A 52,867-nucleotide genomic window follows, 5' to 3' on the forward strand; every position below is an offset into this window, starting at 1 on the left:
TGTTGACGACGTTGAAGGCGATCAGCCAGCTCAGCACGGCCGAGGCGATCAGCAGCCAGACATAGAGGTTCAGCGCCAGCATCACGACGTCGAGAACGGAACGCATCGAGTAGCATCTCCGAGAAGGCCGGGCGCTCCGCGACGGGCACCCACAAAACTCCTGTCGCAAGCGATTGACAGAAGCGCGACGCAGGGCCTAGAAGGCCAGCGCCCTGGGGGCTGTAGCTCAGATGGGAGAGCGCTGCAATCGCACTGCAGAGGTCAGGGGTTCGAATCCCCTCAGCTCCACCAGGCCTTTCTCCCAACGCATTGAAATTGCTGGCGTCACCGCGCGCCCTGCGCGAGTTACCCCAACATTTACCCCAACACGTGCCGAAGCATGGCGCTGATTGCGGCCCAGCGCCCTCCCCTAGGCAGGTTGGCGATTCGAGCCAACTTTCGCCGGATCGTAGTCGACAATGGCCCGCGAAACGCGGCTCCACTGCGCCTTCGCCGCCGCAGCGCCCTCGCCATAGCTTGCGCCGGCTGCCAGCCCAAGCGATTCGCAGATCGCAGGCGGCATCACGGCGCCGTCGTCCGCCAGCGCTCCGCAGACCCGGTTGAGCGCGACGACCAGCAGGCCTGGCGAAGACGCCTCTATCTCTTCCTCGCGGGGGAGGCTGATGAGCGACCGGAACGCTCGCCGCAGCGTCGCCTTGTCGCCGTCGCCAATGGCGTCGGTGATATCGCGAAGCTTCATGTCACCCATCCGCCATATCGGTGCTGGTGGCCCCACTGCTCGGCCTGGCCGTCCGAGTCCGCGATACCGTTGTCGCCGAAATCTCCTTCGTCGTCGCACTGCGCGCCTTCATCCTCACACTGCTCTTCAAAATCCGGGTCACCGTCGATCTGATCGATGAAGGCGACGATAGCCCCAGCGATGGCGTCAAGCCGGCGCCGTAGGCCGTCAGCGGAATTGGTGGCACATGCTAGCCGGTTCGCGACTTCGCCCAGGATCAGGAGCACGTCGCGGGATTCGGCGGCGGTCAGCTCATCAGCTTCGTGAGGCTGAGCGAAGAGCGGAAAAAGATTGTCGGCTGCGAGGCTCATGACTTCGCCCCCGCCTCGACACGCGCCTTGAAGGCGAGCGCATAAGGAAATTCGCGGTCCCATTCCTCGGTGCAGCAGGCCCAGCGGCGAGGCTCATCGAAGCTCTCCGGGTCTTCCCATCGAGCCGCGAACCAAGTCGGCCAGCCCGGCACGGTTTCGAAGGTCGCACCGCAGCGATCGAGGTAGGTCATTGCGCGCGGAACGCCGGCAGAGAGCTTCGGGTTGCTGCGGTTGAGGAGCGCCAATTCAGCATGCAACCTCGCGACTTCGGCAGGTGACAGAATCCTCATCGCCGGATCTCCATCGGAATGACGCGCCTGCCGATGACCAGTTCCCCGTCAGCAAAGACGACGGGCAGATGGCCGTAGAAGGAGAACGTCGGGAGAGTAACGGGCTTCATGCCGTGGGAGCGCGCGGGCTTGCCCTTGCCGCGGCTGCGATAGATGCGGATCGGGCTCATGCGAGCACCATCGTTTTGAGACAGTCTCGAATAAGCTTCAGGGGCTTTTGGACCGTTTCGTCGATGTACTCGGAGTCGCGAGCAAAAATGACATCGAGCAAAGTGGCAGCTCCGGCCGGTGTCCGCGGCGCGGTTGCGTAGCAGGCGTCAGAGGCGGCCGCCCATATCTCGTACTGCTCGTCGAATTTGTCCGACAGCACCTTCGCTTCCGGGCTCCCCTCCGGCAGGGAACAATATCGTTCAAACTCCCCTGCCTCGGCCTTGTCTAAACGGTGGAACTGCGCGCACAGCTCGAACAGCTTGGCGTCGGGCGCGGTGTCAGCGCCGTCAAGCTGCACAAGTGGTGCCGGCACGTAGGGCGCTGCCTTGCAGATCGCGGCAGCGGCAGGCGAACTGGCGCAGCCGGAAACGACAGCCGGTACAGCAACGGAAGTGAGTACGCCTTTGATCGCGGCGCGGCGGTTCAATGCGGCCATGGAAGAGCACTCCTCTAGGAAGGGAAGCGGCGGCGGGTTAGTGGCGCGAGCCTGCAAACGAGCGCTCGTCTGCGACAGCGTTCGTTGCGGTCACGGCGATTTCGGCGAGGTCGCTGCTGAAGAGCGCAGCGCTGCTCAGCAGCAACCAGGCACGCCACCTCGCTTCGCCTGCATCTGTCGGCTGATGCGCTCTGGCGGTCGCTGCTATGTCGGAAAGCGCGCTGACGACCTCGCCGCTGAAATCTTGCAGCATGTCGCAGGCCGGCGTGATCGGGCCCGGATGATTGATGATGGCGCTTTGCGTAATTGCGCCCTGAACAACCCACAGAAGCTGCGAGAGCTGCGCCAGGTCGTGCATACTCATGGCGGCGAGCTTCGCCCGGGGGAAGATTTGCGAAGCGAAGTCGGGCGACGGCAAGCCAGTGGCGGCAGCCGGAGCGGTGGGGCTCGGCATTGGGTGGTTCTCCAGCGATGTTGAAGGCGATGAGCCTTAGGAGGTCAGGCGGCGGTCGCGCGGGCTGGCATAAGCCAGCCAATTCGCGTCATTCCTGCGAGGATCGGTTTCAGCCCTGCCGTCATAGACGAGCCACCGGGCGTAAGTGAGAAAACGTTGCTGCGCCGCCGGGCTGAGACGCTCGAAAGTCGCAAGGCAGTCACGCATGAACTCCTCCGAGCTCACCGCGCGAACGGCCTTATCGGCTGCGCTGGTTGCGCCCAAGATTGCTGCGCTCGGCGTCGCTGAGACAGCTAGGAAGCTAGCTATGCCCACCAGCAGACGACGGCGGTCCTGATTGTGTGAAGTGTCCATCGTCTCAAACTCCGATGTGGCTGAGGGCGGCTCGCAGCCGATCGACGGCGGCGAAGTTCACGCGGTCGCGGTGCTTCTCGCTGGCAATGGCCTGCCACATCGCGGAGGCGATGGTCTCGATATGGGGCGGCGAGCTGTGTTGCATTGCGGTTGCCCAGATGATCAATTACGATACCTGAGGTATAATTTGAACCTTGGGGCACTGTCAATACCCCAGGTATCATATAGTTCCTGAGGGATTGAAATGGCACTTACAAGTGAGCAGCTCAGGGCAGCTCGGGCACTCCTCCGCTGGGAGCAAAAGGATGTAGCTGAAGCCTCAAAAGTCTCGTTGCCTTCGATAAAGCGGTTGGAAGGCAGGCCCGGACCACTAGGAGCTCAGGATCGGACAGTGGAGGCAATTCAGTCAGCCCTAGAGGCGGCAGGAATAGAATTCATCCCTGAAAACGGCGGCGGTGCCGGTGTGCGCTTGGCCAAGCGCACAGATGGGACAAGCGGTGGGCACTGACGACGCGCACCGTTACCAAGCTCGCAGAGTCGCTATATCCCTCATCATTCGGGCGGCGCACAGGCCGGTTTGCCGGCAGTCATAGAAGCAGCTCGCGGTTGGCATACCTGCGTCGTAGCCGGCGATAATCCGCGAGGATTGGGAGGCGCCCGCCGATGGCGAAGATTAAATCATGCTGCGGGCTAGGAAGCGTGGAGATTCACATGCCCCAGACCACCGCCACCACCAACCAAGCGTCAGGCCGACGAAGAAAGTCGAGGGGCTGTCCTTCAGATCCACTTCAGCACAGGCCAGTTTTCCCTTCAAAGATATCTTCGTTCACACAGCTAAATCGCCGGGTGGAATGTCTCAGCCACCACTACCATCAATATAAAAGCAATCCTCTTGTCCGGCCTTGCACTTACAGGTGCGCCTCGAGTGACGTCGACACTTTTCTCATCGCACTCGCGGAACCGCTGCAGGCACGTTTTCTCAGACGCGCATCGAACCGCATGCTTTCCGCGAGTGCGGTTCCTTGACCCGAAGTTGGATTGGCACTACGTTTTGAGCAGCCATACCCGAAGGTTACCGCTATGATCTCGCGGCTTGCTTGGTTCATTATCTGGACTTTGCTTTGCGTTAGATGCGGCGCCGCGCAGACTCCTGAAGATTTGATTAGGCTCACAGCCTCCAGTATTGGGGCGAGCAGTGAGAAAATGTTTTCTACAAATATTATCGAGTGGGCCAAAACCGACGGCCGTGTGAAGCTCTCAAAGCTGCAGGCCGCTGGACCGATCGTTACCCTCTCGCATGTCGATAGCAAAGTGGCTGCTCCGCTTTGGCAGGTTGTTGGTCGTGCAACCCATCAGAGCGGGTATTCGGATTGGGAGATTATTTTCTCACGCGAAACGGGGACAATTATCAGAGTCGCGGTCCAAGTTTTTCTGAATGCCGAAGATCTGCCCACTCCCCCTGTGATCCATGGGGTCCGGGGCTCGGGATCAGCACAAGTACTCGACGCCTGTGGCGCGCTTGCAGATCTATGCGGACCATCTTCATCAGACGGGGACCGTCGCTCCGTAGAAATCCTGTTTGCGACAACGCGGCAGAAGGTGGATGAATCTGGTCGGACAACATTTTCCGGGGCGCGCGCACGCGCTATGACTTTCGGGGCTGCGAGAGTGCGTATCCCCGAAGATCATCGGCTTGGACACATTGAACTCCCGGGCAGTGCCCGCCTTTTCAGCATTTCCTTGTATGAGCGAAAGCTCGACCTCAAGCGACACTTCGTGATTAAGGACGTCAAGGCACTGGATCGAGAGGATTGGGATCAGGTAATCCGAACAAAGAAAGCCAATGAAGCACTAATATTCGTACATGGATTCAATACAACATTCGACCAATCGCTATATCGAGCAGCTCAAATCGTTTGGGATTTGCAGTATCAGAATCTGTCGATTCTATTTTCTTGGGCGTCGATGGGTGACGTCTTACGATATGAATTCGACCAACAGAGCGCAATGGTTGCTCGAGATAGTTTTATTGAGTTGCTACGAATTCTGCGTACGGAACACGGCATATCTCGCGTTAATGTTGTTGCTCATAGCATGGGGAATTATCTAGTTCTCGATGCGCTTGCAGCTCAGGCCAACAGCGCAAATGCACCGCGGATCTCTGAACTTATCATGGCTGCTCCAGATATTGATCGCGACCTTTTCCGCTCAGTTGCGCCTGCTGTTAGATCACTTGTAGACGGCCTGACGCTTTATGCATCCTCCGCCGACAAGGCTCTAGCGGCTTCAAAGGTTTATGCTGGAGGGATTCCACGCGCTGGTGATGTGCCGGAAGAAGGTCCAGTCACAATGTCCGGCATGGAAACTATCGACGCAACGGCAATCGGTGATGACGTGCTTGGCCTCAATCACGATGTGTTCGCTACCGTGCGGTCGACTATAAATGACATCGGCATTCTAATTTCGATGAGGCCTCGGACACTTCCGCACCAGCGGCTGCGCGAAATTCGCCGCATCCCCGAATTTGCCGCTGAACCGCGCTACTGGCACTTCTCGCGATAGGCGATATCACACTGCTATGGGCGCGCTGCGACGAAGCTGAACGGCGCCCAGTATGATGGATGGGCCGTCCGTTCATCAGTCGCGCCGTCGATTATGCTTACCATAGCAGTGCGAAGGGCCGCCGCCTTTCCACCATAGTCGTCAGCTTTGACACCGGCCACTGTCCGTGTGGTGAGTTCTACCGCCGCATGCGAATAGACTGGCCAATGCGACAATAGAAGGCTGCGCGCGCCTGCGTAGAAGAAGGCTCGCGCCAGGCCAGAAAAAGATTCACCGTTGGCGTGCTCCGCCGAGGCGGTATTGCAAGCGGATAAAATAACCCAATCGGCGTCAAGATCGAGATTCACAATCTCGCTCATCGATAGAAAGCCATCATCGTGTTCGATTTCCGCTCGATTCCGAGCTGGCGGTGATAGCACCAGAGACGGCTGTGCTCTACCTAGTTCTCCAGCCGCTAATCCGTGGGTAGCAAAGGCGAGAACTCGGAAACGGCGCAATTCCGCTTGTTCACTGAGTGCTTTAATGTTGCTCTCGGTGGCCTGATCGCGTGTGAGTATGTCTTCGCTTCTAGATTGTAAACGCTTTGACAGTTCTAGAAGTTCGCAACGACTCTCCGGCAACGATGCCAGCGATTGGAAGGCCTCTAGATCAGCTAAGGATCCGCCGCCCGGCTTAAAGAGCGAAGTATCTTGGTTAGTCGATGGGGCAGGGGATAGCGCCGTGCCGCCGCCCGGAACTCCCGTCTGCGTCCCGCCGCCTCCGCACTCGAGCGGCGGAATCTTCCCGATCGACGGATCGCCTACGCCAAGAAATGCTCGATCACCAGCCGATGGAGGGACTTGTGAGTGGTTTGCGATAAAGCCAGAGAGGGATGGTAGATGTATGATGTCATGGCTTCGCGCTAACCACGGCGCTGTCTTCAGCCTCTCCATATCAGACACAGCATTCGCCGCAGGACTTGATAGCAGGATGGAGAGCGGCAGCGTTGAGAAAATGCCGTCGCTGACAACGTATAGCCTCTTGACCCGCTTTACAATTTCTTCGCCGTGCGGCCCCAGGAGTCCAGAATAGAGCGTATGCGCGTCGTCGAAAGGAAACGGCGGCGCTCTCTTGTCGAATGCCAAAAGCATCCGTTGCGCTGCGCTTAAGCCACCGATCGCTGCATCGACACAAGCTGCTTCATCCGTGACGGAGCATCGAATTCGACGGACGGCCTGCCGAAAAAAACGCATGTCAGTGAGATTTCGCCACGCGTAGGAGCTTTTCTCGACAAGAAGCATGAGACCAGGCTCACTATCTGTGAGCAACATGACCGCAGATCCAGGCTCAAGCTTTTGTTGAACTTCGTCGATTGTCGCCACACGCGGCAAAACAAGCGCCGCGAACTCCGGTGACAACCTAGAGATGTTGTCGCTGTGTTGGGCAATATCTGCAAGAAACGACTGCTTTGTCGTTCGCAAGCCAGCGATGCTCGTATCGTCGCGCTCACCAGTTTGCTTCGACAGCTCCGCGACAAGCGTCTCGTCGATTTCATTCACCGCGCTGATCAATCGTTCTCGCTCACGAGCCGATTGCGATACCATGCCGTTGCTTGAGGTCATTCTCGCGGTTGCCTGCGCCACCGCGAGTGCGGTGCGCGTCCGAAGCCGCCATTGGACAGCCTCGAACGCTTTCGCGAACAATGCTATTCGATCACTCTCGGCCGCGGAGTTGAAGGCCTGGAGATGGACGTTCGCCACATCCACAAATAGCGAATTCTTTGACGCGAACAGCACAGCGTTGTGTGGCAACGTCACAATATCAAGTGCTTCGCTAAGGCTGTTTCGTGCGGCTTGATGCTGGCCTAGTCTATACTCAGCAATCGCGCGCTGACGCAGAAGCCCAGAGAAGCGCATGGAGGTCCTTGGCCAAGCTTCGGCAGAAATTGAAAGCTGTCGCTCCGCTGCGTTCAGTGCGTCTTTCCACCGTCCTTCTGCCGCCGCAACGGAATGAATCATTTCCATAGTCGAAAGCAAATCTATCGAGTTGACGCCGTAGTATCGCTCGCCAATCGTCAAGGCACGCTTGCTAATGTCGCTTGCGTTATTGTAGTTCTTGCGCTTCTGTTCGAGGCGGGCTTCTGCAAGGAGAATGTCAATCTCGCGTTGCGGCAGCCCCCATCTGCCTTTCATGCCCTCAGTCGCCTTATTCCAGGCCTCCTGCAGAATTGGTTTTAGCTCAGCGATAAACAGTGCTGCGTCGTCCAACCGATCAGCATCGATAAATGCGTGAGCGGCTTCGCTCGCTGGACCGAGGCTGCTGATAACGCCAGCGATGCCGCCTTCTGCACGTAGGGTCATGGACTCTCTGAACAGGTCCACCGCGTCCAGCGGCCGGCGCCAATCGCGCATCATCATGCCCAATCGATTGAGGGTATTCGAAAGTTCGAATCTATAGCCCGCGCCAGCCTCGCGTAATATCGCTTCGCTCCTCCTCAGCAGCGCCTCTGCTTTATCGCGACGACCGCGATTCGCTTGCTGTTCGGCAAGATAGAACATTGCAGTCGTAGTAGATGGATGATCTGGATGATAAATAATTTCCATTATTTGTAAAGATTCACTGAATAATTGCTCAGATCGCTCTCCGTCTCCATCGCTATTTCTTGCAATAATCCCTCGCTGTATTAGCAAGGCGGCAAGTCTAGAAGTATTAGGAACATAGTTTCGAGCCAAATGTATCGCCTCATCAAGTGGCGAAATACTATCTCTTATCTTTGAATTGCGCCATAAAGTTTGCGATTCTTCAGATAATTTGTCAATTTTCTTTATGACCTCATTAATGTTTGCTTCGGGAAATGAAGGGCTGCTTTGCTGCACTCGCTCGCCGGGGAGACTGCCTTCCCGCGCAACCAGGTGATCTGTTAGGGATAGCAAGCACGACAATACGCAAAAAACGAGCGGTAAGGTGGTCGTGCGGCGAATTCGCTTGGCACGCATGTTGCTCTCGCGGCTTGGCTTATCGAACCAAGCCATAAGACGCCAGAGGCGCCATAGTAGTCAAGAATGCGACCTCCAGCCGCCGCGAATGTCTTCGCTTTCGTCAAGGGATGCTTCGCAGGGAGAGACACTTATACGCAATCTCCGAGTTGTCCCGTGAAAACGCACATGTTTGCAAGTACTTGCGTGCGAGGTCGCGCGGGATCGATGTGCAGATGCCAATTTCGATCAGCTATCGCCTTACCGATCGCGTCGGCTTCTCGCTAAATCTCCGCGATGCCATCGCGCGGATCTTCTGGTGGCTTTAGTCGCTGTGGTCCGTCACCGCTGCCTGCTCGAAGGCCTTTCTTTCGCAAAAACCGATCCCATCTTTTCAGCAGCATCGAAATTGAAGGATCTGAACGCACATGTCGTGCGATTGCGAACGGCTGGCCGAAGCCATCTATCGCGAGATCGAAAAGCAGCTCCCCGAGCGCTGCGGCGCCCGGATTCTCGACAATCGAGACCTTCAATCGGTCTTGATCGACGGGCAACTGGATCTCGTGAAAATCGCGGCTTCGCTTACGAAACGCTTCTGTTTGCTAGCGGACGATCTAGAGACGTTGGACGCGAACGGGCCCGACGAGGTGTTCGCCGCTTCATGCCATGGCACCCCAGCAGGAACCGACGAGAGGGCAATGCGGTTGAATGCTGCGAACGCTGGCTGAGCCAGCTGCTTTGGAGCCGACGATGCCTGCCCTGCGGAAGTTTTCGCGAACGATAGTCAATCTCGTGGCATATGCGGTTGTGCTTCGCTGGTCCTTCCGGCCGGACCGGGATCTGAATGCTGGCTAAAGGCTAGCATGCGCACGTCACAGTGCGGTTTGCCCACGTTCGCCCGATCAATCGACTGCCTACCGGAACTTTCTATGCACGGCTCCGGTTCAGGGTTGTGCCGAGCGCACATCGCGCCCGGGCGAGATCATGAGGGTCAGCCATGGGCATCATCTGGACGATCATCATCGGGTTTGCCGCCGGCGTCATAGCCAAGTTTCTGTCGCCCGGCTCGAACGAGCCGGCTGGTTTCGTTCTCACCACTGTACTCGGCATCATCGGAGCCTTCGTGGCGACATTCCTGGGACAGGCACTTGGCTGGTACCGACCGGGTGAAGGGGCTGGCCTCGTTGGCGCGGTAATCGGCGCCGTGCTGGTCCTCATGGCCTGGTCGATGATGAGCCGCCGGAACGCTTAGGACGAAGCAAGGGAGAGGCAGATGAGCAACGAAAACAGTGGCTTCCCATCCATGACCGCTCTGCTCGGGCTGCTTGCAGTCGCGGGCTATCAAAACCGCGACAAGCTCGCTGAATGGTTCGGAGGCTCGCAACAGGGAAGGGCTGCGCAGGACGCCCCGGCCGACTTGGACAAGATCACAGGCGGCGCGCAATCTGCCACAGCTGGTGGCATTGGCGGGCTGCTGGGCAACGGCCTCCAAGAGCTGATCGAACGCTTCAAGCAGGCCGGCCGCGGCGACGCTGCAGACTCTTGGGTCCAACCCGGCCCGAACCAGCAGATTGAGGGACGCGAACTGGAGCAGGCGATAGGGCCTGATACGCTGGACCGCCTAGTTACGCAGACTGGCCTCAGCCGAGAGGAAATATTGGAGCGGCTATCGCAGCGGCTCCCGGATGCCGTTGACAAGTACACTCCGGACGGGCGGATTCCAGTCTAGACGAAGCGCCCGCTGGCGATCCAGGACGCTTCGCCAGGGCTCGCGAAAACTCGATAGTGTTGGAGGTTTTGCTGCCTGATCCTGCCTACGAGGCCAAATATGGCAAGGGCCCTCACCTTACCGCAGATGCCGTCGTTGTCCGCGGGGACGAGATTGCGCTCGTCCACCGCAAAAAGGATGGACTGTGGGCACTCCCCGGTGGCTTCCTCGATCCTAACGAGACCTTTCAGGCATGTGCGCTTCGTGAGTTCAAAGAAGAAGCTGGCATCGACCTTGAGGCGCTGGGACTAATTGAATCAATCTAGCGGCCCGTCGCCTTTGACGCCGTTAACCGGGCGGCGCAGTGCTGATCACGATAAGGGACGTCGGTGAGCGGCCAGTGCTCGTTGCTGGTGATGACGCTGATTACGCGCGCTGGTTCAGTCGGAGCCAGTTGCCGCAGCTCTATGCCGATCACAATGAAATCATCGAAGAGCTGACCGCTGCCCCTTCCAGGTGATCGGCCCTACCCGGCCGTGGGTAATGTCGGAAAAAATCAGCCATGCAGATCATGTCGCGGCACGGCTAGCGGCAGCGGCGCGGATCAGATCTTCAAGATCAGGGCCATTGACTGCAATTTCTCCCGCCCCTGAATGCACATGCACATTGGGAAGTGGTTCATCCTGCCCCCGATCCGCGAGCCATAGCAGGCACTCACGAAGGGTCTTGAATTCCCGAGCGGGCGTATCGGACATCCAGAACTGCGCCGTGCATTCCTTGCTGCCATGGGTCTTGAGCATATCGAAGGCGGCATCCGCGGACATGAGAGAGCTCCCACTACACTGACTTCATGCGAAGCTCGGAACGGCTGTATTCAGCGAGAGTTCCAATGAGGTCGCCTTCGACAGGAGCGAACTCAGTGACCCACGATCCTCCACCACCCAAAAAGGCCGGCATCGCCGCTCTCCTGGCCGTCGCTATCATCGGAACGATGGTCGTCGCGATATTCATCGGCTTCAATTTCTATCACGCTGACACGCAGCGCGAGCGTCAGTCAGGTCAGGTCGATCAGCGAGACATGCCGAAGACTCCTACAGATCTACAGGTGGCACCACCGCGTCAGTAGGTCGCCGGGACACCGCTCGTCGGGAGGGGGAAATGCCGGAAGCCATCAGCTCTAAGGATTGCGAGCGATTGGTCAGTGAAGCTCGTGTTGCCGGCCGGCTGGAGGGTTTGAATCAGGCACTCGATGCCAGCGACGTCGAAGAGTTGATCGCGGTCTGGATTCGTCGCCCGAGGGCTGACACGCCGGAAGGCAGGGCGTGGGAGGCCGGTGTCCGCCAAGCGTACGAATGGAAATCGGCGGCTATCCTTGCGCTCATTGAGGCCAGCCAGGGATGAGCCTGATAGTCCTCCCAATTCGAGACGATGATTGCGATTGGCAGGCGATTGCTGAGCTGCGGCTTCGGCCCGACGGCCAGATCACGCTCGTTCTGATTAGAGAATGGCGCAGCGACGGGGTCGAGCCGGACGACCTCTCAGAGCAGGCCGAACAGCCACAGCCCTGTCACCAATGATGCGGTCCAAGCCGCCGCAATGATGACCGTATTTCCAAACCGATAGAGTTCCAGCCGCCAGCGTGGCCAGGCCGCCCGACGCTCGCGCTCTGCGGCATTGTCTCGGCCGATCTGCTCCCAATGGCCCATTAGAACAGATCACCCTGAGCGGGCGGTTTGACCGCGGGGAATAGCGCCGGGTCGGACGGGTCGTCCTTCTTTACGCCACGGGCGACGATCGAGAGCATCCCGTCGGGCAAGGGGCGCTGCAGTGCCTTCGCTTGCTCCCAAGGCGCGGTCATCCATGCCGCGCATTCCTCCGGCGTCGTCAAGATAACCGGCATCGCCTTAGGGTGGATCGTGCGAACATCGGCATTTGGATCGGTTGTGAGAAACCCAAACAGGTCGAGGGTTTCTTCACCATCCTTGATCTTGCGCACGCTGGTCCACTGAGGGCACCAGATCCCGGCGAACATTGCGGTCGGCCGATCTTCGCCAAAGGCAAACCAGATATCGCCGCCCTCAAATTTGTTGAACTCGCTGAAGCTCGTGAAAGGGACGAGGCAGCGGTTCTGGACGCCGAGCCAACGCTGCCAATGCTTGCTGTCGGTGCGACGAATATTCGTCGTTCCCCGATCCGGCTCCAGGAGCAGCAGTTCCTCAAAATCTACAGGCTTGCCCTTCGCCCGCAACTTCTCCGCACGCTCGCTTGCGGCGTCGTACAGAGCTTTGCGAGAAGACGGCATGCCCCAGCGGACCATCGCCAGTTCAGGACCCACTTCGCCATTCCGAATGATCGGTGCGGGCCGGTCTGGATTAATGTTGGGCATCGGCAGCAGGTTGGCGAAGTTGGCACCGCCATCATTGAACGGCGCGAACAGCTTGCGCATCGCCTCTACGTTGCGGGTGTGGCTGTAGAGGTTGCACATGCCTCGCGTCTCCGGCTCCGCTCGATGAAGCTCGCATCGATGAGCGGCTTCTCGCCACCATATAGCAGATCACCGATCTGCCGATCCGTCAGGATCGATCCGCCGTGAGCCTTGACGAAATCCTTGGCCGTATTCCGATCTTTCAGCCGTGCCCTGATGCAGCCGATCTCGGGAATGCTGTAGATGCTGAACGTCGCGCCACGTGCGTCGAGCCAGGCTGAGTATCCTCTCTCCGCTTGGGCGAGTTCGCCGCTCGCCATGCTCACCATCACGCTGTAGGGCCACTTCGGCGGCCGGCGCAGCAGGTCGATCATGTAGTAGCTGCCACCCATGTCATCCTCGCCGGGATGGGGGCCGGCGATGCCGCAACCGTGCTCGGCGAGGAAGCTTTCAGCCTCGTCGACGATGACGAGCAATCGGGTCTGCAACTGCGGAATCCATTGGTTTTCAATGATGCCGAGACCATGCAGTTCATTGAAGGTGGCCATGTAGAGGTGGCCGCTCCCCTTGATGCCGGCGACGATTTTTGTCAGGGCATCAATCGCCTCCGATCCGACGGCGTTTCGTTTCTCGCTTTGGCTCGGCTGGAAGTCGGTCATCCTTGCCTCCTTCGATCAGGGTCAGCCCGGAGAGGCTGGGCGGAAGGTCCGGCGGCACATTGGAGCCGAGATCGGGGCAATAGCCGCCGCAGGGCTCGGGGCGGTGCACGATCCGGCCGTTTCGCTTGGCGGGACGGTGCGGACAGGTCGCGTGGAAGCGCTCGACCAGCCGGGCGATCGTCTCTGTCGCTCCGAACTTCTCCGCAAGCCTCGCCAGCCGGGCATCACCGAAGCGCCGGCAGCGGGTGCATCTGAACCGGACGATGATCCAGGGATAATGGTCAAGCGTCGTCTCCGGATGCGGGGTTTCATCACGGCTCATCATCGGCTGGACGCGGCCGGGCGCCCTCCGAAAACAGCCCGCGCAGATAGCCTCTCGACGAAGCCCGATCGCCGTCCCGCGCAAGTTCGGCAAGATCGAGCAGCAGCGCCCGAATTGCAGCGCGCTCGCTGCCATGCTCGGCGATGGCGTCGTCGATCTCGGTCTCCAATTCCGTCATTGGCGACGTGTCCGGCAACTGCACGGCTGACATAGGCTTCGCTCTCCAGAATGAGAACATAGTGAGAACATTTAGGCCTAGAGAGTCAAGCCGATCGGAAGTTGCGCTGGTCGAATGACGCTCGCCGAAATGCGTAGCCAGTTTTACCTCCGGCTCTCCGAGGCTTCTCTGCGGATTGGCAGTGCCTGGAAAGGTCAGCGTCGCGAAATCGTCGATGGCTGCAGTTGAATGGCCTCGCGATACCGATCTCGGGCACTTGGCGGGGGCAATGATGCGGCTCCCCCTGATGGTTTTCCGGCTGAGGAGGCGAAGGCTGCGCCCGCCAATGACGAAAGAAGAGCGGCTGACGATATCCGGCTGACTCAACGCTTCGCGCGGCTGAACTCCGCTACTCGGCCTGAGAGGCGCAGCCGGCGGCGAGCACGATACCGGTCACGACCAGCGCCAGCACGATGTTGCCGAGGGAGAACTCGCGGCTGTCGCCTGCAGGAACGCGGAGCCATCCCTCGCGTTGGATAAGCGCGAACGGGCCAATCACTGGAACGATCGAAGCCTGTCAGCATTTCTCGGCATGAAGAGGCGACGACCAAATGGACCGAGAAGAACTCGCGGCATTGGACGATGCGAAGCTCGTCGACCTTCTGAGCTTGGCGCAACACGTCATGGCGGGGCTCACGCGAACGCTCCTGCTGGTCAGCAGGACCATCACCGGCGAAAATCTAGATGGCGCCGCGCTGACTCATGAGGCCGCGAAAATTGTCGCCGACATGTTTCTCGCCGAGGCGACCCAGTTGCGAAAAGCCGGCAAAACCGCTGAGGCCGACGTTCGTGAACGTGCAGTCGGCCAATTCAAGATGGTCGTCCGCGAGACCTTTCGCCCGCCGCTCATGCGGCAGTAACAGGCGGTCTCGCCTAAACTGCGGCCGTGTCTGGGGCGGTAGCAAGGAATTCGGCGTAACGGCGGCGTGCTTCTGGAGTGTTCGGCCGCTCACGAAGCCAGGCGAAATAAGCAGCCGGCCGCACAGTGACGAACTCGATCGCCTTGCCCTCTCTGAGAAGGTCGTCGACCGTTTGCATCGCGCTTCGATACCAACGTCCGTAGCTCTCCTGGGAAGGCACTCCATGGTCGCTGATCGCCAATAACTCCGCGAAATCTGCCTCTTCGTACCACGGCAGAACCGCCGTGCACGGTTGAGTTGAGCCAGGCATTAGAGCGCCGCGCTCCCACGTTTCGACTCGCGGCATCTGAGGTTGGGTGTGCATGACAGGTCTCCGCCTAGGCGGCATCAACATGCGCCGCCAGCGGTCATTTCCAAAACGGTATGGAGACAACTGCGCACTCATGAGGCGCCCTTTTTCGGGGCGTTGTCTATGTCAAAAGACGGAACGTACGACTCAGTCCACGCGGTAGACCTTTGCTTCGTCCGCCTTCTCGCGCAGCCCTTTGAACGAGGCATGGCGCAGCTTGTCATCGTGCGTCCAGCCCCGATAGGCGATTTCCGCCGCGAGCTTCGGCTTCACCCACACCACGCCCTTTTTGCTGACGCCGCGGGCCGATGGAGTTGCCGCCTTGATCCGGTCGAGCTGCTTGCGCAGCGCCGTCGCGCTGGCATGCGTGAAGCCGGTCCCAACGCTGCCGATATAGGCCAGGCCGTAATTGCCATGGGCCGCCAGCAGCAGCCGGCCGATACCGCCGAGCGCCGCGGTCGACGGTTCATAGCCGATGATCAGGAAGGTGTCGGATTGGACGCATTTGATCTTGAGCCAGTCGCCGCCGCGGCCGGAGCGATACGGCGCATCGCGGCGCTTGGCGATGATGCCCTCCAGGCCGAACCGGCAGGCGCTCGCCAGGAATTCGGCGCCATCGGCCTCAACCTCTTCGCTGAGCCGGAGGTAGCCGCTCTCATGGTCGATCAGGTCCTCGAGCATGTGCCGGCGCTCGGTCAGCGCCATCCGCCTTAGATCAAGTCCGTTGAGATAGAGCAGATCGAATGCGTAGAGCATGGCACGCTCAGCGTGGAGCTTGCCGCCGCGCCCGCCGAGAGCCTGCTGCAGCAGCCCGAAATCGGCGCGACCGGCCTCGTCGAGCACGACCGCCTCGCCGTCAAGTATGAAGCTGCTGGCGTCGAGCTCGCGCGCGGCTGCGGCGATCGAAGGAAACCGATCGGTCCAGTCGAAGCCGCCTCGGGTGATCACCCTAGTACCACGGTCGTCGCGATGAACCGCCAGGCGGTAGCCGTCCCATTTCACCTCGAAAAGCCAATCGGGGCCAACCGGCGGCTTCGGCTTGAGAAGAGCGAGGCAGGGCTCGACCCGGGCAGGCATCTTGTCGGCGAAGAGATCCATCTCGGCAGCGCCGCGCCGAGCCATGACGGACAGGCTGCGCAGCACTTCGCCGGCAGGCGCGGCCTTTAGGACCCGACGCGGCTTCGCCATACTCAACACCACCGAACGCAAAGGAACTGGCGACTCAACGTCAACCGCGGACCGCCGTTCCGGCACCGGAAAAAGAATCTGGTACACGTGCGGAACGGCCGCCGCGACTGGCGGTTTCGAAGGGTTGTGTGGAGTGTGTGATGCGTACCCAGCCCAAGAGCGCCGATCCAGGCGCAAGCATTGTCAGAGCCTTGTCCTCGATCCCTCGCGAGCTCTACCGCGAACCCTGCCAGGACGAGGACGGAAATCCGTATACGGTGATCGTCTACCGACCGTTCCCTCACCTCAGCGTCACGGACTACGCCCTGGAAGACGGCACTCCGGTGCGCTTCATCGACGACTGCCTGTTCGAGATCGAGCCGACGGGCAAGCAGTTGACGAGGTGCCCCTGATCCCCGCGCTGGTGATTTGGGCTCTCTTCATCGGAGCAATACTCGCCGCGATCGGAAAAGCTGCGTTCCGGTAGTCTCTTCGGATCTGACGCGATCGAACGAATCTGGATAAGGCTCGGCTTCACCCGCCCTGAGAATCCGACGTGGGAGTTGCGCGCCATGCTCTATGGCGTCGAAGGCGAGAGCGCCACGGGCATCAAGCATCAAAGCGGCGACGTGGCGGCGGCGCAACTCGTCAGTGAGATCGACCGGTTCAGGCGGACTAATTGAAATTGGTCGACTGCCGGTAGCCCACACACTGACGCTTGATCACCGATCAGAACCTTTCTGCGAATTGGCTGTCGAGAGGCGCGACATAGCCGCTTTCCCTTTTACCGCGATCCAACCACCGGCGTTTTGAGCCCTAACCTGCAGTTTCTTCAAAGCGGGTAACAGGGTGCGGCGGCCGTGGGCGATCGTCCCGGTTACGCTGGTAGCCTCGTCCACAGCTGACCGCAGGGAAACAAGAAGTTCCCCCGCCGTGGTTTCGACGCGCCTCGATCGCTCTTCATCGACCTCGGCGGTCCGGGATTGGAACGAGCCGCCAGTCAGCGCTTCATGAAAGTTCGCAGCGGCCTCACTTACAGTCGATCCGCATCGTGGTCCGAGGCGCGGCTGAAGTGTATCGAGATACCCAAGTATACGGATATCAAGTCCCAATATCTGCGCTTCTCGCCTCACACGGTCAGTGGGGCGAGCAGATATAGTGTCGTGGCGCTCTTCTTCAAGCCAATAAGGTGCAGAGAGATCCGCCGCCTTGTCAACAAGGTCGCAGAGCTTTTCAACGCGTTGAACCCAAACATCTCTACGATATTGCCACATACGCAATAGCGTATTGGCTAAAAGAGTTAGGGAAGCGCCGAGAATCGCGGAGAAGAACGCCGACACTACAGTCAGGCTTTCCGAATGCCCATATATTCCTTGATTAATTTTGGATAGATTTGAACTCGCGGTGTCAGCGCCTGCAGTTCGATAAAACGCCCGGCTTCGTCCGCCGTAACTACGCGATTGCGAATCAAACCGCCAAAGGCGGCGTCCAAGAACGACGCAGGAAGGCCCGCGACGCCATCGAGCAAGACGATCAGCTTATCACCATGGCGCATCGCAGCCAGAAGCCGCGGCTTTAAGAGGCTTTCCAGGAATTCCTCACCGCTATGCGGACCATCAGCCCTCGAACGCCCGCCAGGGTAACGAGAGAACTCCCGTGCGATGTCTATAACATGCGAGGAGGTCATGACTGTCTGCCAGGTAGTTTCAAGCGCCACACCACGAGCGTGCCGCGCAAGGCGGCAACGCGAGTTGTCGTTATAGGTTCCTCGCCTTTACGTCTCGTATATTCGCCCCTACGGCTACGAATTGCAACATACCCACTTTCGCATATGTCAATCACATTTTCGATGGCGGGGAGGCCTTTTCCCCGATTCGATTCGTTGGTTCGGCTCTTCCCCAACTGCATGGCTAACGAGATGGTGAGACCGTCCTGGCTGCCATCGCTCTCTTCTAAGCGATGACCAACAGCCCGATGCCAAAGCTCCTGCAGAGTATGCAGTAGAGGCCACTTCGAATATGGCCTAGATAAAGATACAGGGATTGAGACGCCGTGATCATAAACACAAACAATCAACTCATTAGTTATCTCGTCGAGCGCCCCTGCAAGCCACCAGAGGTGTATACCATCCGCTCCCTCGACATGGTCATAAGCATGGTTATGTGAATTCAATATTGCCTCAAATAACGCTCCATAAATCTGAGGATCTTGCTCAACGGCTGCAAGACCCAAATCGTCAAGAAATGCGCCGATCTCCTCGCCCGCCGCGGATCCCCCAGCCCTCATTTTTCGAATTAACAGACTGTCGAGGCGCGCCACACCTTGAGACTGTTGATCGACATTACAAAGCTCCAGAAAGCCGATTGATTTCAGCATCCCCAAAACGCCTGGAGCCCAGTTATGTATATCGATAGCCGCGGGTCTCCACTTATTCAATCGCGACAAGCGATCATATTGTGATGCTATAACCATCGCAACAGGAAGAGTTATATTCTTTATCGTACTGTAATCCCAGTATTTTGGTACTATCGTTCCATATCCATTACTATCTCTTGCTCTCCGCTGGCGCCGAGTTCTTGTTCGATATTGCCTTGCAGCGCTGTCGACTTCTGCCAAAAAGCCAACCGTTTCCTCATAATTCCCTATAAAACTGAGATTCTCCGGCGCAAAATCAACTCTTTCGCTAACGAATCCTATCTCGGTCTGGCCATTCCTGTATACTGCTACGCGCTCATAGCCCCGCGATTCGCAATCCTTGATCCAAACATCTCTCGGCGAAAGCGCCGTAACGATGACCGGAGCGCCGCGAATTCGGGAACTCGAGCCTAGAATGGCCTTTTGGCGACAGTGTCTTCGAAGTTGTTCGGAAAGCTTTTTCACGGCTCAAAGAATCACTGGAGCTCGCAGAGACGTAACAGCGTCTCTGATTGCCAGCAAATAAGTTCGTCGGCACCGGTCTCGTCCTTACTGCCGGCGCGAGCCGACGGGGCACAGTTCTCGCAAGGCCTTCTCGCCGTCACGATGCAGGGCTGTCGACGACGTCGAGAGGGGGGCGCAGGGATCAGCAGCGCCTGCCGACAAAACGCCGGCCGCGGCTCCGATCCAGACGCGGGATCGGCGCCGCGCCCGAGGCGAAACGAGCAACCTGTCATTTGATGGCGACGAAGCATTGGAGCCGCGGTATCGTGACGAAGGGAAAACGGGGCAGACGCGATGAAAAAGCGCTCAACGGCCTACTACCTGCGGCGGGAGAAGCGCCGGCTCATGATTTCAATCAAGCGGGCAAAGCAGAAGGCCGCTGCTGCGGTTCTCGCTGCGGCGCTTCGGCCTCTGCCGGTGTGAAGTCATTGCGCTCCTTGTTGCGTAAAGTGATTTCCGGCGAGGCGGTAGGCATCTGGCTGCGTGCCGCCCTGGTGATTGGGATCGGCGCGGTATTGGCTCTGCCGATCCTGTAAGCGCGTCACTGAGCAGTCGCTGCCGTTTATCGGCGGCGCTTGCTTGCCTTGCGGCCTAGCCCCATCGATTTCGCCATGCGGGCGCGAGTCTCCGCGTAGTTTGGCGCGACCATCGGGTAATCGCCGGGAAGACCCCACTTTCTCCGATATTCGTCAGGAGACATGTCGTACGCTGTGCGCAAATGGCGCTTCAGCGACTTGAACGGACGGCCATCTTCCAGACTGTAGATGGCATTGGGCGTGATCGATTTCTTGATCGGAACAGCCGGAATTGGTCTTGCCGGCTCAGATTCGAGTGGCCCGCTCCCGAGTGCGACGAGCGCTGAGTGAGTATTTTCGATCAGGGCCACAAGGTCGCCCTGAGGCAACCGATTGGACCTCACATAGGCCGACACCACCATCGCGGTTAAGCCAAGCAGCGCCTCTTTGTCCTCGGGCATGGTTTCTCCACTCGCTGATCATGCATGACTAGCTGATTCGGTGGAGCAGATAGCAAGCGCGCTCGCAGCATGGTTACTCGCTCAAATGCGGTGGATATACCGCTAGCCGGATCTAGTCATGAATGTCAGCGAATGTCCCTGAATGCCACCGCATGACTTGACGCGACTTGAAATAACCAATTGAAATAACTATCAAATTTTTGCCTCTCCGGCTATGATGACCTCCAGAATCGGAGGTCGTCCACATGTCTCTCCACTCCAAGCGTACCGAACGCATCGGGCTCGCCCTTGACGAAGACTTGCGCGGCAAAATCGAGGCGGAGGCCCGACGCCGCGAAACGTCAATGTCGAGTGTCGTGCGCGCCCTCGTCCGCGCTCAGCTCGCCGCCATGCAGTCCGGCAATCAGCGGTCAGCGGCATGACAGGAACCGTCCACGAGCTTTTTCCTGATGCAGTCGCCGCGAGCGAGCCATCGACCGCGCCGCCTTTGCCGGTCATGCCGCACGTCGCCGAAATCATCATCCAGCTTGAGCGTTTGCGAGCTACCAGCGAGCAGGCGCTAGCCGTGATGCGCTTATGCCCGACGTTGACGAGCGCCACCACGGAATTCCTCAACCAGATCATGGACCATTGGGTTCGCGCCTCGGGGGCCAACGACGCCCTTGCAGCCATCCTCTCATGCAAGGGGCAGGCATAGATGGCTTTCAGACTCACCCCGCTCGCCATCCCGAATATGCGGACGGACTACGGCGCTGAGAACAGCGCGTTCGCGAACCTGGGCCAGACGTTGGGCAACCTGCCGGCATTGTATCGGCAGGGTCAGGAGCGCCGCGAGATGGCCGAAATCGGCCAGGGCATTGCGGCTGGCACGCTCGACTACAATCAGGCCGCTGGCCGGATCGCCTCTCTTGGCAAGCTTGATACCGCCTTCGATCTTCTGAAACTCGGCGAGGCGCGCAAACAGCGGGAGCTTGGGGCAGAGGCAAGCCGCGCGCTCGGCGAGGCGCTCGGCGGCGGCAGCATCCTTAATCTCAGCGGCTCTCCGGCCAGTACTCCTGCACTGTCTCGCGGCCAGGACAGCGCGTTGCCCACCGCACTGAAGATGAGCGAGAGCGGCGGCAACTGGACGGCACAGAACAACGAGGTCGGGGCGGGCGGCCAGCGTGGTCACTTTGGCCGCGCCCAGTTCGGGCAGGCCCGCTTGCGGGAAGCCGCTGCGGCGGGTGCTATTCCGGCGGGCACGACCCCGCAGCAGTTCATGCGCTCCCCCGAGCTTCAGAAAGCCGCGGAGAATTGGCACTTCAACGACATTGATCAGTTCATCGCCGGCAATGGCCTGAACCGTGCAATCGGCGCGTCGATTAACGGCATTCCGGTTACGATTGAGGGTATGCGCAATGTCGCTCATCTCGGCGGCAAGGAGGGCTTGGCGAAGTTCATCAGCAGCGGCGGACGCTACAATCCGAGCGACGCCAACGGCACGTCGTTGATCGACTATCTGCGCCTCGGGGCCCGGGGCTCGCGCACGGCGGAAGCCGACTTGCCGGCTCCCGGTAGCGGCTATGCCGAAGCGGCGAGCGGGGAGCGCGGATTCTTCCTCCCTCCGGGCGGCCAGGACGGCGGCATGGCTCCGGTCGATCCTATGGGTAATGTCACCGGGCCGGCGCCGCAGGCTATGAGTCCGCAGACATTCGGCCAGGTTGCTGGCGCGACGGAAGCGGTGCCGATGCCGCCTGTCTTCCAGAGCGAAGGCATCGGGCAGCCTTGGATGAACTCGACTATCCCGCACCAGCCGGTGGCTCGCACTGCCGGTCAGGTTGCGCCGCGATCTGCGATGGAAGGCGAGATTTTGCCGCCGCCGCGTCCTTACGACCTAAACGCCGATCGGTTTGCGGCTGGTGGTAGCCCTACGGTCGCGCAGATGCCGCAGCAGCGTTTGCCCGCCCCTATCGAGATCGATCCGAACAGCCCAGACGGCGGCTCTCGCGCCTTCGCAGCAGCGCAGGGCCGCAATGCTCCGGTGGCAGATCCAGCCGGCTTCGCAATTCCATCCGCGCCACCGAACGACGCGGCGGCATTCGCTCGCGCCACTGGCGGCGCATCTGGCCAAGAGCTCCTCAGCCCCAGCCAGCCGGCGCAGTACACCGGACCGGGCACTGCATCGCCGTCTGCTGCGCCCGTCCTGACGAAGGACATGCCGCGCCCGACCACGCGCGAGGAGGCGCAGACCTATACCGCCACCAGGCAGATGGAGTCCCGCCAAGGCCACATCGGCAAGCTCGCAACCGCGCTCGCGAATCCTAACCTGCCGGCCAATGCTCGCGCTGTGGGTGAGATTTTCCTGAAGGACGCGCTGGAGCAGTCCAAGGCGCCCGACAGCGTCAAGGAGTTTCTGTACGCGCGCGGCATGGGCTGGACGACGGCAAAGACCCCTGGCGAATACGCGAAGGAGAAACAGAACGCCCCGACCAGCGTGCAGGAGTACGAGTACGCCCAGCGCCAGGGCTACAACGGCTCGATCCTCGATTTCGAGCGTGACCGGGCTGCGGGCAAGGCCAAGCAAGGCATGTCAGCGAGCGATCAGAAGGCGATCTATGCCGCTGAGGACGAACTACCGAACCTCGACAATGCCCTGACGACGCTGAGCCGGGCCAAGGAGCTGAACCGCCAGACCTATACGGGTGCTGGAGCGGGTGCGAAGGGCTGGGCGGGCACGTCGGGAATCCCGGGCACTGGCCTGATCTTCGACCAGCAGAAGGCGATGGCGACCCGCGAGTTCGGGCAGATCATGTCCATGGAAGCCATCCAGGCGATGTCCAACGCGCTGAAGGGCGCCACGACCAATTTCGAGCTTGGCGAGTTCCAGCGGTTGCTCTCCGACCCGAGCACGCCGCCTGATATCCGCGAACGCACGATCGACCGCATGATGACGCTCGCCGCCCGGCAGCGGGATATCGCCCGCGGTCGCATCAACGACCTTCGCGGCAAGTCCGGCCTCGATCCGCTGGAGTGGAATGGTCAGGGCCGTCCAAACGCTGGTGCATCGTCTGGGCAGCGGCCGTCAGGTCAACGACCGGCCCCACAACCTGCGCAGGGTGGTAAGCCACCCCTACCCGGCGCTCGGCTGGCGCCGGATGGGAACTGGTATGCCCCTGATCCGAACAGGCAGGGCGGTTGGGCGAGGGTTGATTAATGGCACAGCCTCGGCTCACTCCGGTCGACTTCGACCCGTTCGCCTCTGCGCCGGCCACTACTGGGGGCGCCCGCCGGCCCACCCTCACCCCTGTGGACTTCGATCCGTTCGCCGCAGAAGGAAATTCGTCACGTGACGAATTTGGCGGCGGGATGCCAGCGAGCCAGAATGGCGGTTGGGCGACGCGAGCACAGCGCGAGGGCAGCGAGGCGGATCTTCGACAGGCCGGCTATCTCGCCGACGCCGTTCGCATCCGGCAGGAGCAAGACCGCGGGGGCGTGTTCGGCAACATGGACGCTGCCGCACGCGGGTTTGCCGGTTGGATTCCCGGGATGGACAAGCTGGCGGCCGGTGCCGATGCGGCGCTGGGCCAGGGTGACGGCGCCTCCTTCGGTGAGCGCTACAGCACCAATCTTGAGCGCCAGCGCGCCATGGATGACGCCGACCGGCTGATGAACCCGGCCGCACGCTTCGCGGGTCAAGGTGCCGGCCTTGTTGGAACGGCCCTGGTGCTGCCAGGCGTCAATGTCGTCCGGGAAGGTGCGAGGGGCGCGGCCACCGCCAATGCCGCGGCTACCGGCGCGCTCTACGGGGCCGCAACAGGCGCGATCGAGAGCGACGGCGGCGTGGCGGACAAGGCGGCGGCTGGCCTGCAAGGCGGACTGCTTGGTGGCGCCATCGGTGGCGCAGCACCTACCTTTGTTCGCGGCGCTGAGGCCTTCGCCCGCGCGACCGGCAAGCTCGCCGGCAAGGCCGCCGCGCCTTTCCGCGCCGCTGCCGCTCCCGAAGCCGAGGCTGCTCGCCGGATCAATGAAGCACTTGCCCGCGATGGCGTGACCGATCCAGCCGCCCGCCTGACCGAATTGCAATCGACGGGGGCGAATGCCGTCATCGGCGATATTGGTGGCGAGACGACGCGCCGCCTTGCTCGGTCTGCTTCTAACCTCTCCTCGGAAGCAGGCGAAGTATTGTCTGATGCCGTCTCGGATCGCTTCGCCAGCCAGGGCGACCGTGTCGTCAGCATCCTGAAAGGGTTCGGCCCTTCCGCTGCCGGCAAGACGCTGGACGAGCTGGAGCAGGCCGCGCGCCTTGCCAATCGCCCAGCCTATGGCCGTGCGTACATGCAAGGCGGCAATGGACTATGGAACGACAATCTTGCATCGCTTGCGCAGGCTCCAGCGGTGCAGGACGCCATCCGCTCGGTGATCAAGACAGGCGCCAACAAGACGGTGGGCGATGGCATGCCGCCGATCCGCAATCCCTTCACCACGGATGCCGCCGGCAATCTCACCCTCGCGCGCCGGCCTGACGGCTCGGTCGCGACGCCCAACCTTCAGTTCTGGGACTACGTCGGCCGCGAGCTGCGCGGCAAGGCAGGCGAAGCCGCTCGGGGTGGCAACAAGGATGCGGCAGGCGATTTCAACAACCTGCGCCGCATGATCCTGACCGAGCTCGATACCGCGGTCCCGGCCTTCAAGGAGGCCCGCAGCGGTGCTGCGCAGTTCTTCCAGGCTGAAGATGCGTTGGAGGCCGGGCAGAAATTCGTCACATCCAGGATGGCGAACGACGAAGCCCGCAAGGCCGTCTCGCGGATGAAGCCGCAGGAACGCGAGCTGTTCGCCGAGGGCTTCCGTTCCGATCTCATCGCCAAGATCCGCGAGATCGGTGACGGTCGGGACGTAGTGAAAGCCGTGTTCGGGAATCCGGCGATGCGGGAACGGGTCGAAGTCGCGCTCGGCAAGAACCAGGCGGCGCAGCTTCAGGCCGCGCTCACGGTCGAACAGGCGCTGCTGCCGCTGCAGGCGGCAGTGAAGGGTAATTCGACCTCGATCCAACAGGCAATTGGCCTGGCCGGCGCCGGAGGCGTAGGCGGGGCTGTCGGTTTCATGCAGGGACGAGATACCGCCAGTACCGTTGCTGGTGCGCTGGCGGGGGCAGCGCTGCGACGCGGCAATACGAAGATCCAGCAGGGCCTCGCCAAGGAAATCGGCAGGATGCTGGCTTCCGACGACCTGAAGCTGCTCCAGCGCGCGACGCAGGTTGCGGCGAAGAGCCCGGCTGTAATGCGCTTTATCCAGGACTTCGCGGACGAGGCGGCCAAGCTCGGCGGCCTGTCAACCTCGCCACTTGAGGTAACGGTCAGGCCGGGGAGCGGAGCGCAGTACCTGCCAGCCGCAGCCGGCCAGGATCAGCGATAGGGTAAGCGGATGCGGACCGAAAGCGATCAGCACGCCGAGAGCCAAGGCTGCAAAGGGTCTAACCACGTGTCAGGCGGTTTCGCGGAAGCCGTTGATGACCCATGCGAAGGCACGACAACCGGCGTACCAAAGGCCCGCGACGACGATGCAGAAGACCGCCATCCCGCCTTCGCCATTGCTCGTCAGGCTGCCGCTCGCGATTCCCGCAATCAGGAAACCGACCGCAGTCAGTACGGCGGGAACTGCGCCCACAAGGCCGATCCGATGAAAGCCGCGCGTCAGACGATCCAATTGCCGCTCCCGGTGCTCGGAACAGCCACAACCTGCCCTCTCACCTGCTCAACTGCAAGGGGTGACGCTCTGTTGATGCTGGCGAGCCTCAGCATGATCGGCTGGGTGATGATGCGAGGGCTGGCATGAGCGTGCCTGAAAAAGCAGGTGGCAAGCAGGATGGTCGGTTCAAGCCCGGTCGATCGGGTAACCCTGCCGGCAAGCCGAAGGGCGCGCGCCATAAGGTCACGCTCGCGATCGAGGCCATTCTCGAAGGCGAAGCGGAAGCGCTGACGCGGAAGGCCGTGGAGCTTGCGCAAGCCGGCGACATCACGGCGCTGCGCCTCTGCATGGATCGTCTCGCCCCCGTTCGCCGGGACCGGCCAGTCACCTTCGATCTTCCGAAGATCGAGACTGCGGACGATCTGCCCAAGGCGACGCAGGCCATCATGGAGGCGGTGGCTGGCGGCGATCTGACGCCATCAGAGGCGGCTGAGCTCGGCAAGCTGGTCGACGCTCACGCCAAGGCGATCGAGGTGACGGACCTGCATCGCAGGCTCGCGGCATTGGAAGGGGGGCGGACATGACGAGGCAGATCGCAACGCGCATCGAGCGGTTGGAGCTAGCGCGCGACGCTCAGGCTGGCGGCTTCATCATGTGGTCGGAATCCGACGACCCGGCGGCCCCGCTCGAACGCATCGAGCTGTGCGGCCTGTCGCACGAAGAATGTCTGGATTTGCTCGACGAGCCGGAGCCGCTGCAATGACAGGCGCAATCCTTGCTCGCATCATCAAGCTGGAGGAACGGCGCCGGCCGGTCGTCGACAGGCGAGCCAAGGATCTGCGCGACGCTCAAGTTCGGGCAGTGCTCTCCGATCCGGCCCAGGTCATAGCCATTCGCGAACGGCTGCTGGGAGCGGAAAACGAAGCGTTCGCGCGCAACGGGCTGCCGGCCATCATGGCAGCCTTGAGGGCTGACACATGACCAGCATGCTTGATCGTCGCCTCAGGGCGCTTGAGCTGCGGGCAGGGAAAGGTACCCGACCGACGACCGCTTTCGTCATCCGCGCTCGGAATGGAGATGAGGCCCAAGCCATGCTCGCACGCGCCATCGCCAGCAACGAGGTCCGCTCCGGCGATCCGGTGCTGCTGCTGACCTGCATCTCGTTCGAGGGGAGCGAGTGGGAGGATATCGCTGGCCTGTCGCTCTCCGATCTCGCGGCAATCGCGGAAGGCGGTCAGCCATCCAGGGAAGCCGCTCGGCTGAGCGACAACGATCTGCATGCCGCAATCGTCGATGGCTTGCCGAGGGTCGCATGAGAAACCTAGCCGATCGTATCGCCAAGCTGGAGGCGACCCGCGGCCCGGCATCTCATCGCCGCATTGCGCAGCATGTACTTGATTGCGCTCCGTCAGACAGGCCGGCGCGCCTCGCCGCGATCGAGGCAACAGACCCGGATGCATTTCACATCGTCCGCGTTGTGGTCCGCCCAGATGAGAGGATTGCGGCGTGAGCAGCGGGTTGGAGCGCAGGTTAGTGAAGATTGAGGCCAAGCACCATGCCGAACGCGGGCTGGATAGGCGCATACAGCGAATGACCGATGCCGAGTTGGATGAAGCTATCCGCACCTGCAATCGCCAGATCGAATCCGAGATCGGGCCGAGCTGGCGCGCGTGGCTGGCGGAGAATGAGCGAAGACCGAGGCATTATTCCGAGAGCTCGAAAGCGAAGGCGTCGAGATATGAGCCAGAACCTTGATCGGCGGCTGACGGCACTAGAGCGGGCAACGTCGCCGGAACGCACCCGGTACATCGTGAGCGACAGGCTGCCCGAGGAAGGCGACGACGATCAGAATGCATCATCGCTCATGACAGAGGCCGAATGGGTCGCGCGCCACTGCACAGGTGATCAGCATTGGTCAGATTGTGCGGTGTTCAACGAGCCCGCCCTGCCTGTCGGGGAGTGCAATTGCGGCGGCCTCAAGCCTGACAGGCGATCGAAGCCATAGCCGCATCGTTACGCCGATAGCCCGGTCTCGGGGCTTGTGAGCGCTCATCGATCATCTGCCCACCCCGTGCTTCATCGAGACGGAGCAGCTTCCATCCCTGTCGTTCTCCGCTGTTGCTGCCTCCCCGCACTTGCCAGACCCGCATTATGGCGTTTCCGTCCTTGGTTTCACCAACGGCGTGCACCTCGACGGCCCGCACATAGCCGTCGTAAATTACTTCCAGCAACTTCCCAGCGGCCAAAGCCTGGCAGGGGGTGACTTTCCACATGACTGTTCACCCGTTCGAACAAGCGCTACGCAATCAATCTGAAGTCTGGTTTCGGCGCCGCGGTGCCAGTGCACATTCGCGATTTGCACCTGCGCCAGGCGCATTCTCAAAAACACAGGCCGCCGGATCACCGCACTTCTTGGCCATATCTCGAAAGCCGACACACTGTCCGGAAGCGATATGCCTATAGCCGGGCCCGCCCTTGCAGCCACACCCTCTACACGGCGTGCCGTCGATCACGCAACCGGCTGCCCAAGAATGGGCAGAACAAAACACCAGCAACAAGGATATGGCGATCAAGCGCATTGAGAGGCGAGATCAGTCGCCATCCATGTCGAGCGTCATGGAATTGCCGCTGTCATCGGTGCCCTCAATTTCGACCCGATTGCCGTAGCGCCGAATGCTGTCGACAGAGAAATTGCGTGTCTCGCCGTCAACCTCGATCTCGATGTCTCGGTAGGGCGTGATCAGTTCCCCGCGCCCAATCTCGACCGAATTGCCATTCTGGTCGGTGCCAGACCAAGAGAAAGCGGTCGCCGGCGCTATGGCGACCGCGGTTACCAAAAGCCACTTCAAGGCTAGTCACCAGCGGTTACGAGAGCGGCCATACCCATCGCCAATGCCGCCATCGTGCCTGTTGTAATTGCCGTATGACCCGTAATTGTTCGAGCGGGTGCTGTCGGGGTTGGTCCGATAGTGGCCACCGACGTAACCGCCGGAGTTGCTGTTGTAGTGCGGCCGGACGTAGTGGCTGTTGCTATTCGAGCCAGTGCCGTAGGTGAAGGTGTTCTGCGCGAAGGAAGCAGTAGATGCGCCTGCCAGTGCAGCAGCCAGAATCAGAACTCGCATTGTCAACCCTCCCGTTATGGTTGCGGACAATCTGCCGTAGAGGAATGCCGGAGTCGAGTCATAGCGCTCAGCGGCGCTGCCCTCGTCGTCTCTGCCGATCTCATCACGTTTCCGCAGCCCGCCGCAGACCCGCGGTCGCATCTGGCCTGGCACGATTAGCCAGAAACGTGGCTGACACTGCCACAACCGGCATCGTAGCCTGTGCCATAAAGGCGAGCGGCATCCCCTGACGCCGCGCAACGATGGCGGGAACCGTGAGGCTCGAACTACTCGGCAGAATTCCGGACGAAGACGAACAGGGGCGCTATCGCGACACTGCCGGTGGCCAATATGGACGGATCGATATCGCCGATCCGCTGGTAAGGCTGGGAGGGGCTCTTCAGATCCTGGAAAAGAAGAACCCTCGTTTCATATCCCGCGACCACTACGGCAGAGTCATCTTTGACGACTGCGAGGCTGCTTTGAGAGGCGATTCGCGGCCGATCGACCGATATCTCGACAACTATCTCAGCTACACAAATTTCGAGTCCCTGAAAGAGCGTCGACGCGGCATTCACGGAATCAACCGTGTTGTTATCAACGCAACAGTCACGATCAAGGACAATTTAAGCGTTCGTCTTTGGATGAAAGTGCTGGATGGGCAAGGACGATGGTGTTCCGCCCCGGAATGGCGAGATATACCATACTATGGTCACACGGCGGTGATGGAGCGCCCGAATGACGAGGTGCTGTTCATTCGCGATGTAAATCGTCTCTTCGTCGAGCGTGCTGCGATCTACGGGCGCGCCGAAAAGCCGGATCCGATCAAGCTAAAAATCTTCGAAGCGTCATGCGAACTGGTCAATTCGATCTTTTGGCTCACGGTTCAGCGCTTGGCACAGCGCTTCGAGGTGACGCTCGCACGGTACGTCGTCATGCTCAGAGAGAGCAGAGACGGCAGAATTCTTGGGCTGGAGGTCGGCGACGCGCTTGACGAGCGCAAGAACGACATCAAACGCAGCTTGGCCAACTTTGAAGTTGAGACCGGCTGGGCGACAGAAGAGTTCTGGGCCGCGTGTGAGGGCGAGCCATCAGCAGGACGACGTTATGCGACCGCGAGCAGCGTGAAGCGGCTCCGCGCAAAGGACGCTGGCACCGTCAAACTCACAGCCGGCGAGGTAGACCGGCGCCTCGATCTCTTATCCACCGCCGAAGCCTACGGATTTTGGAAACCCGCGAGGGGCGCGTCCCCCGACAAGGTCGTCAGCCTTTTTCAGTCGCCAGCGCCAGCACTTTTGAGTGACAGCATCCCGGCGAAACCATCTGCACCTACGGAGCAACCAACTCCACGCGGAGCGTCGGCGCCTATTGAGAAGCCAGCCAGAGCCTCACCGGCGCTGGTCCCTTACCTGCGCCGAAACTTCACGCCGTCCCGGCCTCCCGAGGAACTACACCCGAACTCGCCTCAACCGAAGTCGCAGTTCGATCCCCCCTCGTACGTCGGTTTGCGCAGCGCGCCTTGGACCGAGGAACTAACGCGAGAGTTTGCCGTGGAAGGCACTCACGATTTCGTCGCGTTCCTCAACCAGCTTCGACGGGCCGAGAACCGCTTACCGGTGCCGCAGGGCAGCTTTCCGGCAAAAGCGAGCGACTTGGAGAGGCTGGTGAAGGAAGCCCGCCTGGCTAGGGCCCGTCAGCAGCATCGCCCCGATCCTGGCTCAAACAGCGTCACCGAGTGACCTGCGATCTGAGCGGAGGCAAATCCGAAACCGTTTCGTTTTAGATCGGCGCAAGACTGCGCCGATTGCTCATGCCGCCAGCGCCGTCATAGCCAGGATAATCGTTATCATGAGAGCGTGGCCACTTCCATATGGTCGCGATATTCGCCATCGACGAAGAGTTGGCGGCCGCTGCGCAGCTTGGACCACATGCGCATCGTCCAGCATGCCGGCGAATGCACTGCCCCATACGCCCGCTGCTTTAGCGGCACGGAAACAGCGGTCGCAGCTAACGCGATCCGTCCTACGGGTCAGCGCCGTTCGGGATCAAAGGGCGGCAGAACGCGCACACGGGCGTCTCGCATAAACCGAACCAGCCCCACATTGGCAATCTCTGACTGCGGTTCGCTCGGATAAACAACGACTATCGTGAGGCCTGACTTTTTGTTTGGCGGGCCTAACCGGACCCGCGGTATGAGCACATGGCGCCGCTTCGCCCGCCCTACTCGGCCGAAAACCGAACCCCAGGGAGGTCCGCGAAAGTATTGATTGATGTCGTCGGCGGGACCAGCCAGCACGAGCTTTCCTCGCATCGAACAGAGCCGCCAGTCGTCGCTGAATACATGTTCAGGACGTATGTAGCCGCGTCGATAAGGCATATCATCGTCGTCGCTAGGAACCTCATCGCGGCGGTCTCGCGAGGGTTGGTGACCAATCCGAAAGGGCATGGCTACGGCTCCGAACTCCAAGGAACGCTTACGAAGTTAGCCGGGACCGGGAACTGGACTGAGGCCGAATTTGCGTCTGGATCTGTGACGAACTCAAACTTATGCGCTTCGCAAACGTTGAGATGGACGTCCGGTAGCGTAGAGGCGATTTGTTGGAGGTCGTTCCACACTCCCCAAGGCGTAAGAACGTTCTCTGGAGTGAGGTGAGCGCCCTTCAGAACATCGAGGACGGAATCGACACATGATTGACCGATTACCTCATAGTCCATCGCATTCACATGATAGTAATTAACGGCGTCCAGCGCCCCCTCGAGCTGGTCTGCGGTCAGCGTCCACGAAAGCTGGCTGAACTCATTGAAGCGGTCTTCGTCGGACGTCGGGTCGGGGTTCAACAGCATCGGAGCCCAGAATGGTTTGCCCTCGGTCGACCATACGTCGAGAGCGTAACTCCTTCCGTCCTCGCCATCGGTTACGATGACGGCCACGTGCCCGGCGAGGCCCCCGATGTCGAGTTCGCCATGCGCGTCGTGGAGTTCACCGGGAGGGTGGTAAAGGACGGTGATCCGACCGGCGGCCTCGGTCATGGTCTCAACCTCACCTGAAAATGTGAGCGAATTGCCGAAAAACCTGCCGTAGGATTGGCAGTTGTATGAATACGATGATCAGCAAGGCAACCGGAATGCCGACGTAAAGCGTGAGCCGGCGAAGCCAGCGAGAAGAGCTCTCCACCTCGTTCGCCGGCTGGGGTTGCCCCGCTACCAGAGGGCCAGGAGGCCGCTGCGGTTCCGGCTTCTGGTTCAGGCGATGGAACCATTCATCAGACGACCCGGAACGAGGCCGCTTCGGCGATCGGGACAAGGGTCGGAACGGCATCTCACGCTCCGTTCAACGTCATCAAGCAGAATGTTGCTCCAGGTCTTGACGCTAGGCAAGCGCGCTTTGGCAACTCCGGACGAAGACGGGCCGCTTGACTAATTGGTTCGCGCCACACACAGCGCCGAGCATTGTCGAAATTTCGGAACCAGCATGCGAAAATGCACGAGACGAGCGCGACACGGCGACAGGATGCACGATCCGCGCAAGGTTTAGCAGATTGGCGCAGAAAGCCGCCAGCGGGCGCTTGCTGATTTTAGCTACCCATGTAGCCGAGCAATCCAGAATACCCGCCAGCGGCCACGCCTGAGTCACGGCGAGGCATCGCAGCACTGCGCCATCGTCCGAAGACCTATTTGCAGCGGTTGAAGGTTAGCCCGTCGCTGGCGCCCCACGGGAAGCCCTTGAGCGCCAGGACGAGCGCGTGGCCCGATCGACGGAACTCTGCTCTGCCATGCGTGAGCTGACTGCCGCCCTTCTGGCATGTGGCCGCATAGCTAATTCCCCCGTCGACGGGCGAGCCGGCCCCGACGCTGCAACCGACCTCATAGAATGCGAAGTCATCTTTGCCGACCGACAGCACGTCGATCTCGCCATTTACCTGCTTGCAGATGTGCCAGTCAGTTGACCACTCGCCACGGAACTCCAGAGCGATTTCGGCGCGGGCTGAGAAGGCCCCAGCGAGGGCGGAGCCTGTGATGAGCGTCAGCGCCATCCATCTCATGCTGTGCCTCTTTCGATCAGCAGGGCCCTCGGCTGGCAAAATCGCCAGTCAGAGTGGCTGCAAGAGGGCAAGCGCCAATTCCTGAGTTCGACGGAACCGCCCTCCTTCGAACCCACGGTACGGTTTCCTGCCTTGCGCAGCCTCCTCTGGCGTCATTCAGTAGGCCGACCCGGCAGGATCGGACCGACAAGGGGCTCTTGATGACGAAGCTTTTCGTGGCCGCGTGCTGCATCCTGCTAGCGGGTTGTGTCTCTACCGGCATGTCGGGGCCTGCGGGCGTCGATCCAATGCAAAGCGATGGATCGACCTATGTGCCGGCGGGTGTAGAGGGCACATATCCACCGGCTGCCGATGAGCGCATACCGTCGAGCTGCGCCATGCGGGGACAGAGCGTCGTGTGTCGCTGAGAGAGCGAACGCGCGGTATCGGCAGATGTCCAAAATGGACGGCTACCAAACGCGCAGCATAAAAACTGAGGTATTGAGCCCGAATTTTCATGCGTCACGTTTGCGGTATTGAGCCTGCCGATCGGGGCGCACAAAAACTGCGGTATTGAGCTTATTTTTTTGCCCACCTCCTGCTCAAGCTAGGCACCCTCCATTCAGCTTCTTGCGCCAGGTAGAAGCGGTTTGCGGGCTCACGCCGATGCGGCGGCCGATTTCGCGATCTGGTAGCTCTGGAGACGTGCTCAAGATGGACAGCACCTCCGCTCGACAGTCTGCCTGAGTGCGCCTGTCTACGGCATCCCGGTCAGCCGACCGCTCAGATTGGACAGCCGCCGTGAACTCTTGGAAATCGGCGGCAAGACGAGCCGCTAGCGCTGCGTCTTCGGCATTCGTGCGATAGTGATCGAGCTTTGCGAGGTGGGCGAGCCATTCGAGCCTAGCCGCGATGCCAGAGGCCGAAGCATCCGGCATCGTATCCATGAAGTGCTCCAAGCCTGCCATTCGTGCAGAGACGTGCGGTGCGGGGCTATCCTGGCTCAGGTCTTGCCAATGGCAATATTCTGTCCAGGCTGCAGCGAGATTGCCTGGCATTCGATGAGCTGAATTCAACGCATCGAGAAGGCTGGGCGTCACTGGTTGCCCAAAGGTCCAACCAGCATACCCGCAGGTCCAAGGCTGATCCGTCATTCCATAGCCGGCCTCCACCTCGACAGGGGCGAGAGCGGCTTTCAGCTTTCCTTCCAGATCCCAGGCGACCGTCACGCGAGTTCTCCCGCATCTCGTAGGATTTTGCGGCAGGCCTCGATCCGCTCGCCCAAGCTGGCGATGCCGGCGCCGCCGGGGACAACGTTGCTGGTCAGCATGCTATCCCAGAAGTCGCCATTTCGATCGCGGTGGCCTCCGTCGCGAGCGCCGTTCCGCCAGCCATGCCAATAGGACCGGCTGCGATTGCCGCCGCAGGGCAATCCCTCTGCGCCATCGTGATATCCTTCAGCCTGCTCCTCATCGATCAGCCGGGCGAGGTCCATGAGCGAGATGACGGGCTCTCGGTTCGGGTTCTTGAAATCAGGTTCGTTCGACATGTCTGCTCCAGTGATTGCGCCAGTCAGTCGGCTGCGCCACTTGCGCCAGTTCAGTCCCCCTAAAGGGGTGACTGACTGGCGCAGATTTTGCGCCGGTTTGCGCCAGTCGTGCGCCAGTCAGAAAGCGCGACTGGCGCAGCCTCCTCACGCTGTCTTTCCGGGGATGATGTACGACCGCATCTTTCGCTGTTCGTCTTGCCGGCGCTGGATCGCGAGAGCGCCGTTGTCGATCCAGATGCGCAGCACTCGGTTGACCTGTTCCCGGTCCGCCTTGCGATCCACATCGAGGCCCAGCACATCCGCAATCGCGAAGCCGATCCAGTTGCTGGCCCGGCTGTCGTGCCGGTAGGCCGGATCGGCGCGCACCATGGCAATGACGCGCTCGCAATCGTCGGCCGTGACGCTGTCGAGCACGCCCGGCATTTCCCAGGCAGTGGCGACGCCGACGTTGTCCTCGGGCTCCAGCCCGCGACCATTGCCGAGCCCGACGCTGATCATCTTGAACCAGTTGGCTCGCTCCAAGGGCGGGGCCATGTTCGACTTGCCGTCGTCTACCCGGAAATGCAGCCGGCGATGCCCTTCCTCAATGCCAGCCCGTTCCGCTTCCTCCTTCGACATGGCGTTGAGAACGCGAGCGCTCCGAACGGCGCCGATCAATGAGGAGCCGCCGCGGGCGTCTTCGACCGTGTAGCCCTCTGCACCGCTCGCGGACTTGCGGACGTGGTGCACCAGCTCGATCGCGCAGTTGCAGCGCTCAGCGATGCCGGCCCAGGTCTTGGCGACACGGTCGATTGCGCCGTTGTCGTTTTCAGGTACCCCGTGGCTCGCGACGAACGGATCAATGACGAGCAGATCAATCTCGTTCTCGCGGATAGCCTGCTCGACGCCTTGGACGGTTGGCACGGCGACGACGGTCCGCTGACCGGCCGCCATCTCGACAATGCGGATAGGCAGATCGCGACCACTGTCGACGAACAGTCGATCAGCGATATCGGGCGCACTGATCCGGTAGTGCAGACAGGCTGCCGCGATGCGCCTGTCCAGTTCGTCCCGCGGATCTTCGCCGTTCCACAACCAGGCTCGCAGCGGCTCGCGCACCCTCACCCCGAGCAGATCGCGCGCCGTCACCATGGCGAGCGCTTCGACGATGCCCAGCGACGACTTGCCGAGTCCGCCCGGGGCAACCGTCGTGCTGACGAACCGGCGCACATAATGCCGGCCGTAGAGCCATTTGCGCGTCGGGATGGTGCTCGGGTCCATAAGCACGAAGGGCGTCGCTTTGATGGCGGGATTCCCGGCATCATTCGGCTCGGTGACTTCTTCGTCCGCCCCGAACTCGCGGAAGTCGAGCACGTCGTCGCTGTCGCCCTTCCGAGCCTGCCAGGCGTCGTTCGTGTCCTTCCCGAGCCCAGGCTTCGGCAGGGCGATCAGCACCTCGCGCCCGGCATCGCGCCAGCGCACGCCACATGCTCGCGCGGCCGAGGCGTTGGCCGCATCGTGTTCACCAAGGATGGTGAGCGTGTCGACGCCATTCACTACCGGCAGCTTTGCTATGGCGCCGGCCGATCCCATGGCCCAGGTAGGGGCGAACCCCATACCGTGGCCAGACAGCGCGCTCTCGATGCCCTCACCAACGGCAAGAGCGCCGCGCTCCGCGTCCAGATCCCCGAACATGATGGCGGCGCCGACTACCGGCCCGAGCATCTTCCGATCGATCTTCCTCGCGTCCGGCGTCAGTGCCGTGCGGTGGATCGCCGCGACCTCGCCGCTCTCGATCGAGCGGAAAGCCGCAACCAGGCAGGGGTGGCGTGTGCCCTCGCCGAATGGACAATCGGGGTGGTAGCGCAGCGTCGTCGTCGCAATGCCGTCCGCCAGTTCCAGCCCGCGAGAAGCGAGATAGGTTTCGGCGAGCGTACCGCGAGGGTCGAGGCTCTCTTGCCAGATGCGAAGCGCCTGCATCTGACGCTTGTCAATGGGTCGAGAATCCGGCTGAGCATGGCCGTTAAGCTTGGTCACCCGAGCTTGCATGCGCTCGAAAGCGCCAGTGTCATGCTGGTGACCTTCCGGTTGCCAGACGATGCCGAGCTTGCGCTCGACATAGGCCTTGCACGCCATGTCGTCATCGCCGGCATGACTATGAACGATGAGCTTGCCGCTCTCGCCGATCTTAACCGACATGCTGCGGTCTTTGGCGCTGTGGCCGGGGCCAGGTGCGAGCACCTGACCTCCGGTGACGATGCCGCCCAACGCCTTGGCAATGTTGGGGAGGGACATCAATTGGCGCCCTCCTTGATCAGCCCTTGCTCGGTCGCTATGGCGAGCGCCCGACTGAAGGCCTCGGCCAGCGCCGGCAGATGCCGGATGCCAACCGATAGCCCCTTGCCGGGGCGCATCTCGCCACCATCGCCCCGAAACCAGAGCCGAGCATTGACGAGGGGATGGCCGTTGTACTCATCGAGTACGACCCGCACGACCTCCCGGTCATTCTTCGGCCATTCGGCCACAACGATGAGGGCGCCGCTCATGCGCCACCCCCATCGGCATCCGCCAGTCGCTCGCTCCACACGAAGCGGAGCAGCCAGGGGCAAAGCACCATGTCCGTGTCGGCGGAGTAGGTGACTTCTGCCTTGTCGCGGTCGAAGCCGCTGCACAGGATCGTGCCAGCGAAGATCAGGCAGGACATCGCATCCCTAATGTCCTCGCCGGACTCCTCCTCGGCCAGCCCGGTCGTAGCTAAAGTGCGGCGGAAGACCTCGGTGTAGCTGACGGGTGCCGGTGTTTCCGCGATGTGCTGGAGAATGCCGGCGATGATGCGGGCGCGCAGATCAGCGACAGATTCGCTCATGCCGCCCTCCCCACCATGTCGCCGCGGTCAACCGAGACGATTTCGACGGCCATTGTCAGACTGTAGCGAGCATGGTGGCCGACGCCGTGGCTCTCGGATTCGGTCTTGATGCCGACTCCGAAGCCGCGAAGGTCCGCGACGTAGGCGGCCAACCGATAGGCAGGACCGCCGGGGAAGTCGACGCCGGTCACGCCCTTGGGGCCGCGCTCGATCAGCGCGAGAAGCGTCAGGGCCTCGCGGCCGTTGACGGCGATGGTGGGGCCGTCCGCGATGCGGGCGACCAGCTTGGGGTAAGAGCGTTTTGCCATCGTCAGCGGCCCTCCTTCGGCCCGAGAGAGGCGAGGCGGAGAACCGTCAGGGCGTGCAGCTCGGAAAGACCGAACCGGCGCTGGAGACGATTGACGAGAACTGCGGGGATGGTATCTTCGCTAGGCATTCCGGCCAGGAATGAAGCCTTCGCGAGCCCGGCGCCCCCACAGCGCCGGGTTTCGTTTTGCAGCCGCATCAGATCACGCGGCCTCCAACTCGGCGGCGGGAAGCGATGCAAGCCAGGCCTTGAAGTCGTCGGCGAGGATCAGCGTCTTACGCCCCGACTTGCGGGCAGTGAGCTTGCCGGCCTTCAGCTTGCGGTAAATCTCGCGGGACGAATGGCCGCTCTGCTTGGCCACCTCCGCAATGGTGTATGCTGCCTTCTGCATCTGATGGGCTCCAATCCCACCAGTCGGCCCCTAGTAGGCGGTATTGCCCAGGAGCGCCGTGGTGTGACCGGATGGGGCCATGAAATTTGCCGCAGAGGGCCGCAAAGTGGCGCATTGCGCGAGATTGCGCGGTTCTGCGCCAATCTGCGCCGCCTTGATCAGGCCCGTTCCCCAGCCCGGTAACGGGTCGCGGCTGAAGAGATCAGCCGATCGCCGATTGTCACCCCTCGCCTGTTAGATCCCAGCCAGCCCCTAACCGCATCGTTCCTGTCTCTTTCGGCCACCCCGTTGAAGCCCGAAGGGTAAAGCGCCGAAAGCGCCGCGAGCGCCACAAGCTCCTTGCCTTTTGCACTCGCGGTAGCCGCTTCCTTGGGAGCGATTGCCGCATCGTCAACCACGTTTACCTCAGCGTTTTGGATAGGCGGAGCGGAACCGTTGACGCTGTTTTGTTCCTTCTCGATCGCCGCTGAGAGTTCGGCCTTATTGATGATAATCCAGTGCGTTCCAGCAGGCACGGCAGAGCGCCCAGGCACCATCATGCAGCGCTGAATGCGCATCCTAAGACGTTCCGGGCTTGGCATACGCCAGTCATCGGCGGTGGTCGGAGACCACCCGCCCCCATCCCGTGCGTGTTGGACGAACGGAACAATTTCACCACGGACAATCCGATTGAAGAGCCAGCGGGCCGCAGTGTCGACCATGGCAATCTTGGGTTTTTGCATTTCGTTCTGGTAGTGAACGGCAGCGCGGAAACGTTCCCAATCCGATTGGGAGAACCACCACCCAGGCGGGCGCTCCGGAGCGCCTTCGGATTCGATAGCCGATCCGAGGTAGCGCTGAGGCGGGAGGCCACTACCAAGCGCCCCAAGCAGCCCAACGGCTTGCGGCGGTGGCGGCGGCTCCTCGAAGTCCTCTTTATAGGAGTCAGGAAAAAGAGCACAAAGGACCCGATGAGCCCACGCGCGCTCCTCAGGTGTGGCTTCCTCGACGCGCTGCGCCTTCACCGCCAACGGGTTTAGCGTTGGGTAATCGTCTCTCCATTGGTCGCCATGGATCTGTCGGCCGATGCGACTGAATGCCGGCACTAGAAATTCATGGTCATCGTCTGTCATGGGCCAGCCTTGGCCTGCCCATAGATATTCCGGATGTGTCATGCGTCGCACCTCGCGACAGCACCTGAAGTTAGAACGGGGAAACCGAGTGGTGCGCCTCGGCTTTTCGGCTGGCCGGCCTATCCCCGCCCGTCTCGATCGCTACCCCGCCACCTTGCGGAACTGCGTGATTGTGCCGTCCCTCGCCTTCGGCGAGTTAATATATTTGCTCCAAGCGTCCATTAGCTTGCGGCGTTTCTCCAGCGCATCGCCGCGGCGATAGGCGCGCTCGACCTCGTCTCCGACCGAATGCGCGAGTGCGGCCTCTGTGACCTCGCGCGGAAACGATGTGGTTTCGCCGGCCCAATCCCTGAAACTGGATCTGAAGCCATGAACGGTGATGTCCAGCTTTTTCATCCGGTCGTTGAGCAGTGTCGCCATCGCCATGTTCGATAGCGGCTTGCCCTTCTGCTGGCCTGGAAACACGTACTCGCTCGCCTTCACCTTCTCGGCCTCGTCAAGAAGCACGAGCGCGCGTTCCGTCAGCGGTACCCGGTGCTCCTTGCCCGCTTTCATACGCTCGGGTGGAATCGTCCAGATCTTCGCCTTGCGATCCACCTCAGGCCATTTCGCCCCGATGACCTCGCCCGTCCGACTGGCGCAGAGGATAAGGAATTCAAGGGCCAGTGAGGACACCGCCTCCCGCTGCCGCAGTTCGCCAATGAACTCGGGCACGTCCTGATAGCGCATAGCCGGGTGGTGCCCTCGCTGGAGCTTTTTGCGCCGAGGTAGAAGCTTGTCGAGATGGCCGCGCCAGCGAGCCGGATTCTCCCACGGAGACGCAATCCGACCTTTCGCCTTGGCAGCGTCCAACACGCGCTCGATCCGCCCTCGCAGCCGCGACGCCGTCTCCTGCTTCGTCGTCCAGAGTGGCTTGAGCACGTCCAAGACATGCTCGGTTCCAACCTCATTAACCGGCAGCCCTCGAATGGGTGCCGCATAAGTCTTTAGCGTGTGCGACCACTGCCAGAGGTGCTTCGCGTTTCGGAAGCCAGGCCCGATCTCTTTCACCAGATCATCGGCAAACTCGCCGAAAGTCGGTATGGCGACCGGTCTAGCCTTCCGCGCCTCAATCGGGTTCACACCGGCGTCGAGCAGCTTCCGTGCGGCAGCCGCCTTGTCACGCGCATCCGCCAGGCTAACGGCAGACACGCCGCCCAGCCCCATCTCCTTCAGCTTGCCCTGCCAGCGGAACATGAAGAGCCAGCGCCGGGCGCCGCTTTGATCGACGACGAGATAGAGCCCATCACCGTCGCTGTGGCGGCCCGGCTTCGTCAGCGTCGTGACGGTTCGTGCTGAGAGCTTCTTGACGGCTCGCGCCATCGGCTACCCCAACTTTTACCCCAACAGGCGACAGTCATTGTGTGGCACAGACTGACAGAACAGGGCAAGAACTTGATGGGACATAGATCGAACCTGTACACAGAAGGCAGGTTCTGACGCGCCGTGTCAGTTTAGTGTGGTGGACCTCAGCTCCACCAGGTCCAACGACTGATCGTTGATCTCCCAAAGTCATTCTGCCGAAACGCCTTGAGCGATGGTTTCGCCTTGGCCACAGATGGTCGCGCCGCATACTATCAGCCAATCGGCCCGACCCGCCCGGCAGCGCGACGATGACCCGCTACCCGATGTTCAACCCGCAGCTGCTGCAGAGCTTCGTTGCGGTCTGCGACAGCATGAGCTTCACCCGCGCCGCCGAACGGGTCTCCCTGTCGCAATCGACTGTCAGCCAGCAGGTCAGGCGGCTGGAGGAGATGCTGGGCAAGCCGCTGTTCGAGCGCAATCCGCACCAGGTGCAATTGACCGAGGAAGGCGGGCGGCTCCTCAGCTATGCAAGGCGCATCCTCGCTTTGCACGAAGAGGCGCATGACGCGTTGACCGGCTTCTGGCGCGACGGCGTGCTGAGGCTCGGCATGCCCGAGGATTTCACTGTGCCCACCGCCGGACTCCTGGCGCAGTTCAGCCTGGCGGAGCCGCATCTGCGCCTCGACGTCACCAGCGGCCTCAGCGCCGATCTCTACAGCGCCTATGAGCGCGAGGAGCTCGACCTCGTCCTGGTCAAGCAGCGCCGCCGCCAGCCGCCGCGCGCGGCCAGACCCGAGCCGCTGCTCTGGCTCGACAGCCTGGCCCATCCCGCGATCGAGCGCGCGCCGGTGCCACTCGCCGTCTTCCCGCTGAACGGGCTCTACCGCGAGGAGCTGTGCGAGGCGCTCGACGGCCTCGGCATACGCTGGCGCGTCAGCTACGCTAGCACGAGTCTCGCCGCACTCACCGCCGCCTCCGCCGCCGGTCTCGGCCTGACCCTGCTTCCCGCGAGCTGCCGACAGCAGGGCCACCGTGTGCTGGGCACGGCGGAGTGCCTGCCGGAGGTGACCGGCTTCGAGCTCGCCCTCTACTACCGTGACAATGCCCCCGACGCGACAACAGCCCTCGCCGGGCAGCTGGCCGCCTTCTGCGGCCTGCAGCCATAGCGCGATCTCTGCCGCGCATTCCTGGCTATCGGCTTGAACAGATTGATCATTGCCGAATCGAATGATCATCATGGGCAAAGATCGCTGCCAATGCGCGCGAGCCTCCCGTAGAGCGGAGCCACAAGCTCACATTCAGATCGGGGAAACACCATGGGCAGCGTGCAGCACCAGAGCCGCAGGGGCTTTCTCATGCAGACCGGCCAGCTCACCACCAGCGCCGCGATCATCGGCTTGGCCGGCAGTGCCGAGGCCGCGCCGGCTAAGGCCGGGAAGGACGATGCCAGGGCCGACGTCACCACGCTGACCGACCGTCATTACTATCTCGGCGGCGTCCGGCTCGAAGACGGCTTCGACTATGACGGCGAGATCGTGGTCGGCACCCGAACCGGGCTCTACACGCTGGAGATCAAGGACGGGACAATCGCCGCGCTTCATCCGGCCGGCGCCAGCCTCTCCGCCACGCTGCCGCGTTATGACGCCACTGGCCAGCTCGCGTTGCCGGCGATGCGCGACATGCACATCCACCTCGACAAGACCTTCTATGGCGGCCCCTGGCAGGCGCCACGCCCGCGCCAGGGCAAGACGATCATCGACATGATCGCGCTCGAGGAGAAGCTGATCCCGACGCTGCTGCCGACCTCGCAGGAGCGCGCCGAAGGCCTGATCCATCTCCTGCAGTCGAAGGGCACCACCACCGCCCGCAGCCATTGCAACATCGACCCGGTCAGCGGTCTGAAGAGCCTCGAGCACCTGCTCCTCGCGCTCGAGAAGCACCGCGACGATTTCAGCTGCGAGATCGTCGCCTTCCCGCAGCACGGCCTGCTGCATTCGAAGGTCGACGGGCTGATGCGCGAGGCCATGAAGATGGGCGCGCACTATGTCGGCGGTCTCGACCCGACCAATGTCGACAGGGCGATGGAGAAGTCGCTCGACGCGATGTTCCAGATCGCGCTCGACACCGGCAAGGGCGTCGACATCCACCTGCACGAGACCGGCCCGTCCGGCGCTGCCGCCGTCACCTACATGATCGACACCGTCGAGAAGAACCCGGCTTTGCGCGGCAAGGTGACGATCAGCCACGGCTTTGCGCTCGCGACCATGGCGCCCGGCCTGCAGGCCGAGACGATCCAGCGCCTCTCGGCTCAGAAGATGACGATCGCCTCGACCGTGCCGCTCGGCGCCCTGACGATGCCGCTGCCGCAGATGCAGGACAAGGGCGTCTTCGTGATGACCGGCACCGACAGCGTCATCGACCACTGGTCGCCCTTCGGCAGCGGCGACATGCTGGAGCGGTCGTATTTCTACGCGCAGGTCTACCGCAACTCCGACGAGTTCCGCCTGTCGCGCTCGCTCGCCATCGCCACCGGCGGCATCCTGCCGCTCGACGACGAGGGCAAGCGCGCCTGGCCGAAGGTCGGCGATACCGCCGGCTTCACTTTGGTCGGCGCCAGTTGCTCGGCCGAAGCGGTCGCGCGCGTGCCGGCGCGCAGCGCCACCTTCCATCAGGGGCGCATGGTCTATGGCAGCGTCAGCAAGGCCTGAGGCTTCGCAACGCTCAACCAAGTGATGGTGCGCCCGGCATCCGGGCGCACCGTGCGGTCTTCAGCTCAGCCCTTGAGCTTGGTGTTGCACTGGCTCCAGTAGCCGCCGCCCTTCTCGATCCACTTCAGATCGCCATTGGCATTGGCCGCCTTGTTGGCGTTGTACTGGTCGACGCAGGTCTTGAGGCGCGCCTTGCCGGCCGTCTCGTTCGAATACTTCTGCGAGACCGTCCGCGGGAACACGGCGGCCTTGGCCTTGCCGGCGGGCTTGGCCGGTGTGGTCGCGGCCGGCGTCGTCGCCGGAGCATCCGTCACCGCCGCGGCCGCATCATTGTCCGAGGCGTCGTCATCGGCGCAGTTGGCCTTGCGGAAATCGTTCCACTTCTGACCCTTCAGCGTGTTCGCCTTCTTGGCGTCCTGATACTTGGCGCTGCACTCCTTCATGGTCAGGGCCGAGGCCGGCGCGCCAGCAAGACCCATGGTCATCAGAGCGAGGGCGGTGGAGAACAGAAGCGTCTTCATGTGCAGTCTCCCTAGATCACGATGATTTTGGATCGTATCGATCCAAAATCATAAAAGGTGATCGATTCTAGAGGCTTAGAGCAGGATTCATGCGAAAAACCGGTTCCCACTTTTTCGCATCCTGCTCTAGGCGATGAGTCGAACTCGCCGCGGCGAGCTTAACCAACGACGCAAATCTCTGCCATTGCCTTGCGGCAACTTCTGGGCTGGTCAGACGTTTGAAACTCCGGTCAATACGGAGGATCAGATCATGAAGACATCCATCCTCGCCGGGCTCGCCGTTATGGCATTGGGCCTTGCCGCCTGCTCGACGGTCGAGCAGCGCGTCGGCGGCGCCGCGGTCGGCGCCGGGACGGGCGCAGTTGTCGGCGGACCGATCGGCGCAGTCGCGGGCGGAGCCGTGGGTGCTGTCAGTGGTCCCACGGTCGTCCGCGCCACGCGTCGCGCCACACGCTAATCCTCTTGGCGGCGGAACCCTGCCGCCGCTCCTTCGTTTCGACCATGAAGCTATTCGAGCCCACGGAGTCGAACGATGGACAACGACAAGCGCCTGCCGCCGGACGTGCCCTCCAACGAGGACGAGATCGACCGTGCGACGGGCAGCGTCGCGGCGCGGGCCGCGGACCTCGCCAACCGCACGGCCGAGACCGTCAAGGACGGCTATGGCCGGGCCAGGGAGAAACTGGCCGAGATCGACCCACGCGACACGTTGCGGGATGCCGGCCGCTATGCCCAGGAGACCGGCGAAGCGGCCGTGGAAACCGTCAACCGGCATCCGCTCGCGGCCTTCGCGGTCGGTGCGCTCAGCGTCGGCCTGCTGGCCTGGGCGATGACGCCCCGTCGTTCGAGCTGGCAGCCTGACACTTCGGGCTGGAGCCGGATGCTGCGCGACTATGGCGACCAGGCGCTGCGCGCGGGACGCGATCTCGTCGGCAGCGGCCGCGAGCAACTCGACCGCAGCCGCGACTACGCCGCGCGCGGGCAGGACTATCTCGACATGGGCCGCGATTACGCCCGTGAAGGCGGGCAGATGCTGATGCGCCGCGGCGAACGTGAGCCGTTGGCAGCTGTCGTCGGTGTCGGCTTGGCGCTCTATGTCATTGGCTCGCTGCTGAGCAACGGCAGCCCATCACAACCAGCCACCCGTCGCCGGGCCAAGCGGTGATCGACTGACTGGCAGACTCAGCCCGTCCGGCGCGAGGCTTTCTCCGCCTGGCGGGCAGCCTGCTTCTCGGCCTCGCCGGCGCGCACCAGGCTCCTGATCGCGAGCGGACGGCGCCCCGATTTCTCGGCGATGATGCGGTCCTGCTCCTGGATCGCATCGAGGGCGGGATCGTCACCGTCGATTCCGCCGAGAAGTTCGCTCGGCACCCGGCGGTTGGAACTACGCGAGCCATCCTCGTAGAACACGTCGAACAGCACATAGGCGGCGTCGAGCGGCTTCGATTTCTTGCGGGCCATGGTTCGATCCTGTCGGTTGGGCGACCCATCCGGCGGCGGCGCTGATGGCGGGGCCAGAGGATCGCGGAGCCGCGCGAGCGGCGGCAGAAAGCTATGGTCGCGAGGTAGACCCGTCGGGCCGGCAAGGCAAGCCGGAACGCTGTGCTTCGGCCACCCGCCCTCTTACAGGCTCAGCATCTCGACTACAGGCTCAGCGTCTCGACGATTTCGGAATCAAGCACCAGATCGTCACGCGCGCCCATCAACCAGAGCCGATCGGCGGTGAAACGCAGGATCGGCCTGTCCCACCAGCGCTCGACGAGGGTTGCGAGCGCCGCCGCCTCAGCAACGTCGAGATCGTCGCTCAGGTTCCAGATGCCGACGACATAGAGATCGCTGGTCGGCCGCCCGAGCGCCCGCTGGAGGAGATGGAGCGCATTCTGGCCGTCGCGCCGCTCCGGATAGAGCCGCAGATAGAGCCGGCCACGATTGACGTTTCCCGAGAACAGGCCGCGCAGTTCCATGGTGACCGGCCCGATGCGCGACAGCACCTCGCGAGCCACTGGGTCGATCATCGGTGGAGTCTCGATCGAGAGCGAACCACACACCGTCGCATGCAGCTTGGCCTGCCGTCTCGCAACGATGTCCCAGGCGATCTTTCCCGCGAACGGAGCCTCGCGCAGCTCCTGTTCGAGCTCGCGATAGGCCAGTGCCTCCTGCATGCCGAGCGTCGGCACCACCAGTGAATAGATCGGCGGGTGCCGGCCATTGTCGTAATGCGTGCCGTCCTTGCGTGCGATCGCCTTGGGGTGGGCCGGATCGATCAGCGGCAGATGCGCCAGGCGATAGCCATCGTCGAGCGTCATCCCAGCGCCGGCAACGAAGGCCGTGCGGCTACGGAGATAAGCGAGATCCTTGTCGCCGATCAGGTCGATCCCGGCCGCCTCGCTCACGCCTTCAGCATCCACTCATGCGCGGGGTCGTTATCCACTCATGCGCGGGGTCGTTGTGGAACTTCCAGATCCGCTTCGGCCCGGCCATGACGTTGAGATAATAGAGCTCATAGCCATGCGGCGCGCCGACTGGGTGATAGCCCCTCGGCACCAGCACGACGTCGCCATCCGAGAACGCCATGGTCTCGTCGAGCGAGCGATCGTCGGTATAGACGCGCTGGAAGCCGAAACCCTGCGGCGGATTGAGGCGGTGATAATAGGTCTCCTCCAGCAGCGATTCCGCCGGCAGGTTGTCCTGATCATGCTTGTGCGGCGGATAGCTCGACCAGCAGCCCGAGGGTGTGATCACCTCGACGACGAGCAGCCCGTCGGCGGCTTCCGTCTCCGGCAGGATATTGCGGACATGGCGGGTGTTGCTGCCCTCCCCGCGGGTCAGCGAGCCGACATCCGCAGGGCCGATGACGCGGGCTGGCCGCGCTCCCGCCTTGGCCGGCGCCGAGCAGATCGCGAGCTCGCACGGCCCCTGCGCCGTGACGCTCCATTCCGAACCCGCCGGCACATAGAGCGACCACGGATCGGGCTCGAAGGGCGAGGAGCGCCCGCCGATCACGCCGAAATCCTCTTCCCCTGTCTTGGCTGCAACCTTGCCCGAGAGCAGGACGAGGCAATGCTCCCTGTTCGCGGTCTCACGCGACAGGCTCTGCCCGGCGGCAAGGCGATGCACGGCAAAGCCGACATGCTCCCAGCCGGCCGTTTCGGGCGTGACCTCGTGGATGCGCCCCTCGGCATCGGGCGCCTGCGGCTTGACCAGCAGCTTCGACATGACCGTTCCGGGCTCAGGCGAGCCCGGCCTCCTTCAGGCTCTGCTTGAGATGGGCGACACCCTTCTTGGCATAGGTGAGCGGATGCGCCTTCTCGGGATCCTGCTCGGCCTCGACCACGACCCAGCCGGAATAGCCCGGCAGCGCCTTGAACACGGCGGGATAGTCGACCATGCCGTCTCCTGGCACGGTATAGACGCCGAGTTCCTTGCCCTTGCCGAGGATGGCGTCGAGGAAGCTCCAATCCTCCCGGCGGGCCTGCTCCATCACGCCCTTGCGCACGTCCTTGGCGTGGACATGGCTGATCCGGGCGCGATAGCGCTCGGCGAGCTTGACCGGGTTGGCCCCGCCCCAGGTGGCATGGCCGGTGTCGAGTAGGAGGTGAGCCGCCTCGCCGGTTGCCGCCATGAAGGCGTCGATATCGGCCTCGCTCTCGACGATCGTGCCCATGTGGTGGTGGTAGACCAGCCTGACCCCCTCGGCGAGCGTCTGCTCCGCGACCTGGGTCACGCGCCGGCCGAACTCGGCCCAATCCTCATCGGCCATCACCGGCCGCTGCGACAGGGGCTTGCTGCGGTCGCCATGGATCGCGTTCGAGGTCTCGGCGAAGACCAGCACGGTCGAGCCCATCGCCTTGAGCAGGTCGAGATGGGGCCGCAGGCGCCGCAGCTCCGCATCGGCATCGCGGGTCAGCAACTCGGCCGAATACCAGCCGGAAATGCAGGCCATGCCGAAGGGATCGAGCGCCGCCTTCAGCGCTTTCGGCTCGCGCGGGAACTTGTGGCCGAGCTCCATGCCGACGAAGCCGGCTTCGCGGGCTTCCGCCAGGCAGGTTTCGAGCGGCGTCGCGCCGCCGATGTCCTGCAGATCGTCATTCGACCAGCCGATGGGGTTGGCGCCGATACGGATAGGCATGTCGTCCTCTTCGATTCAGTTGTCGCGCGCGGCGAGCGCGCCGTCATAGCGCTCGCGCGCCGCCTTGACCTCGTCGCGCACCGAGACCTCGGGCACCGCGACCTCCCACCAATGCCCGCCGGCATCGGTCGAGATCAGCGGGTCGGTGTCGATGACGATGACGCTGGTGCGATCATGACCACGCGCCTCGGCAAGCGCCGTCTCCAGCTCCGCCAGCCCGGCGACCTTGCGCGCGATCGCGCCCATCGAACCGGCATGGGCAGCGAAATCGATCTCGGGCAGAACCTCATGTCTGCTGTCGCGCAGGAGGTTGTTGAAGGAGGCGCCGCCGGTCGCGTTCTGCAGGCGGTTGATGCAGCCGAAACCTCTGTTGTCGAGCACGACGATGGTGAGCTTGATGCCGAGCATCACCGAGGTCGCGATCTCCGAATTCATCATCAGATAGGAGCCGTCGCCGACCATGACGAAGACCTCGCGGGCCGGGTCGGCGAGCTTGGTGCCAAGGCCGCCGGCGATCTCGTAGCCCATGCAGGAATAGCCGTATTCCATATGGTAGCCGCCCGGCGCGCCGGCCTGCCAGAGCTTGTGCAACTCGCCCGGTAGGCCGCCGGCGGCGCAGAGCACGACGTCGCTCGCCCGGCTCTGGCGCTGCACCGCGCCGATCACCTGCGCATCGCTCGGCAGCGCCTGGTTGCTCATCGCAGTGTAACGCGCGGCGGTTTCGAGCCAGGAGTCGCGCGAGGCCTGCACCTGCGCCGTCCAGTTGGCGGGAGCCTTCCAGCCGGCCAGTGCGGCTTCCAGCTCGGCGAGGCCCGCCTTGGCGTCGGCCACCAACGGCTGCGCGCCATGCTTGCCGGCGTCGAATGCTTGCGTGTTCAGCCCGATGATCCGGCATTCGGGATCGGCGAAGAGCGCGCGCGAGCCGGTGGTGAAATCCTGCAGGCGGGTGCCGACCGCGAGCACGACGTCGGCATGCTTCGCGGCCTCGTTGGCGGCACCAGTGCCGGTGACGCCGATCGCGCCGAGATTGAACGGATGGTCGTGCGGCAGGGTGCTCTTGCCGGCCTGCGTCTCCGCGCTCGGGATGCCGTGCGCCAGGCAAAAGCGGGCGAGCTCGCTTTCGGCCTCGCTGTAGAGCGTACCGCCGCCAGCGACGACCAATGGCCGCTTCGCGCCCTTCAGCAGCGCGACCGCCTGCGCCAGCTCCTGCTCGTCCGGACGCGCCCGGCGCGGCTGCCAGATCCGCTCGGCGAAGAAGCTTCCGGGATAATCATAGGCTTCGGTCTGCACGTCCTGGCAGAGCGCCAGCGTCACAGGCCCGCATTCCGACGGATCGGTCAGCACCTGCATCGCCCGCTCGAAGGCGGGGATGAGCTGCTCCGGCCGGGTGATCCGGTCGAAATAGCGCGAGACCGGACGGAAGCAGTCATTGGCCGAGACGGTACCGTCGCCGAAATCCTCGATCTGCTGCAGCACCGGATCGGGCCGGCGGCCGGCGAAGACATCGCCCGGCAGCAGGAGCAGCGGCAGGCGATTGACATGCGCGACCGCGGCGGCGGTCACCATATTGGTCGCGCCCGGCCCGATCGAACTCGTCACCGCCATCATCCGGCGCCGCCGCGAGGCCTTGGCGAAGGCGATCGCGGAATGCGCCATCGCCTGCTCGTTATGGGCGCGCAATGTCGGCAGGACGTCGCGGGCGCCATGCAGCGCTTCGCCAAGGCCGGCGACATTGCCATGGCCGAAGATCGCCCAGACGCCGGCGAAGAGCGGCAGCGTGCGGCCGCCGACGACGGTCTTCTGCGCCGCCATCGCCGCCACCAGCGCCTGCGCCATGGTGAGCCTGATCGTGCTCATGATCGCAATCTCCTCAGCGGCCTTGCCAGGCGTCGACCAGCCGGCCGAAGCGCTCGGCCATCATCGCGGTCGCGGCCTCGTCGTCGAGCGTGCCGGCGAGCCAGCCGCGCGCCGCCTCGCCGAAGATGCTGCGGCCGACCGCGAAGCCTTTCACCGTCTTCGCAGTCTGCGCCAGCCGGAACGCCGCCTCCAGCTCCGGCAGCGGCGCATCGAGCCCGAGCAGCACGACGCCGCGGCAATAGGGATCGTTCTCAGCGATCGCGGCATCGACCGCCGCCCAGGCAGCGGCAGTGGGCTGCCCCTCCAACTTCCACCAATCCGGCTTGATGCCGATCGCATAGAGCCGGCGCATGACTGAAGCCATGGTGTCGTCACCGACCGGACCGTTCTTCGAGCAGATGATCTCGACCAGCAGCTCGCGGCCGACCTGCCTGCAGGCGAGCGCGACCCGCTTCAGGGTCGCCTCCTGCTCGGCCTTCAACGCCGCGTGGTCATCGGGATGATAGAAGGCCAGCACCTTGGCGACATGGTCGACCGGCCACTCGTTCAGCGCCGCGCCGAGCGAGCCGTCCGCATCGGTCTCGAGCCGCAGTGGCCGAGAACCCGGAACCTCCAGCGGCCGCGCCACCCAGAAGCCGTGATCGCCGGCGCGGAATAGCGCCTCGCGACCATGGCGCCCGTCGAGCAGCATGCCGAAGCCATCGCTGCCCTTGGCGATCCGCGCCGCCGCATCGACGGCGAGCCGCTTGAAGAGCTGGATGCGCTCGCGCGGCACGCCGGCCTCGTCTGCCATCGCCTCGATCTGGGAGCGATGGTCGATGGCGAGCGCCATCAGCGTCGCGGCTTGCGGCCGGCGCGTCGTCGCCCAATGGACATGGTTGATCGCCACGTCATGGCGCAGCGCCCGGTGCGGCGAGCCCTGCTTCAGGAAGAACTGCAGCTCTGCGAAGGTCGGACTCTCCGGCGAGCAGAGCAGGCGCGAGACGGCGAAGGCGCCGCAGGCATTGGCCCAGGTGCAGCAGGTCTCGACCGGCTCGTCGCTGAGATAGCCGCGCAGGAAGCCGGACATGAAGGCGTCGCCCGCCCCCAGGACGTTGTAGACCTCGACCGGGAAGCCCGGCCCCTTGATGCCGTCCTCGATCGAAGCTGGGATGGCGCCGGGAAACACCACGCAGCCCATCGGCCCGCGCTTGCAGACGATCGTCGCCTTGCTCAGCGCGCGGATATTGCGGATCGCGGCGAGCGTATCCTCCGAGCCGCCGGCAGCGTGCAATTCCTCCTCGGTGCCGACGATCAGGTCGCAGTCGGGCAGGATCGCCTGGAGATGCTGGGTCACGGTGTCCGAGCGGATATAGCGCTCCTCACCTGCGCCGTGCCCGGCGAGCCCCCAGAGATTGGGCCGGTAGTCGACGTCGAACACGATCTTGCGGCCATGCTTGCGGGCGAACGCGATCGCCTTCCGCTGCGCCTTGGCGGCGTTCGGAATGGCGAAATGCGTGCCGGTGACGACGACAGCCTTGGCCGAGGCGATGAAGGCCTCGTCGATCTCGCTCTCGTCGAGCGCCGCATCGGCGCAATCGGTGCGGTAGAAGATCAGCGGGAAGGTCTTCTCGTCGCGCACGCCGAGGATGACCAGCGAGGTCAGGCGTCTGGGGTCGACGACGACGCCCTTGGTCTCGACGCCCTCGCGCTGCAGCTGCTCCAGGATGAAGCGGCCCATCTGCTCGTCGCCGACGCGGGTGATTACCGCCGATTTCAGGCCGAGCCGCGCCGTGCCGATCGCGATATTGGTCGGACAGCCGCCGACCGCCTTGGAGAACGAGCCCATATCCTCCAGCCGCCCGCCGATCTGCTGGCCATAGAGATCGACCGAGGAGCGGCCGATCGAGATCAGGTCGAGCACGGGTTCAGGCATCGGGACGGGCTTTCTCTGCGGTGCCGACGGCGAGTGTCATGGCGAGCGCGAAGGTGGCCGACATCGAGCGGAAGGCGCCGTAATCGGCCTCCTCGACCTCGAGCCACAGGGAACAATGCTGAGCGAGTGGGCTGAGCGCACTGTCGGTGATCGCAATCACCGGAATGCCCCTGCCATGGGCCTGAGCCGCGATTGCGACCGTAGCCGGCGTATAGGGCGCGCAACTGACGGCGATGACGACATCGCCCTCGCGCGCGATCGCCGCCTGCTCAGGCCCGAGCGCAGCGATATTGTCGACCAAGACCGCCCGGATTCCGAGCTTGCCGAAGGCATAGGCGAGATAGGACACGACCGGGAACATCCGGCGCGCACCGACCAGGATGATCGTCTCAGCCCCGGCAAGCAGGTCCGTCGCCCGGTCGACGTCGCGATAGCGCACGGTCGTCTGCAGCCGCGTCAGCGAGCTGCGGCTGGCCTCGACGAAGCCGTCGAGCAGCACCTGCGCCATGTTCGGCCCGGCCGCGCCCTCCTCGCGCAAGGCCACCAGCCTTTCACGATAATCGGGGAATTGCTGGCGCAGTCGCGAGCGGAACAGCTGCTGCAATTCGCTGAAGCCGGAATAGTCGAGCGCCTGGGCAAAACGCACCAGGGTCGAGGCCTGCACCCCTGCCTGCTGCGCCACCTGCGCCGCCGTACTGAGCGCCATGTCATCGGGATTGGCGAGCGCATAGTCGGCGACCTGTCGCAAGCGTTTCGGCAGGTTCGGCCCGCGCTCGCGCAGCAGGGCGACGAAGCCGTCGAAATCGTCCTTTGGCGTTTCCTGCTGCACTGGCGATGTCATCGGGAACAGGGGCTCTCGCGGCCTTGACTTGCGCCGGCAGAGAATGGAATGTTTGTTCCATTAGTCAAGCGTAATAAAAATAATGTGCCATTGTGACAATGGCGCTCCCAGGGAGAAACCGAGGTGCCCGAGCCAACCGACTTTCGCCGCGACCTCGACGGCAAGGTCGCCGTCGTCACCGGCGGCAGCCAGGGCCTTGGCGAGGCGATCGCCCGGGAATTCGCCGCGCGCGGCGCCACCGGCCTTGTCCTCACCGGCCGCAATCGCGAGCGCGGCGAAAAGGTCGCCAACAGCCTGAAGGCGGCCGGCTGCAACGCCCTGTTCCACGCCGCGGACCTTGCCGATCTCGACGCCGTCCACGGGATCGTCCCGGCCGCCGAGCAAGCTTTCGGCCGGCTCGACATCCTCGTCAACGCTGCCGGCGATACCGATCGCGGCACGATCTTCGACACCAGCCCTGAGCTCTATGCCCGCATCATGGCGGTCAACCTGACTGCGCCCTTCTTCCTGATCCAGGACGCCGCGACCCTGATGCGCAAGCAGGGCATCCAGGGCGCCATCGTCAACATCCAGTCGATGTCGGCCCATGGCGGCCAGCCCTTCCTGTCCG

67 protein-coding genes and 1 tRNA gene (2 of these 68 cut by a window edge) are annotated in these 52,867 nt (G+C 62.5%); 26 read left to right on the forward strand and 42 right to left on the reverse strand.

The features are described from left to right. Positions 1–106, reverse strand: the beginning of a protein-coding gene (locus tag ACQKLX_RS07130; protein ID WP_427360776.1) for a YggT family protein. The gene continues 185 nt to the left of window position 1, outside the view; only the first 106 of its 291 coding nucleotides appear in the window; it begins with the start codon at positions 104–106; its stop codon lies beyond the left edge, outside the window. Between the two features lie 109 nt (positions 107–215). On the opposite strand from ACQKLX_RS07130, the gene ACQKLX_RS07135 reads away from it, so the two are divergent. After that, a tRNA-Ala gene (locus tag ACQKLX_RS07135) sits at positions 216–291 on the forward strand. 118 nt (positions 292–409) lie between these two features. Here ACQKLX_RS07135 and ACQKLX_RS07140 read toward each other — a convergent pair. Genes ACQKLX_RS07140 through ACQKLX_RS07175 form a run of 8 tightly spaced genes read right to left on the reverse strand, consistent with a single transcriptional unit; the run spans position 410 to position 2,999 of the window. Continuing rightward, positions 410–748, reverse strand: a complete 339-nt coding sequence (locus ACQKLX_RS07140; protein WP_427360778.1) for a hypothetical protein — start codon at positions 746–748, stop codon at positions 410–412. Further along, positions 736–1,089, reverse strand: coding sequence for a hypothetical protein (locus tag ACQKLX_RS07145; protein WP_427360780.1), 354 nt, complete (start codon positions 1,087–1,089; stop codon positions 736–738). The genes ACQKLX_RS07140 and ACQKLX_RS07145 overlap by 13 nt, the downstream gene beginning before the upstream one ends. Continuing rightward, on the reverse strand, positions 1,086–1,379 hold the full coding sequence (locus tag ACQKLX_RS07150; protein WP_427360782.1) for a hypothetical protein: 294 nt from the start codon (positions 1,377–1,379) through the stop codon (positions 1,086–1,088). The genes ACQKLX_RS07145 and ACQKLX_RS07150 overlap by 4 nt, the downstream gene beginning before the upstream one ends. Beyond that, complete coding sequence (locus ACQKLX_RS07155; protein WP_427360783.1) at positions 1,376–1,549, reverse strand: hypothetical protein; 174 nt, start codon at positions 1,547–1,549, stop codon at positions 1,376–1,378. The genes ACQKLX_RS07150 and ACQKLX_RS07155 overlap by 4 nt, the downstream gene beginning before the upstream one ends. Continuing rightward, positions 1,546–2,025: a hypothetical protein gene (locus tag ACQKLX_RS07160; RefSeq protein ID WP_427360785.1), complete on the reverse strand. Its 480-nt coding sequence runs from the start codon at positions 2,023–2,025 to the stop codon at positions 1,546–1,548. The genes ACQKLX_RS07155 and ACQKLX_RS07160 overlap by 4 nt, the downstream gene beginning before the upstream one ends. A 37-nt stretch (positions 2,026–2,062) precedes the next feature. Then, complete coding sequence (locus ACQKLX_RS07165; RefSeq protein ID WP_427360787.1) at positions 2,063–2,479, reverse strand: hypothetical protein; 417 nt, start codon at positions 2,477–2,479, stop codon at positions 2,063–2,065. Between the two features lie 36 nt (positions 2,480–2,515). Then, positions 2,516–2,833, reverse strand: coding sequence for a hypothetical protein (locus tag ACQKLX_RS07170; RefSeq protein ID WP_427360789.1), 318 nt, complete (start codon positions 2,831–2,833; stop codon positions 2,516–2,518). 4 nt (positions 2,834–2,837) lie between these two features. Then, positions 2,838–2,999: a hypothetical protein gene (locus ACQKLX_RS07175; RefSeq protein WP_427360790.1), complete on the reverse strand. Its 162-nt coding sequence runs from the start codon at positions 2,997–2,999 to the stop codon at positions 2,838–2,840. Between the two features lie 78 nt (positions 3,000–3,077). Between ACQKLX_RS07175 and ACQKLX_RS07180 the strand changes: the two genes are divergently transcribed. Together ACQKLX_RS07180 and ACQKLX_RS07185 are read left to right on the forward strand one after the other, a co-directional pair. Continuing rightward, positions 3,078–3,341 (forward strand): helix-turn-helix domain-containing protein, encoded by a 264-nt coding sequence (locus tag ACQKLX_RS07180; RefSeq protein WP_427360792.1) that lies wholly within the window; start codon positions 3,078–3,080, stop codon positions 3,339–3,341. Between the two features lie 572 nt (positions 3,342–3,913). Further along, positions 3,914–5,395: an alpha/beta hydrolase gene (locus ACQKLX_RS07185; protein WP_427360794.1), complete on the forward strand. Its 1,482-nt coding sequence runs from the start codon at positions 3,914–3,916 to the stop codon at positions 5,393–5,395. A 14-nt stretch (positions 5,396–5,409) separates the two neighbouring features. Here the strand turns inward: ACQKLX_RS07185 and ACQKLX_RS07190 are convergent, their stop codons facing one another. Next, on the reverse strand, positions 5,410–8,370 hold the full coding sequence (locus tag ACQKLX_RS07190) for a CHAT domain-containing tetratricopeptide repeat protein (RefSeq protein WP_427360796.1): 2,961 nt from the start codon (positions 8,368–8,370) through the stop codon (positions 5,410–5,412). A gap of 407 nt (positions 8,371–8,777) precedes the next feature. Here ACQKLX_RS07190 and ACQKLX_RS07195 point away from each other — a divergent pair, with 407 nt between their 5' ends. The 4 genes from ACQKLX_RS07195 to ACQKLX_RS07210 all read left to right on the forward strand — a co-directional run bounded on the left by ACQKLX_RS07195 (position 8,778) and on the right by ACQKLX_RS07210 (position 10,383). After that, positions 8,778–9,077: a hypothetical protein gene (locus tag ACQKLX_RS07195; RefSeq protein WP_427360798.1), complete on the forward strand. Its 300-nt coding sequence runs from the start codon at positions 8,778–8,780 to the stop codon at positions 9,075–9,077. 269 nt (positions 9,078–9,346) lie between these two features. After that, on the forward strand, positions 9,347–9,601 hold the full coding sequence (locus tag ACQKLX_RS07200) for a GlsB/YeaQ/YmgE family stress response membrane protein (protein ID WP_427360800.1): 255 nt from the start codon (positions 9,347–9,349) through the stop codon (positions 9,599–9,601). 21 nt (positions 9,602–9,622) lie between these two features. Beyond that, the gene (locus ACQKLX_RS07205; RefSeq protein WP_427360802.1) at positions 9,623–10,078 is read left to right on the forward strand and encodes a YidB family protein; all 456 of its coding nucleotides are present in this window, start codon (positions 9,623–9,625) and stop codon (positions 10,076–10,078) included. A 56-nt stretch (positions 10,079–10,134) separates the two neighbouring features. After that, positions 10,135–10,383, forward strand: coding sequence for an NUDIX hydrolase (locus tag ACQKLX_RS07210; RefSeq protein ID WP_427360804.1), 249 nt, complete (start codon positions 10,135–10,137; stop codon positions 10,381–10,383). Between the two features lie 243 nt (positions 10,384–10,626). On the opposite strand, the gene ACQKLX_RS07215 is transcribed toward ACQKLX_RS07210, so the two are convergent. After that, on the reverse strand, positions 10,627–10,881 hold the full coding sequence (locus ACQKLX_RS07215) for a hypothetical protein (RefSeq protein WP_427360806.1): 255 nt from the start codon (positions 10,879–10,881) through the stop codon (positions 10,627–10,629). Between the two features lie 95 nt (positions 10,882–10,976). Between ACQKLX_RS07215 and ACQKLX_RS07220 the strand changes: the two genes are divergently transcribed. Continuing rightward, positions 10,977–11,183: a hypothetical protein gene (locus ACQKLX_RS07220; protein ID WP_427360807.1), complete on the forward strand. Its 207-nt coding sequence runs from the start codon at positions 10,977–10,979 to the stop codon at positions 11,181–11,183. Positions 11,184–11,215: 32 nt separating this feature from the next. Further along, on the forward strand, positions 11,216–11,458 hold the full coding sequence (locus tag ACQKLX_RS07225; protein ID WP_427360809.1) for a hypothetical protein: 243 nt from the start codon (positions 11,216–11,218) through the stop codon (positions 11,456–11,458). Between the two features lie 304 nt (positions 11,459–11,762). Here ACQKLX_RS07225 and ACQKLX_RS07230 read toward each other — a convergent pair whose 3' ends face one another. The 3 genes from ACQKLX_RS07230 to ACQKLX_RS07240 all read right to left on the reverse strand — a co-directional run bounded on the left by ACQKLX_RS07230 (position 11,763) and on the right by ACQKLX_RS07240 (position 14,007). Beyond that, positions 11,763–12,542 (reverse strand): SOS response-associated peptidase, encoded by a 780-nt coding sequence (locus ACQKLX_RS07230; protein WP_427360811.1) that lies wholly within the window; start codon positions 12,540–12,542, stop codon positions 11,763–11,765. Then, entirely contained in the window at positions 12,509–13,141 is a 633-nt protein-coding gene (locus ACQKLX_RS07235; protein WP_427360813.1) for a hypothetical protein, read from the reverse strand. Before ACQKLX_RS07235 ends, ACQKLX_RS07230 begins: the two co-directional genes overlap by 34 nt. Positions 13,142–13,452: 311 nt before the next feature. Further along, positions 13,453–14,007, reverse strand: a complete 555-nt coding sequence (locus ACQKLX_RS07240) for a hypothetical protein (protein WP_427360815.1) — start codon at positions 14,005–14,007, stop codon at positions 13,453–13,455. A gap of 224 nt (positions 14,008–14,231) precedes the next feature. Here ACQKLX_RS07240 and ACQKLX_RS07245 point away from each other — a divergent pair, with 224 nt between their 5' ends. Continuing rightward, positions 14,232–14,540: a hypothetical protein gene (locus ACQKLX_RS07245; protein WP_427360817.1), complete on the forward strand. Its 309-nt coding sequence runs from the start codon at positions 14,232–14,234 to the stop codon at positions 14,538–14,540. A gap of 496 nt (positions 14,541–15,036) precedes the next feature. On the opposite strand, the gene ligD is transcribed toward ACQKLX_RS07245, so the two are convergent. Beyond that, positions 15,037–16,077 (reverse strand): non-homologous end-joining DNA ligase, encoded by a 1,041-nt coding sequence (gene ligD / locus ACQKLX_RS07250; RefSeq protein WP_427361131.1) that lies wholly within the window; start codon positions 16,075–16,077, stop codon positions 15,037–15,039. Positions 16,078–16,268: 191 nt separating this feature from the next. On the opposite strand from ligD, the gene ACQKLX_RS07255 reads away from it, so the two are divergent. Further along, positions 16,269–16,469, forward strand: a complete 201-nt coding sequence (locus ACQKLX_RS07255) for a hypothetical protein (RefSeq protein WP_427360819.1) — start codon at positions 16,269–16,271, stop codon at positions 16,467–16,469. A gap of 309 nt (positions 16,470–16,778) precedes the next feature. Here the strand turns inward: ACQKLX_RS07255 and ACQKLX_RS07260 are convergent, their stop codons facing one another. The 3 genes from ACQKLX_RS07260 to ACQKLX_RS07270 are packed head-to-tail and all read right to left on the reverse strand — an operon-like array spanning position 16,779 to position 18,936. After that, complete coding sequence (locus tag ACQKLX_RS07260) at positions 16,779–17,396, reverse strand: hypothetical protein (RefSeq protein ID WP_427360821.1); 618 nt, start codon at positions 17,394–17,396, stop codon at positions 16,779–16,781. Between the two features lie 5 nt (positions 17,397–17,401). Then, entirely contained in the window at positions 17,402–17,743 is a 342-nt protein-coding gene (locus tag ACQKLX_RS07265) for an STAS-like domain-containing protein (protein WP_427360823.1), read from the reverse strand. Further along, positions 17,740–18,936, reverse strand: a complete 1,197-nt coding sequence (locus tag ACQKLX_RS07270; RefSeq protein ID WP_427360825.1) for a hypothetical protein — start codon at positions 18,934–18,936, stop codon at positions 17,740–17,742. The genes ACQKLX_RS07265 and ACQKLX_RS07270 overlap by 4 nt, the downstream gene beginning before the upstream one ends. Positions 18,937–19,211: 275 nt before the next feature. On the opposite strand from ACQKLX_RS07270, the gene ACQKLX_RS07275 reads away from it, so the two are divergent. After that, on the forward strand, positions 19,212–19,511 hold the full coding sequence (locus ACQKLX_RS07275; protein ID WP_427360827.1) for a hypothetical protein: 300 nt from the start codon (positions 19,212–19,214) through the stop codon (positions 19,509–19,511). A 26-nt stretch (positions 19,512–19,537) separates the two neighbouring features. Here the strand turns inward: ACQKLX_RS07275 and ACQKLX_RS07280 are convergent, their stop codons facing one another. After that, complete coding sequence (locus ACQKLX_RS07280) at positions 19,538–19,951, reverse strand: Ros/MucR family transcriptional regulator (protein ID WP_427360829.1); 414 nt, start codon at positions 19,949–19,951, stop codon at positions 19,538–19,540. A 245-nt stretch (positions 19,952–20,196) separates the two neighbouring features. On the opposite strand from ACQKLX_RS07280, the gene ACQKLX_RS07285 reads away from it, so the two are divergent. Genes ACQKLX_RS07285 through ACQKLX_RS07300 form a run of 4 tightly spaced genes read left to right on the forward strand, consistent with a single transcriptional unit; the run spans position 20,197 to position 25,342 of the window. After that, positions 20,197–20,373, forward strand: a complete 177-nt coding sequence (locus ACQKLX_RS07285) for a ribbon-helix-helix protein, CopG family (RefSeq protein ID WP_427360831.1) — start codon at positions 20,197–20,199, stop codon at positions 20,371–20,373. Next, positions 20,370–20,648, forward strand: a complete 279-nt coding sequence (locus ACQKLX_RS07290) for a hypothetical protein (RefSeq protein ID WP_427360833.1) — start codon at positions 20,370–20,372, stop codon at positions 20,646–20,648. Before ACQKLX_RS07285 ends, ACQKLX_RS07290 begins: the two co-directional genes overlap by 4 nt. Then, positions 20,649–23,144 carry a hypothetical protein gene (locus ACQKLX_RS07295; RefSeq protein ID WP_427360835.1) on the forward strand — a complete coding sequence of 832 codons (2,496 nt, stop codon included), beginning with the start codon at positions 20,649–20,651 and terminating at the stop codon, positions 23,142–23,144. Beyond that, on the forward strand, positions 23,144–25,342 hold the full coding sequence (locus tag ACQKLX_RS07300; RefSeq protein WP_427360836.1) for a hypothetical protein: 2,199 nt from the start codon (positions 23,144–23,146) through the stop codon (positions 25,340–25,342). The genes ACQKLX_RS07295 and ACQKLX_RS07300 overlap by 1 nt, the downstream gene beginning before the upstream one ends. 69 nt (positions 25,343–25,411) lie before the next feature. Here the strand turns inward: ACQKLX_RS07300 and ACQKLX_RS07305 are convergent, their stop codons facing one another. Further along, positions 25,412–25,633, reverse strand: a complete 222-nt coding sequence (locus ACQKLX_RS07305) for a hypothetical protein (protein ID WP_427360837.1) — start codon at positions 25,631–25,633, stop codon at positions 25,412–25,414. A 125-nt stretch (positions 25,634–25,758) separates the two neighbouring features. Between ACQKLX_RS07305 and ACQKLX_RS07310 the strand changes: the two genes are divergently transcribed. The 4 genes from ACQKLX_RS07310 to ACQKLX_RS07325 all read left to right on the forward strand — a co-directional run bounded on the left by ACQKLX_RS07310 (position 25,759) and on the right by ACQKLX_RS07325 (position 26,931). Further along, entirely contained in the window at positions 25,759–26,199 is a 441-nt protein-coding gene (locus ACQKLX_RS07310; RefSeq protein ID WP_427360839.1) for a DUF5681 domain-containing protein, read from the forward strand. Then, positions 26,196–26,378 (forward strand): hypothetical protein, encoded by a 183-nt coding sequence (locus ACQKLX_RS07315; protein ID WP_427360840.1) that lies wholly within the window; start codon positions 26,196–26,198, stop codon positions 26,376–26,378. Before ACQKLX_RS07310 ends, ACQKLX_RS07315 begins: the two co-directional genes overlap by 4 nt. Further along, on the forward strand, positions 26,375–26,596 hold the full coding sequence (locus tag ACQKLX_RS07320; protein WP_427360842.1) for a hypothetical protein: 222 nt from the start codon (positions 26,375–26,377) through the stop codon (positions 26,594–26,596). Before ACQKLX_RS07315 ends, ACQKLX_RS07320 begins: the two co-directional genes overlap by 4 nt. Before the next feature lie 110 nt (positions 26,597–26,706). After that, the gene (locus ACQKLX_RS07325; protein WP_427360843.1) at positions 26,707–26,931 is read left to right on the forward strand and encodes a hypothetical protein; all 225 of its coding nucleotides are present in this window, start codon (positions 26,707–26,709) and stop codon (positions 26,929–26,931) included. A gap of 660 nt (positions 26,932–27,591) precedes the next feature. Here ACQKLX_RS07325 and ACQKLX_RS07330 read toward each other — a convergent pair. From ACQKLX_RS07330 to ACQKLX_RS07340, 3 genes are all read right to left on the reverse strand, one after another. Continuing rightward, positions 27,592–27,888, reverse strand: coding sequence for a hypothetical protein (locus tag ACQKLX_RS07330; protein WP_427360844.1), 297 nt, complete (start codon positions 27,886–27,888; stop codon positions 27,592–27,594). A 318-nt stretch (positions 27,889–28,206) separates the two neighbouring features. Then, positions 28,207–28,464: a hypothetical protein gene (locus ACQKLX_RS07335; RefSeq protein ID WP_427360846.1), complete on the reverse strand. Its 258-nt coding sequence runs from the start codon at positions 28,462–28,464 to the stop codon at positions 28,207–28,209. Positions 28,465–28,470: 6 nt separating this feature from the next. Continuing rightward, entirely contained in the window at positions 28,471–28,737 is a 267-nt protein-coding gene (locus ACQKLX_RS07340) for a hypothetical protein (RefSeq protein WP_427360848.1), read from the reverse strand. A gap of 254 nt (positions 28,738–28,991) precedes the next feature. Here ACQKLX_RS07340 and ACQKLX_RS07345 point away from each other — a divergent pair, with 254 nt between their 5' ends. Then, positions 28,992–30,455 carry a hypothetical protein gene (locus ACQKLX_RS07345; protein ID WP_427360850.1) on the forward strand — a complete coding sequence of 488 codons (1,464 nt, stop codon included), beginning with the start codon at positions 28,992–28,994 and terminating at the stop codon, positions 30,453–30,455. A 709-nt stretch (positions 30,456–31,164) separates the two neighbouring features. Here ACQKLX_RS07345 and ACQKLX_RS07350 read toward each other — a convergent pair. From ACQKLX_RS07350 to ACQKLX_RS07400, 11 genes are all read right to left on the reverse strand, one after another. Next, positions 31,165–31,746: a hypothetical protein gene (locus ACQKLX_RS07350; protein WP_427360851.1), complete on the reverse strand. Its 582-nt coding sequence runs from the start codon at positions 31,744–31,746 to the stop codon at positions 31,165–31,167. A gap of 641 nt (positions 31,747–32,387) precedes the next feature. Continuing rightward, on the reverse strand, positions 32,388–32,750 hold the full coding sequence (locus ACQKLX_RS07355; protein ID WP_427360853.1) for a hypothetical protein: 363 nt from the start codon (positions 32,748–32,750) through the stop codon (positions 32,388–32,390). 590 nt (positions 32,751–33,340) lie between these two features. After that, positions 33,341–33,967: an AsnC family protein gene (locus tag ACQKLX_RS07360; protein WP_427360854.1), complete on the reverse strand. Its 627-nt coding sequence runs from the start codon at positions 33,965–33,967 to the stop codon at positions 33,341–33,343. Next, positions 33,964–34,287 (reverse strand): hypothetical protein, encoded by a 324-nt coding sequence (locus ACQKLX_RS07365; RefSeq protein ID WP_427360856.1) that lies wholly within the window; start codon positions 34,285–34,287, stop codon positions 33,964–33,966. Before ACQKLX_RS07365 ends, ACQKLX_RS07360 begins: the two co-directional genes overlap by 4 nt. 144 nt (positions 34,288–34,431) lie before the next feature. Further along, positions 34,432–36,561 (reverse strand): AAA family ATPase, encoded by a 2,130-nt coding sequence (locus ACQKLX_RS07370; protein ID WP_427360858.1) that lies wholly within the window; start codon positions 36,559–36,561, stop codon positions 34,432–34,434. Beyond that, on the reverse strand, positions 36,561–36,812 hold the full coding sequence (locus tag ACQKLX_RS07375) for a transcriptional coactivator p15/PC4 family protein (protein ID WP_427360860.1): 252 nt from the start codon (positions 36,810–36,812) through the stop codon (positions 36,561–36,563). The genes ACQKLX_RS07370 and ACQKLX_RS07375 overlap by 1 nt, the downstream gene beginning before the upstream one ends. After that, positions 36,809–37,132: a hypothetical protein gene (locus ACQKLX_RS07380; RefSeq protein WP_427360862.1), complete on the reverse strand. Its 324-nt coding sequence runs from the start codon at positions 37,130–37,132 to the stop codon at positions 36,809–36,811. Before ACQKLX_RS07380 ends, ACQKLX_RS07375 begins: the two co-directional genes overlap by 4 nt. After that, positions 37,129–37,440 (reverse strand): winged helix domain-containing protein, encoded by a 312-nt coding sequence (locus ACQKLX_RS07385; RefSeq protein ID WP_427360864.1) that lies wholly within the window; start codon positions 37,438–37,440, stop codon positions 37,129–37,131. Before ACQKLX_RS07385 ends, ACQKLX_RS07380 begins: the two co-directional genes overlap by 4 nt. 201 nt (positions 37,441–37,641) lie before the next feature. Further along, positions 37,642–37,830 (reverse strand): helix-turn-helix domain-containing protein, encoded by a 189-nt coding sequence (locus ACQKLX_RS07390; RefSeq protein WP_427360866.1) that lies wholly within the window; start codon positions 37,828–37,830, stop codon positions 37,642–37,644. A 158-nt stretch (positions 37,831–37,988) separates the two neighbouring features. Further along, on the reverse strand, positions 37,989–38,942 hold the full coding sequence (locus ACQKLX_RS07395; RefSeq protein WP_427360868.1) for a hypothetical protein: 954 nt from the start codon (positions 38,940–38,942) through the stop codon (positions 37,989–37,991). A gap of 141 nt (positions 38,943–39,083) precedes the next feature. After that, the gene (locus ACQKLX_RS07400) at positions 39,084–40,304 is read right to left on the reverse strand and encodes a tyrosine-type recombinase/integrase (protein ID WP_427360870.1); all 1,221 of its coding nucleotides are present in this window, start codon (positions 40,302–40,304) and stop codon (positions 39,084–39,086) included. Between the two features lie 290 nt (positions 40,305–40,594). On the opposite strand from ACQKLX_RS07400, the gene ACQKLX_RS07405 reads away from it, so the two are divergent. Both ACQKLX_RS07405 and ACQKLX_RS07410 read left to right on the forward strand, forming a co-directional pair. Beyond that, positions 40,595–41,452 carry a LysR family transcriptional regulator gene (locus tag ACQKLX_RS07405; protein ID WP_427360872.1) on the forward strand — a complete coding sequence of 286 codons (858 nt, stop codon included), beginning with the start codon at positions 40,595–40,597 and terminating at the stop codon, positions 41,450–41,452. Positions 41,453–41,602: 150 nt separating this feature from the next. After that, positions 41,603–42,994: an amidohydrolase family protein gene (locus tag ACQKLX_RS07410; RefSeq protein ID WP_427360873.1), complete on the forward strand. Its 1,392-nt coding sequence runs from the start codon at positions 41,603–41,605 to the stop codon at positions 42,992–42,994. Positions 42,995–43,059: 65 nt separating this feature from the next. On the opposite strand, the gene ACQKLX_RS07415 is transcribed toward ACQKLX_RS07410, so the two are convergent. Then, positions 43,060–43,515, reverse strand: a complete 456-nt coding sequence (locus ACQKLX_RS07415) for a hypothetical protein (RefSeq protein ID WP_427360875.1) — start codon at positions 43,513–43,515, stop codon at positions 43,060–43,062. Positions 43,516–43,765: 250 nt separating this feature from the next. Here ACQKLX_RS07415 and ACQKLX_RS07420 point away from each other — a divergent pair, with 250 nt between their 5' ends. Together ACQKLX_RS07420 and ACQKLX_RS07425 are read left to right on the forward strand one after the other, a co-directional pair. After that, a complete protein-coding gene (locus tag ACQKLX_RS07420; protein ID WP_427360877.1) occupies positions 43,766–43,972 on the forward strand; it encodes a hypothetical protein in 207 nt (68 codons plus the stop codon). 75 nt (positions 43,973–44,047) lie between these two features. Continuing rightward, positions 44,048–44,680: a hypothetical protein gene (locus ACQKLX_RS07425; RefSeq protein WP_427360879.1), complete on the forward strand. Its 633-nt coding sequence runs from the start codon at positions 44,048–44,050 to the stop codon at positions 44,678–44,680. 17 nt (positions 44,681–44,697) lie between these two features. Here ACQKLX_RS07425 and ACQKLX_RS07430 read toward each other — a convergent pair whose 3' ends face one another. From ACQKLX_RS07430 to ACQKLX_RS07460, 7 genes are all read right to left on the reverse strand, one after another. Beyond that, on the reverse strand, positions 44,698–44,976 hold the full coding sequence (locus ACQKLX_RS07430) for a hypothetical protein (protein WP_427360881.1): 279 nt from the start codon (positions 44,974–44,976) through the stop codon (positions 44,698–44,700). Between the two features lie 182 nt (positions 44,977–45,158). Continuing rightward, a complete protein-coding gene (locus tag ACQKLX_RS07435) occupies positions 45,159–45,908 on the reverse strand; it encodes a hypothetical protein (RefSeq protein ID WP_427360883.1) in 750 nt (249 codons plus the stop codon). A gap of 4 nt (positions 45,909–45,912) precedes the next feature. Then, on the reverse strand, positions 45,913–46,731 hold the full coding sequence (gene iolB / locus ACQKLX_RS07440) for a 5-deoxy-glucuronate isomerase (protein WP_427360884.1): 819 nt from the start codon (positions 46,729–46,731) through the stop codon (positions 45,913–45,915). 13 nt (positions 46,732–46,744) lie between these two features. Next, a complete protein-coding gene (gene iolE / locus ACQKLX_RS07445; RefSeq protein WP_427360885.1) occupies positions 46,745–47,644 on the reverse strand; it encodes a myo-inosose-2 dehydratase in 900 nt (299 codons plus the stop codon). Between the two features lie 15 nt (positions 47,645–47,659). Beyond that, positions 47,660–49,501, reverse strand: coding sequence for a 3D-(3,5/4)-trihydroxycyclohexane-1,2-dione acylhydrolase (decyclizing) (gene iolD, locus ACQKLX_RS07450; RefSeq protein ID WP_427360887.1), 1,842 nt, complete (start codon positions 49,499–49,501; stop codon positions 47,660–47,662). A 13-nt stretch (positions 49,502–49,514) separates the two neighbouring features. After that, positions 49,515–51,416, reverse strand: coding sequence for a bifunctional 5-dehydro-2-deoxygluconokinase/5-dehydro-2-deoxyphosphogluconate aldolase (locus ACQKLX_RS07455; protein ID WP_427360889.1), 1,902 nt, complete (start codon positions 51,414–51,416; stop codon positions 49,515–49,517). Continuing rightward, entirely contained in the window at positions 51,409–52,257 is an 849-nt protein-coding gene (locus tag ACQKLX_RS07460) for a MurR/RpiR family transcriptional regulator (RefSeq protein WP_427360891.1), read from the reverse strand. Before ACQKLX_RS07460 ends, ACQKLX_RS07455 begins: the two co-directional genes overlap by 8 nt. 123 nt (positions 52,258–52,380) lie before the next feature. Between ACQKLX_RS07460 and ACQKLX_RS07465 the strand changes: the two genes are divergently transcribed. Next, positions 52,381–52,867, forward strand: partial view of an SDR family oxidoreductase gene (locus ACQKLX_RS07465; protein ID WP_427360893.1) — the 5' portion only. 314 nt of this gene lie beyond the right edge of the window; only the first 487 of its 801 coding nucleotides appear in the window; its start codon is at positions 52,381–52,383; its stop codon lies off the right edge, out of view.

The organism is Allobosea sp. NPDC003192 (assembly GCF_050275675.1).
In the GTDB taxonomy this organism is placed as follows: Bacteria; Pseudomonadota; Alphaproteobacteria; order Rhizobiales; family Beijerinckiaceae; genus Allobosea.

Coding starts and splice junctions, on each gene's coding strand:
- ACQKLX_RS07140 (WP_427360778.1), bottom strand. CDS start 748: ATGGGTGACATGAAGCTTCGCGATATCACCGACGCCATTGGCGACGGC.
- ACQKLX_RS07145 (WP_427360780.1), bottom strand. CDS start 1,089: ATGAGCCTCGCAGCCGACAATCTTTTTCCGCTCTTCGCTCAGCCTCAC.
- ACQKLX_RS07150 (WP_427360782.1), bottom strand. CDS start 1,379: ATGAGGATTCTGTCACCTGCCGAAGTCGCGAGGTTGCATGCTGAATTG.
- ACQKLX_RS07155 (WP_427360783.1), bottom strand. CDS start 1,549: ATGAGCCCGATCCGCATCTATCGCAGCCGCGGCAAGGGCAAGCCCGCG.
- ACQKLX_RS07160 (WP_427360785.1), bottom strand. CDS start 2,025: ATGGCCGCATTGAACCGCCGCGCCGCGATCAAAGGCGTACTCACTTCC.
- ACQKLX_RS07165 (WP_427360787.1), bottom strand. CDS start 2,479: ATGCCGAGCCCCACCGCTCCGGCTGCCGCCACTGGCTTGCCGTCGCCC.
- ACQKLX_RS07170 (WP_427360789.1), bottom strand. CDS start 2,833: ATGGACACTTCACACAATCAGGACCGCCGTCGTCTGCTGGTGGGCATA.
- ACQKLX_RS07180 (WP_427360792.1), top strand. CDS start 3,078: ATGGCACTTACAAGTGAGCAGCTCAGGGCAGCTCGGGCACTCCTCCGC.
- ACQKLX_RS07185 (WP_427360794.1), top strand. CDS start 3,914: ATGATCTCGCGGCTTGCTTGGTTCATTATCTGGACTTTGCTTTGCGTT.
- ACQKLX_RS07190 (WP_427360796.1), bottom strand. CDS start 8,370: ATGCGTGCCAAGCGAATTCGCCGCACGACCACCTTACCGCTCGTTTTT.
- ACQKLX_RS07195 (WP_427360798.1), top strand. CDS start 8,778: ATGTCGTGCGATTGCGAACGGCTGGCCGAAGCCATCTATCGCGAGATC.
- ACQKLX_RS07200 (WP_427360800.1), top strand. CDS start 9,347: ATGGGCATCATCTGGACGATCATCATCGGGTTTGCCGCCGGCGTCATA.
- ACQKLX_RS07205 (WP_427360802.1), top strand. CDS start 9,623: ATGAGCAACGAAAACAGTGGCTTCCCATCCATGACCGCTCTGCTCGGG.
- ACQKLX_RS07215 (WP_427360806.1), bottom strand. CDS start 10,881: ATGTCCGCGGATGCCGCCTTCGATATGCTCAAGACCCATGGCAGCAAG.
- ACQKLX_RS07225 (WP_427360809.1), top strand. CDS start 11,216: ATGCCGGAAGCCATCAGCTCTAAGGATTGCGAGCGATTGGTCAGTGAA.
- ACQKLX_RS07230 (WP_427360811.1), bottom strand. CDS start 12,542: ATGTGCAACCTCTACAGCCACACCCGCAACGTAGAGGCGATGCGCAAG.
- ACQKLX_RS07235 (WP_427360813.1), bottom strand. CDS start 13,141: ATGACCGACTTCCAGCCGAGCCAAAGCGAGAAACGAAACGCCGTCGGA.
- ACQKLX_RS07245 (WP_427360817.1), top strand. CDS start 14,232: ATGGACCGAGAAGAACTCGCGGCATTGGACGATGCGAAGCTCGTCGAC.
- ligD (WP_427361131.1), bottom strand. CDS start 16,077: ATGGCGAAGCCGCGTCGGGTCCTAAAGGCCGCGCCTGCCGGCGAAGTG.
- ACQKLX_RS07265 (WP_427360823.1), bottom strand. CDS start 17,743: ATGACCTCCTCGCATGTTATAGACATCGCACGGGAGTTCTCTCGTTAC.
- ACQKLX_RS07275 (WP_427360827.1), top strand. CDS start 19,212: ATGGCGACGAAGCATTGGAGCCGCGGTATCGTGACGAAGGGAAAACGG.
- ACQKLX_RS07280 (WP_427360829.1), bottom strand. CDS start 19,951: ATGCCCGAGGACAAAGAGGCGCTGCTTGGCTTAACCGCGATGGTGGTG.
- ACQKLX_RS07285 (WP_427360831.1), top strand. CDS start 20,197: ATGTCTCTCCACTCCAAGCGTACCGAACGCATCGGGCTCGCCCTTGAC.
- ACQKLX_RS07290 (WP_427360833.1), top strand. CDS start 20,370: ATGACAGGAACCGTCCACGAGCTTTTTCCTGATGCAGTCGCCGCGAGC.
- ACQKLX_RS07295 (WP_427360835.1), top strand. CDS start 20,649: ATGGCTTTCAGACTCACCCCGCTCGCCATCCCGAATATGCGGACGGAC.
- ACQKLX_RS07300 (WP_427360836.1), top strand. CDS start 23,144: ATGGCACAGCCTCGGCTCACTCCGGTCGACTTCGACCCGTTCGCCTCT.
- ACQKLX_RS07310 (WP_427360839.1), top strand. CDS start 25,759: ATGAGCGTGCCTGAAAAAGCAGGTGGCAAGCAGGATGGTCGGTTCAAG.
- ACQKLX_RS07315 (WP_427360840.1), top strand. CDS start 26,196: ATGACGAGGCAGATCGCAACGCGCATCGAGCGGTTGGAGCTAGCGCGC.
- ACQKLX_RS07320 (WP_427360842.1), top strand. CDS start 26,375: ATGACAGGCGCAATCCTTGCTCGCATCATCAAGCTGGAGGAACGGCGC.
- ACQKLX_RS07325 (WP_427360843.1), top strand. CDS start 26,707: ATGCTCGCACGCGCCATCGCCAGCAACGAGGTCCGCTCCGGCGATCCG.
- ACQKLX_RS07330 (WP_427360844.1), bottom strand. CDS start 27,888: ATGTGGAAAGTCACCCCCTGCCAGGCTTTGGCCGCTGGGAAGTTGCTG.
- ACQKLX_RS07340 (WP_427360848.1), bottom strand. CDS start 28,737: ATGCGAGTTCTGATTCTGGCTGCTGCACTGGCAGGCGCATCTACTGCT.
- ACQKLX_RS07350 (WP_427360851.1), bottom strand. CDS start 31,746: ATGACCGAGGCCGCCGGTCGGATCACCGTCCTTTACCACCCTCCCGGT.
- ACQKLX_RS07355 (WP_427360853.1), bottom strand. CDS start 32,750: ATGGCGCTGACGCTCATCACAGGCTCCGCCCTCGCTGGGGCCTTCTCA.
- ACQKLX_RS07365 (WP_427360856.1), bottom strand. CDS start 34,287: ATGTCGAACGAACCTGATTTCAAGAACCCGAACCGAGAGCCCGTCATC.
- ACQKLX_RS07370 (WP_427360858.1), bottom strand. CDS start 36,561: ATGTCCCTCCCCAACATTGCCAAGGCGTTGGGCGGCATCGTCACCGGA.
- ACQKLX_RS07375 (WP_427360860.1), bottom strand. CDS start 36,812: ATGAGCGGCGCCCTCATCGTTGTGGCCGAATGGCCGAAGAATGACCGG.
- ACQKLX_RS07380 (WP_427360862.1), bottom strand. CDS start 37,132: ATGAGCGAATCTGTCGCTGATCTGCGCGCCCGCATCATCGCCGGCATT.
- ACQKLX_RS07385 (WP_427360864.1), bottom strand. CDS start 37,440: ATGGCAAAACGCTCTTACCCCAAGCTGGTCGCCCGCATCGCGGACGGC.
- ACQKLX_RS07390 (WP_427360866.1), bottom strand. CDS start 37,830: ATGCAGAAGGCAGCATACACCATTGCGGAGGTGGCCAAGCAGAGCGGC.
- ACQKLX_RS07395 (WP_427360868.1), bottom strand. CDS start 38,942: ATGACAGACGATGACCATGAATTTCTAGTGCCGGCATTCAGTCGCATC.
- ACQKLX_RS07400 (WP_427360870.1), bottom strand. CDS start 40,304: ATGGCGCGAGCCGTCAAGAAGCTCTCAGCACGAACCGTCACGACGCTG.
- ACQKLX_RS07405 (WP_427360872.1), top strand. CDS start 40,595: ATGACCCGCTACCCGATGTTCAACCCGCAGCTGCTGCAGAGCTTCGTT.
- ACQKLX_RS07410 (WP_427360873.1), top strand. CDS start 41,603: ATGGGCAGCGTGCAGCACCAGAGCCGCAGGGGCTTTCTCATGCAGACC.
- ACQKLX_RS07415 (WP_427360875.1), bottom strand. CDS start 43,515: ATGAAGACGCTTCTGTTCTCCACCGCCCTCGCTCTGATGACCATGGGT.
- ACQKLX_RS07420 (WP_427360877.1), top strand. CDS start 43,766: ATGAAGACATCCATCCTCGCCGGGCTCGCCGTTATGGCATTGGGCCTT.
- ACQKLX_RS07425 (WP_427360879.1), top strand. CDS start 44,048: ATGGACAACGACAAGCGCCTGCCGCCGGACGTGCCCTCCAACGAGGAC.
- ACQKLX_RS07430 (WP_427360881.1), bottom strand. CDS start 44,976: ATGGCCCGCAAGAAATCGAAGCCGCTCGACGCCGCCTATGTGCTGTTC.
- iolB (WP_427360884.1), bottom strand. CDS start 46,731: ATGTCGAAGCTGCTGGTCAAGCCGCAGGCGCCCGATGCCGAGGGGCGC.
- iolE (WP_427360885.1), bottom strand. CDS start 47,644: ATGCCTATCCGTATCGGCGCCAACCCCATCGGCTGGTCGAATGACGAT.
- iolD (WP_427360887.1), bottom strand. CDS start 49,501: ATGAGCACGATCAGGCTCACCATGGCGCAGGCGCTGGTGGCGGCGATG.
- ACQKLX_RS07455 (WP_427360889.1), bottom strand. CDS start 51,416: ATGCCTGAACCCGTGCTCGACCTGATCTCGATCGGCCGCTCCTCGGTC.
- ACQKLX_RS07460 (WP_427360891.1), bottom strand. CDS start 52,257: ATGACATCGCCAGTGCAGCAGGAAACGCCAAAGGACGATTTCGACGGC.